This window comes from Micromonospora sp. NPDC049275 (assembly GCF_043197115.1).
Classification (GTDB): Bacteria; Actinomycetota; Actinomycetes; order Mycobacteriales; family Micromonosporaceae; genus Micromonospora.
The window spans coordinates 1-56,206 of the sequence record NZ_JBICSN010000002.1 but is presented as its reverse complement, the minus strand read 5'-3'; the positions used below and the strand labels follow the sequence as shown (position 1 = coordinate 56,206).

The window sequence follows — 56,206 nt, the reverse complement described above, 5'->3', positions numbered from 1 at the left end:
CCGTGTGAGGCGATCCGCGGCCCGAGCCAGCTGATGCTGGACCACGCGGCCGTGTAGCCGGGCGAGATGGCGATGGCGCCGAACGTGCCCTCGCTGGTGCTTGTCGGGTAGTAGATGACCCCGCCGCCGAAGCCGGTGACGCTCAGCGAGGACACGCTCTGCGAGGCGGTGGCGAAGGGGCCGCGGCTGGCCTCCAGGATCGCGGTGGTCGGGGCGGGGCCCCGCTCGTACGGACTGGCCGCCTGCGCGGGGGCGGGTCCGGCGAGGACACCGGCGGCGAGGAGGGTGGCGGCCAGCGCGAGCCGGACGGCCCGAGCGGGCATGGAACGGGGGCGGGTGGTGGTTGGTGACGACACGTCGGGCACTCCCTAGAGTCGAGCGATATCGACGTTCGTCAGTCTTCGCCGCCCCGGTCACCCCGCGCATCGGTGAAATCACCAGTCCCGCCCGCAGATCGGATCTTCCGCGCGTTTCGGCCCTCCGACCAGGGGTAGGGGTGCAGGGGCCTGCCCAAACGCTCCATGGAGAGGTTCGCCAAGTGGATTCCAGCAAGCCCGCCGAGGCGGTCAAGAACGTCGTGAAGACCGCCACCGAAAAGATCACTGACGCTCTGACGCCCGAGGTGCCCGGTGCCCCGGGCAGCGCAACCCCGCCCGTCGAGGAGCCGACCTCGCCCCACGACCCCCTGCCCCCGAAGCCGGAACAGGGCGCGCCGCAGACCCGTACGCCCACCGGCGCCGAGACCGGCGTGCCGGCTACCGCGAAGGGCCAGCAGGGCGCGTACCTGACCACGGCGAACGGGGCGCGGCTGCGCGACACCGACCACTCGCTCAAGGCCGGGCCCCGGGGGCCGGTCCTGCTCCAGGACCACCACCTGCGCGAGAAGATCACGCACTTCGACCACGAGCGCATTCCGGAGCGTGTGGTGCACGCCCGGGGCGCGGGGGCGCACGGCGTGTTCACGGCCTACGGCACCGCCGAGGCGGTCACCAGGGCCGGCTTCCTGAAGAAGGGCCGGGAGACCGACGTCTTCGTCCGGTTCTCCACAGTGCTCGGGTCGCGCGGCTCGGCCGACACGGTGCGCGACACCCGCGGCTTCGCGACCAAGTTCTACACCGACGAGGGCACCTTCGACCTGGTCGGCAACAACATGCCTGTCTTCTTCATCCAGGACGCCATCAAGTTCCCCGACATCATCCACGCCGCGAAGCCGCACCCCGACCGGGAGATCCCGCAGGCGCAGAGCGCCCACGACACCTTCTGGGACTTCGTCTCGCTGCACACCGAGGCGCAGCACCACGCCATGTGGAACATGTCCGACCGGGGCATCCCGCGCTCGTACCGGACGATGGAGGGCTTCGGTGTGCACACCTTCCGCCTCGTCAACGAGGCCGGGGAGACGGTGCTGGCCAAGTTCCACTGGAAGCCGAAGCTCGGTGTGCACTCCCTGACCTGGGAGGAGGCGCAGATGCTCGGCGGCATGGACCCGGACTTCCACCGCCGGGACCTCTACGACGCCATCGAGGCCGGCGCGTTCCCCGAGTGGGAACTCGGCATCCAGGTCTTCCCCGACACCCCCGAGGAGACCTTCGCCGGGATCGACCTGCTGGACGCCACGAAGATCGTTCCGGAGGAGCTGGCGGAGGTGCAGCCAATCGGCCGGCTGGTCCTCAACCGGACGCCGACGAACTTCTTCGCCGAGACCGAGCAGGTCGCCTTCCACCTCGGGCACCTCCCGCCGGGCATCGACGTCACGAACGACCCGCTGTTGCAGGGCCGGCTCTTCTCGTACGTCGACACGCAGCTCACCCGCCTCGGCGGGCCGAACTTCGCGCAGATCCCGATCAACCGCCCACACGCGGCGGTCAACGACATGCTCCGCGACGGCTTCCACCAGCACGCCGTGCACGCCGGGGTCGCGCCGTACCGGCCGAACTCGCTCGACGGCGGCAACCCCTTCCCGGCCGGCGACGCCGAGCACGCGTTCCTCGACGTGCCGGTGACCGTGGCGCAGGCGCCCAAGGTCCGCGCCAACCCGGCGTCGTTCGACGACCACTACAGCCAGGTACGCCTGTTCTGGTTGAGCATGTCGCCGGTCGAGAAGGAACACATCATCCGGGCGTACACCTTCGAGCTGGGCAAGTGCTACCACCAGGCGATCAAGGAGCGCCAGCTGCAGTGCCTCGCCAACATCGACCCGGTGCTGTGCGAGCAGGTCGCCACGGGCCTGGGGCTGCCCGCGCCGCAGCCGACGGTGCCGCTGGCCGACGTCGCACCGAGCCCGGCTCTGTCGCAGGTCGGCAGGGCGTGGCCCGCCGACGGCCGCATGGTCGGGATCGTCGTGGACCCCGACGGTGACCTGGACGGCGTCGGCGAGGTGCGCCGGGCCGTGTTCGAGGCCGGCATGGTGCCGCTGCTGATCGCCCCGCATGGCGGCATGGTGGACGGCATGCCCGTCCAGCGGACCTTCGCCACCGGCCGGTCGGTCGAGCTGGACGCGCTCCTGCTGGCCGGAGCGCCGGTGCCCGCACCGGACGCGCTGCCCGCCCGCGACGCCAAGGCCGGGCGGCCGGACGCGGCGACAGTCGATCCCCGCGTGCTGCTGCTGGTCGAGGAGTGCTGGCGGCATGCCAAGGCGATCGGCGCCTGGGGCGCCGGCGTCACAGTGCTGGAGCAGGCCGGGGTGGCGGGCACCCCAGGCATCGTGGCCGCCGGCTCGGGTGCCGAGGCGCTGACCGAGGTGCAGCAGTTGATGGCCGCGCACCGGGTGTGGGAGAGGTTCCCCGCCTCGGTCGGCTGACCCGGGTAGTCACCGACGAGGGGCTGTCCTCCGCTCGGCGGAGGGCAGCCCCTCGTGGCGTTGGGCGGGATCAGCCGATGTCGGCCAGTCGGGGCAGCACCTCGTCGCCGAGCCGCTGGGCGAACTCCACCGGGTGCCGGTCCGGTGTGACCTGGACCTCGGTGACCCCCAGCGCCGCGTACGCCGACACCTCGGCGAGGAACTCGTCGAGGTCCTCCAGCGGCGGCTTGGAGGCCAGCACGGTTTTCTCGATGCTGTCGTAGTCGCGGCCCTCGGCGGCGCAGTGCCCGCGCAGCACGTCCAGCTTGTGCGCTATCCCCTCGGCGCCCGTGCCGAACAGGTTGCAGGCGTCGGCGTACCGGGCGACCAGCAGCAGCGTCTTCTTCTCGCCACTGCCGCCGATCATGATCGGCGGGTGCGGACGGCGCAGCGGCTGCGGCGAGTTGATCGTCTCCGTGAGCTGGTAGTGCCGCCCGTCGAACGGCCCGTTGTCGTCGCTCCACATCTGCCGGCAGATCCGCAGCGTCTCCTCCAGCCGCTCGAACCGCTCGGCCACCGGCACCACTGGCACGCCGAGGCCGCGTTGCTCCCGCTCGTACCAGGACGCTCCGATGCCCAGCCGGGCCCGGCCGCCGGAGAGCACGTCGAGGGTCGTCACGGTCTTGGCGAGCAACCCCGGATACCGGTACATCACTCCGGTGACCAGCACACCCAACGTCATCCGCTGGGTCTTCGCCGCGACGTAACCAAGCGTCGTGTACGCCTCCAGCATCGGCTCCTCGGCCGGGGCCAGCGCCTCCATCTGGAAGAAGTGGTCCATGACCGTGAACGACGCCACACCTGCCTGCTCGGCGGTGGTAGCCGCCTCGGCGAGCGTCGGTGCGATGGCGGCCGGGTCGGCCGGGGTCGAGAAGTTCCAGTAGTGCAGCCCGAGCTTCATGTCGGCACCTCCACGACCGAGCCTAGAGGTTTCCCCGCCGCGCGACTGTGCACTGCTTCGCCAACCTCTCGCGGTCCGGGACCCGGCGGCCCCGCCGACATCCATTACCGGTTCATGACAATTCGTGGATCACGTACGGATATCCGGCTGACACCTTCGACCGAGTGATCCCGCAGCCAACAACCACCGACCTCCGCCACCCGACGCGTCCACCCCGCGCGCAGTGGGCGGACGCCGCGAAGGGCGTCTGCATCATCCTCGTCGTCGGATGGCACGTCGTCGTCAAGGACTACCTGCGCATCGACTGGCACGTCGGCGCACCCGTGCCGGGCCTGTGGGGCACGCTCGGCGAGCAGTTCCTGCCGCTGCGGATGCCGCTCTTCTTCACCATCTCCGGCATTTTCGCGGCGAACGCCGTCCAGCGGCCCTGGCGGACCGTCGCCCGCAGCCGCGTCGCCGGGTTCCTCTACCTGTACGCCGTGTGGCTGCTGATCCACAGCGCGATCCTGGCCCTGGCGCCGGACTTCCCGACCGACCGTGCCGCATCCGCCCTCGGTCTGCTGGAACAGCTCACCGTCACACCCTCCAACCTCTGGTACCTGTACGCCCTGGCGCTCTACTTCACGCTCGCCAAGGCGGCCCGCCGACTGCCCCGGGTGCTTGTCGTCGTACCCGCGGCGGTGTTGTCCGCGATCGCGGCCGCCGGCCTGCTGGCCACGCCCGGCAACCGCGCGGGCCTCTACCAGAACCTGGTCTTCTTCCTCGCCGGCCTGTACCTTCGGCCGTGGATCGAACGGTGGGCGGCCACCGCCAGCCGGCGTCGACTGGTGCTGACGGCCGGGGCGTACGCCCTCGCGCTCGTCGCGATGGCGGCGGCCGGCGCCCAGCGGTGGTTCGGCGTGTGGCCGGTGGTGTCGGTCGTGGCGGTGGCGTTCGGCATCACCGCCGCCGCCCACCTGACGCGGTCATCCACCCTCAGCGACCGACTGACCACGCTCGGGCGCACCACCCTGCCTGTCTACGTCATCCACATGCCGGTCCTGGCCCTGCTGGACCGGTTGCTGATCAACCCGGTCTCCGGGTTGGATTCGGTCGCCCAGAGCCTGGTCGTGCTCGGCTACCCGGTCCTGCTGACCGCGCTCGTCATCGGCCTGAGCCTGGCCATCCATCGCGGGCTGCTGGCGGTGCACGCCCGCTGGCTGTTCGCGCTCCCCGGCGCGCGTCGTCCGGCGGTGGGCGCATGAGCGGGCTGGCCGAGGCGGTGGTCGACCTCGGGGCGATCGCCGACAACGTGCGGACTGTCGCGTCGGTCACCGACACCGCGCTGATGGCAGTGGTGAAGGCGGACGGGTTCGGCCACGGGGCGGTCCCGGTCGCCCGGGCGGCGCTGCGCGCCGGCGCCACCTGGCTGGGGGTGACCTCGGCGGCCGAGGCGCTGGCCCTGCGCGGGGCGGGCATCACCGCACCCACGTTGAGCTGGCTGCACCGACCGGACGACGACTTCGGTACGTTGATCAACGCCGGCGTCGACGTGGGCGTGTCGACGACCACCCACCTGCACGCCGTGGCCGACGCGGCCCGACGCCTCGGCGTGCCCGCGACGGTGCAGCTCAAGGCCGACACCGGCCTGACCCGCAACGGCGCCGGTCCCGACGAGTGGCCCGAGCTGGTCAGCTGGGCCCGGAAGTACGAGGTGGAGGGCGGGGTCCGGGTGCGTGGTGTGTGGTCGCACCTGGCCGACGCGGACGTGCCGGGCAGCCCTGGGCTGGCCCGTCAGGTGCGGACGTTCTCCGAGGCGCTGCGTTTCGCCCGGGCCGCCGGCCTCGACCCCGACCTCGTGCACCTGGCCAACTCGGCGGCGGCGCTGTCGGCGCCCGGGACCCGCTTCGACCTCTGCCGGATCGGGCTGGCCCTCTACGGCGTGGACCCGTTCGGCGCGACAGGTCCGGGCGAGTTCGGGCTGCGGGCAGCCCTGACGCTACGGACGACAGTCGTCAACGTGAAGCGGGTGCCCGCCGGCACGGGCGTCTCCTACGGGCCGGAGTACGTCACGGGTGCGGCGACGACGCTGGCGCTGCTGCCGCTCGGTTACGCCGACGGGCTGCCCCGCGCCACCGAGGGCCGCGCGCAGGTGTGGCTCGGCGGCCGACGCTGCCCGGTCGTCGGGCGCATCGCCATGGACCAGTGCGTGGTCGACGCCGGTGACGTGCCGGTGGCCATCGGCGACCCGGTTGTCGTGCTCGGCCCCGGCGACCACGACAGCACAGCGCCGACCGCCGGCCCGCCGACCGTCGCCGAGTGGGCGCGCTGGGCCGGCACCAACCCACACGAAATCTTGACCGGCATCGGGGCCCGGGTGGGCCGCGACCATCTCCAGGAAAGGGCGGACGTCGCATGACAACGCGACTGGCAGTGCTGTACGGCGGACAGAGCGGCGAGCACGAGGTGTCGCGGCGCTCGGGGGAGAGCATCCTGGCCGGGCTGGACCGCGAGCGGTACCAGGTCACCGAGGTGCTCATCGACACCGACGGCGGGTGGCACGTCGGCGGCCGCCCCACTCCCCTGCCCCAGGCGTTGCGGGTGCTGCGCGCCCAGGACGTGGTGTTCCCGGCCCTGCACGGCCCGTACGGCGAGGACGGCACCGTCGCGTCCCTGCTGGAGTGGCTCGGCGTGCCGTACGTCGGCAACGGCGTCTTCGCCAGCGCGGCGGGCATGGACAAGGGCGTCACCAAGCGGCTCCTCGCCGCGGACGGTCTGCGGGTCAGCCCCGGTGTGACCCTCCGGTCCGGGGAGCACCTGTCGACCGCCGAGCAGCGGCGACTGGACCTGCCAGTCTTCGTCAAGCCGGCGCGGGCCGGGTCCAGCCTGGGCGTGGTCCGGGTGACGGACTGGGCGGCCCTGCCGGCCGCGCTCGACCAGGCTCGGGAGGTCGATCCGAAGGTGCTCGTGGAGCAGGGGGCACGCGGTCGGGAGATCGACGTCGCCGTCCTGCAGTACCCCGACGGCCGGGTGCAGGCCGGGCCGCCCCTGGAGATCCGGGTCAGCGGCGCGGGCTTCTTCGACTACGACGCGAAGTACGACGGCGGGGCCGTCTTCGAGATCCCCGCCCCGCTCGACCCGGCCACCACCGAGGTGCTCCAGGATCGGGCGATCCGCGCCTTCCACGCCCTCGACTGTCGGGGCCTGCTGCGTGTCGACTTCTTCCTTCCCGGCGAGGGGGCGGAACCCATCGTGAACGAGGTGAACACGTTCCCGGGTTTCACCGCCGCGTCGCAGTTCCCGCAGATCTGGCAGCGGGCCGGCATCGCGTTTCCGGCCCTGCTCGACATCCTGATCTCCGGCGCGCTCGCCGACCGTGGCCCTGTCGCCTCGCCCGGGCTGCCCCGGCCGGCTCGGGCTGTCGATCTGGTGTGAGCGGCGCTCGCCCCGGTCACTCGAGCGGGCAGGGCCAGGGTGGCCGGGTGCCGTCCGGGCCGACGAGGGTGACCGGGGTCGTGCCGTCCTCCGCCAGGGCGAACGCCACGGTGCAGATGATCTGGTTGGCCGCGACTGTCGACAGCGACAGCACCGCGCCCGACATCGTCACAGTGATGCCGGGCTCGTCGGCGCTCGGCGTCACGCTGACCGGTGCGGAGTCCGGCGGCACCTCAGTGCTGAACCCCGCCGTCTGCTCGCTCGGCGTGGGCCCGGACGCGAGCTGCGCGAGGGCCTCGGTCGGCGACGAGGGGCCGGGGCCGGACTTCGTCGCGCGCAGGATCAGCGCCAGTTCACCGTGCGAAATCAGGTAGAGGCCCGTACCCGCCGGCGGGCCGCTCACCGCGGACCGGCCGGTGATGACGTCCGTGGGCCGGACTCCGCAGCCCGCAGTGAGCACTGTGAGCAGGAGCCCGCCCGCGAGCAGCGTCCGCGTCACGCGCCGGCGCAGCACCGTACGCCTGCGGCCAGGGCGGATCACCGTACGCCTCCGACGTCCACGGTCTCCGCCGCCGCCCGGGGCAGGCGCAGCGTGAACACCGCGCCGCAGTCGGGGGTGTTGCCCGCCACCAGACTTCCCGACTGCCCGGCGTACCGGTGCAGGCGCGCGTTCTCCCAGGCGATGGCGAGGCCGAGGCCGCTGCCCTCCGAGCGGGTCCGCGCGGTGTCGGCCTTGTAGAAGCGGTCGAAGACGTGCGGCAGCACCTCCGGATCCAACCCGGGCCCCTGGTCGGCGACCTCGATCGTGATCCAGTCCGGTTCGGCGCGCAGGCGTACGGACACCGGCTCGGTGCCGTGCCGGAAGGCGTTGCCGACCAGGTTGGCGACGATGACGTCCAGCCGGCGGGGATCGAGCCGGGCGATGACACCGGACGGCAGGTCCGTGTGCACCCGATCGGCCCATCGCCGCAGCCGCAGGGTCGCGTTGACCGCCGCGGCGACGTCGACGTCGTCGAGGGCGAGCCGGGCGGTGCCGGAGTCGAACCTGCTGACCTCGATGAGGTCGTTGACCAGCTGGGTGAGGTTCTGTGTCTCCTGACTGACGAGCCGGGCGGCCTGCCCGGCGTCCCCCGGCAGCCGGTCCGCCTCCTCGTCCAGCACGTCGGTGACCGCCGTCATCGCGGCCAGGGGCGTCCGGAGTTCGTGCGACACGTCGGCCACGAAGCGCCGCGCGTCGGCCTCCATCCGCCGCAGCTCACCGACCTGACGCTCCAGGGTTCCGGCGGTGTCGTTGAAGGTGCGGGCGACGTCGGCCAGTTCGTCGACGCCCCGGACGGTCAGCCGGGTGCTCAGGTCACCCTCGCCGAGCTTGCGTGCCGCCCGGCCCAGCTCCCGTACCGGCCGCAGCACGCCCTGCGCGGCCAGCAGGGCCAGCAGGACGGCGAGGACGAGGGAGAGACCGCCGGTCACCCACGCCAACGTGGCGAGCCGGTCGATGCTCTGCTGCTCGGAGGAGAGGCTGCGCAGCGAGTAGACCTCCACGCCCGAGGGCACGGACGTCCCGTCGGACCTGTCGAACCTGAGCTGCGTGCCGATGAGCAGCACGGGCTTGCCGTAGCGCTCGACGCGCTGCCAGGCGATGTGACCGTCCGCCACCTCCTGCCGCAGCTCCGGGGTGAGCATGTCGACCTCGTCGGCGCCCTGCGACCACAGCTCCCCGTAGCGGACCATGGCGTCCCCCTCCCGGTCGGACAGGCTCTGGGACAGCGCGTCGAGTTCCTCCTGGGTCGGCGGCAGGCTGGCGAACGGGTACACCTTCGCCAGTTGGTCGGTAAGCGACGCCACCGTCGCGTCCTGCGCCTGCTGGAGGATGACGGTCCGGGCCTGGAAGTAGCTTCCGCTGGCCACCACCGCCGCGGTCGTCACGCTCAGCAGGGCGAAGGCCAGAAGCAGGCGTACGCGCAGACCCAGCGCCATGGCGCGGGCCCAGTGCCAGGGGTTCACAGCGGCCCGAACCGGTATCCGAAGCCGCGTACCGTCTGGATGTAGACAGGCGCCGACGGCTCGTCCTCGATCTTGGCGCGCAGCCGCTGGACGCAGGCGTCCACCAGCCGCGAGTCGCCGAGGTACCCGTGCTCCCACACGGCCTCCAGCAGTTGCTGGCGGCTGAGCACCTGGCCCGGCGTGTGCGCGAGTTCGAGCAGCAGCCGCAGCTCCGTCGGGGCGAGGCTGACCGGAGACCCGTCCTTGCTGACCACAAGCGCGGCCCGGTCGATGGTCAGCGCGCCGTGCTGGTGCAGCCCGGGCCGCTCCGGGCCGGGACGCCGCGCGTCGCCGCCGGTGCGGCGCAGCACCGCCCGGATGCGCGCCTCGAGCACCCGGGCCTGCACCGGCTTGACCACGTAGTCGTCGGCGCCCGCCTCCAGGCCGGCCACCACATCCATGTCGTCGTTGCGGGCGGTGAGCATGATGATGGGCAGGTCGCCCTGCTGCCGGATCCGGCGGCACACCTCGAACCCGTCCATGCCGGGCAGCATGAGATCGAGGACCACCACGTCGGACGCCGTCGTCTGCAGCCGTTCCAGCCCCTGTTCGCCGGTCTCCACGGCCACCACCGTGTGGCCCTGACGGGTGAGCGCCAGCTGCAGTCCGTCGCGGACCGTCTGGTGATCTTCGATCAGCAGGACCTGTGGCATGCCGTCAAGTATCCCATCATGAAAATTGCTCGCTTTTGCTCGATGCCTCGTGGGTGATATCGGCCCGCCGAGGCCACGCCGTCCGGACGTCCGTCGTCACCAGTCGTTCCATGGCCCCCGGGTCGGTCGGCCGCTGCCGCTGCCGCTGCCGCGAACCGACAGGCCCGACGAACTCCACCGACCGCACCAGGAAGACGGCCACGCCCACCGCCACCACACTCAGCCCCGTTGCCGCCAGGATGGCCACGAGCGGCCCCCACCGCAGCGAGGCGGCCAGACCGGGCACCAGCACCCGAACCACCCAGCCGAACACGATCAACCCCACCACCCCCTCGACGACCGCGCGCCAGGCGCGGCCGGCTACAGGTGTGGCACGCGGGGGCGGCGTGTCGTCGCCGGGCCGGAGCGTCAGCGCCGCCGCGGCCAGGCAGAACAACGTCACGCTCAGCAGGACGCCGCCGAGCACGTCGCTGAACCGGTGCCATCCCGCGATCATGGTGGCCGCGCCGATCACCGAGACACCCGCCGCGCCCGGCACCACCAGCCACCGTCGAGCCCAGCCGGGCAGGACCAGCAGGAAGGCCAACACCAGAGCCGTCGCGACCGCGACGTGACCGCTGGGAAAGCTGTTGTGGGAGGTCGCACCCTCGATCGTGAGGTCCGGGCGGGGCAGCGCCGACTTCACCGCACCGGCCGTCGCGACCGCGCAGAGCACCACGCCCACGCCCACGACGCCGGCCAGCAGCCGGCGGCCGAGCACGCCCACCACCAGCACCCCACCGAGCAGGACGGCCAGCAGCGTCGGGCTGCCGAAGGTCGCCAGGACGGTCTTCGCCGGCCCGACCAGGTCACTGTCCTGCTCGTAACCGCCACCGGATTCGGCGCGCGGCAGGAGCAGTCCGTCGATCCACTGCCCCGGGCCGGTCCGCACGAACAGCACACCTGTGAGAACCAGGGCGACCAGGAAACAGACGGCCGCTGCCAGCAGCCGCAGGCCCGGCGGCGCGGCGGCGCGACCGGAGGGCAGCGCTCGGGCGGGGCCGGGCGGCGACAAACCGACGGGGTACGACGATCCGTGTGACATGTCGACCATGCTCGGCCCGCCAGGTCCGGACGCCGTCCGTGGATTGTCTTCGTTCTGTCACAACTGCCGATCAGGCCGGAAAAACCGGGCGATCCGGCGTGGTGTCGCCAAGCCGTCCGCGCTGCCCCGACGTGAGCCAGCATTCACATGCTTACATGCAGCTATGTTTTACCCAGCCGAGACGAGCCACCACTAGGGTCAGGACGCCGATCGATGGCAGTCCTCGGCGGTGCGAAAACCATCCGGAGTGATTGTGGGGAACCGGAAGGGGTTGGGCAATGCAGGGTATTCCGGTCGCCTCGCTGGTCATCGGCATCGCGTCCTCGCCGGCTGAGCGCCGGCAGTTGGCCCGTCTGCTCGGCGGGACCGACGCCTTCCTGATCGTTTCGAACGTGGACCAGGCGCGGGAGTTCCTCGGGGTGGTCGAGATGCCCCCCGTCGCACCTACCCCGGTTCCGACGGTGCTCGCGGAGGTCGCGCCGAGCCCGCAGCCACCGCCGGATCTGAGCGTCGACTCCGACCGCCGGGTGCTGCGCTGGCGCGACCAGGAGATCGACCTGACCCGGCTGGAGCACGACGTGCTGCTCTGCCTGGTCGACGCTCCCGGGCAGGTCTGGACCTACGAGCGACTGCACCTTGAGGTGTGGGGCAACCGACACCTCGGCCGCGGGTCCGACATGCACTCGGTGGTCCGTCGGGTACGCCGCAAGCTCGCCCGGCTGGACGCCGCCGCCACGATCCACGCGGTCCGCGGCGTCGGCTTCCGGCTCGCCCCCGTCTGAGCACACGCCCGATCGTCGCGGAGGCTGGTCCGGCCCGCCTGGTCGAGGACCAGGCGGGCCGGATCGGTGCGCTACCGCTTACCGCTCAGGTGTCAGCACCGGATGGGTGCCAACGCGAAGTTCTCCACCGCGGGAGTGGCGGTGTCGATCTTCGTCTGACGGGTCTGGGGCTTCCAGCCGTCCTTGGCGACGATCATCGTGAGCGGGTTGTTCCGACGGTCCACCCAGTAGGCGTACTTGCCGGCGCTGTCGGTCGCGAACGTCCACGACATCGCCCACGAGTCGACCTGGACCACCGCGCCGGCGAGCGGCGAGGTCGCGCCCTGGCAACTCGTACCGGTCACCGTCCCCATCAGCTTGCCCCAGGTCTTCGGGGGCGTCGCCGTCATGGTCACCGTCACCGGCGCCACCGAGTACGGCGTGTTCTCCCTGATCGTGACCGCACCGGAGTAGGTGCCCGGCTGGTCCACGTTCGCCGTCATTCCGACGGTGACCGTGACCTTCTCACCCGGCGCGAGGGTGACCGTCGACTTGTCGATGGTCATCCAGCTGACGTCGGCCGCCGCCTCGGCGCACCCCTCGAAGCCCGGCAGCACCTCGCTGTCCGGTGCCGCGTTGAAGCTGCCCGACGAGCCGCCGATCTTGTAGAAGCCACACGCCGCGCCACCCCGGTACCGGGCGGTGTTGGCGTTCGGCAGGTTCGACCACGAGCTGGTGGCCGGGTCGAAGGCGAAGCCGGCGTTGCTGATGGCGCCGCCCTGTGAACCGCCCACGACGAGGAGCTTGCCGCTGGCCACCGCGTACGAGCTGGCCCAGTTGTCGACTGGCGCGTCCGCGATCGGGGTCCACGTGTTGGCGCCCGGGTCGTAGGCGTAGCTGGCCTTCTGCGCCGCGGTGCCGTCGTTGCCACCGGTGCAGTAGAGGGTGCCGTCGATGCCGCCGCAGGAGGCGAAGGCGACCGACTTCGGGTAGTTCGCCAGCGTCTCCCAGGCGTTGGTGCCCGGGTCGTAGCGGACCACACTGTTCGACATCGGCACGCAGCCCGAGGTGGTGCAGCCACCGACTGCGTAGAGCTTGCCGTCGACGACCGCCTGCCCTGCCGCGGCGCGCGGCGCGGGGTTGTCGGCCAGTTCGGTCCAGGTGTTGGCCCCCGGGTCGTACGACCAGGTGGTGGCGTCCGGGCCGGCCTCGGCCCAACCACCGGTTGCGATGATCTTCCCGCCGATCACTCCGACCGTCAGCGCGTTACGGGCGCCGGGCAGGTCGGCCACCGCCGTCCAGGTCTGCGCGACCGGGTCGTAGGCGTAGGTCTTCACGGTGGAGGCGCTTCCGTCGCCACCGCCGATCGAGTACACCTTGCCGTCCAGCGTGACCACCCGGTTGTCCATGATGTTGGCCGGGAAGTCGGTGATGTCCGTCCACGGAGCGGCCTGCGGGCCGGCCGCGGCCGGGGTCGCCGTCGCCGCCTTACCGGAAGCCTTGGCCGCGAACGACGTCGGAACACTCAACCGCTGCTCCGGTGCGCCGGCCGCGCCGAGCACCTGCTGCCGGGTCACCCGCGAACCGTCCGCCCGCAGCAGCTCGAAGCCGTCGTCACGCTCACCGAAGCCGACCTCGACCGGCGCGCCGCCGGTGTTGGTCACGGTGAACGTCCTGGTGGCCTTTCCGTTGGGCATCTGGACCGTGGCGCTCAGCTGGGTCGGCGTCACCGACAACCGGCCGGCCGCGAGGACGAAGTTCGCGGTGGTGGCCCAGTCGGCCTCGACGTCGACCTGCTTGCTCTGGCTGACGTAGTTACCGGCCGTCGCGGTGAACTTGTGGGTGCCGGTGAGCGTCGAGTAGATCCAGTAGAACCCGTCGGGCAGCCCCGGGTCGTCCGGGGTCGCCACGGTGACCGCCTTCTCGGCGGGCCGGTCGTTGCTGGTGACGGTGGCGCCGTTGATGTAGCTGTTGTCGTTCTTGTCGCGGACGTTGCCCACGACCAGACCGCCGTCGACAGGTACGCAGGTGACCTGGCTGCCGATCAGGACGTTGTCGACCTCCCACCACCACTCGTACGAGGCGTCGTAGTAGTGGAACCGCACCTGGACCTGCGCCTTGCCGGCCGCCTGCGGGATCGGGATCTCGGTGAGCTTCGGGCCCCGCACGTCGGTCTCCTGGCGGAGCACGTTCGTCCAGGTCGCGCCGTTGTCGATGCTCAGATCGACGTCGGCGGTGTCGTCGTTCAGCTGGTTGAAGTCCTGGTTGAACCGGATGACCGGGGCCGTGACGCCGGTCAGGTCCACCACCGGGCTCACCAGGGAGGTGTCCTGGGTGGTGCCCGCGCCGTACGCGTCACTGTCGATCATCGCGAAGTTGCCGCTGCCACCGGTCAGGTTGCCCCGGTCGCCGTCGTCGGTGAACTTCCAGACGTCACCGCTGCCCGCGTTGTCGACCACCGTCCAGCCGGCCGGCGTGGTCGTGGCGTCGAAGGTCTCGTACTCGCCGTCGGAGCCGAACGTGTAGCCGGGCGCCGTCGTGCAGGTGGTGGTGTCCACCGGCACCGCGACGTTTGCGGTCACGTTGCGCGTGCCGACCACCACCTCCTTGGTGACGGTCTGGTAGCCCGGGTACTGCGACTCGTACGTCAGGGTGTACGTCTGCCCGGCCGGCAGTGTGATGCTGTATCGGCCGTTCGAGGGCGTCGTGTAGTCGTACACGCCGGACACGCCGCTGACTGTCACCTTGGCGTACAGCGGCCAGCCGTGGCCGGAGCCGTCGGTGACCGCGCCTGTGACGTTGACGCGCGGCACCGCCGTCAGGGCGACGTTGAGAGTGGTGGTCGCGCGGTTGGTGACAGTCGCGGTCTTCGTGGTGCTGCCGTACCCGAAGGCCGACACGACGACCTGGTAGTCGCCGGTCGGGACCTGGGTCGAGTACTTTCCGTCGGCGCCGGTGGTGATCTCACGCGAGGTCGGCCCGGTGAGGGTCACTGTCGCGCCGGCGATCGGTGCGCCGGTGGCCGCGTCGGTGACCGTGCCGGCAAGGGTGCCGATGTCGCCTGTCGGGGCGGCGTTCAGCAGCGCGAGGGCGTCCAGTCGGCCCTCGCCGTAGACGTTGTTGTCCGCGGCGGTGCCACCGCACTGGTCGTCGGCCTTGTCGATCGCGGTGCCGTTGAGCAGGGCACGGGTTCCGTCGACGTCACCGACAAGCGACGGCGCCGCCGAGTACAGCAGAGCGATCGCGCCGACCAGGTGCGGGGCGGCCATCGACGTGCCGCTGGCGCTGCCGTATCCGTTTCCGGGAATGCTCGACCGGACGTTCACACCCGGAGCGGAGATGTTGGGCTTGATCTCGCCGTTCTGCCCGGCCCCCCGGGCGGAGAAGCTGGCGATGCTGTTGTTGACGTCGTACGCGCCGGCCGAGTAGTTGCTGGCGAGGCTGCCCGGCGAGCCGCTGGTCTCGCACGCCGGCCCGCTGTTGCCGTTGGAGAAGACACCGAAGATGCCCGACGCGGCCCAGGCCAGCGTCACGTCCTCCATGAAGGGCTCGTTGGACGGCTCCCTGGTGCCCCAGGAGTTGTTGATGATGTTCGGCCGCTTGCTGGCGTCCGGGTTCTGACCGCTCAGGTCGGTCGGCTCGAGCATCCACTGACCGGATTCGATGAGCGCCGCGTCGGTGGGGCAGCAGCCGTTCGCCGCGATCCACTTGACCCCGGGCGCGACACCGATCTGGTTCGCGCCGGCGGAGCCGGCCATGGTGCCCATGGTGTGCGTACCGTGGCCGTCGTCGTCGCAGGGCGCGTCGGCGCACGTCCCGGCGGCGTTGAACCAGTTGTAGTTGTGGTCGAACGTGCCGTCGCCGTTGTTGCCGCGGTAGGAGTTCACGAGCGCCGGGTGGTCGTACTGCACACCGCTGTCGATGCTCGCGATGGTGACGCCCTCGCCGGTGACGCCGTACTGGGACCAGACGTCGTCGGCGTTGATGTTGGCAACACCCCACTCGACGGCGTTGACGGTCTTCTCGTCGGTGCCCTTGGTGAGTTCGGGAAGCTGGTAGGCGACCGGAGGGTAGAGACCCTCGACCTCCGCATGGGCGGCGAACTTCTGCGCCATCGCCAGGGAGCCGCTGTTCACCTTGATGGCGTTGGTGGCCCAGAAGGTCTCGTACTTCGTGCCCGAGCTGTCGAGTTCGGCGCGGATCTTGCCCTGGCTCCCGGCGGCGGTCTCCCGCAGCGTCTGTGCGACGGCCGCGCCGCGCTTCGTCCAGTCCTTGATGGCGCTGGCCTTGCTCAGGTCGGCCCGGTCCTTGAACCGAATCCAGAAGTCCCCTGCGCTCTTGGCCTCAAGCTGCCGGGCGAGCTCCGGTCGGATCTTGTCCCCGGCGGCGGCTCCCGCTCCCAGCGAACCGGGCGCGGCCTGCGCGGCGGAGCCGACGCTGGCCAGGCATGTGGCGGCGAGAATCATCGCCGCGCTGGCGCTGACCAGCGATCTGGCCGTGCGTCTCCATTGTGGACGTCTGATCATCGGTGCTGCCTCCCTCAGAACGACCCAGGGGTGTGATGGGCCATGTGAGAAGTGCGCGAGATCCCGCTCGACGGAACCGAGCGAACGGACCCCTCATGCCTCCCCATGCACCGCGCGGGTCACGCCGGTTGCCCGAGTGGACACTATGATCGAGAGGAAAGGACGATCAAGAACTTGCTGTGAGCAACTTGTCGCTAACGGTTGCCCTGCTGGCGGCGCGCTTGCCAAACATTGTCAGGACCATGACGATAGCTGGGCAGGGATGCCCATCGATCCCGGGCGGTGTGGTGGCCGAGGACGACGAGACGACGTTGGCCGGGGCTGATCCGGCCGACGAACAGTTTCCGTTGCTGATCGCGGTGACACCGTCGCCGACCGAGCGCATCCGGCTCGCGGAGCGTCTCGACGGGATCGCGCCGCTGCTGCTGGTGGCCGACCTCGACGAGCTGCGTCGGCTCATCGCGATGCCGCAGCAACGGACCGGGCCGCCCGACGGGCCACCGCCGGGCCGGACGCCCACCGCCGAGCCCGAAGCCGCCCTGGTCATCGACTCGGCCCGGTCCACCGCGCGGTACGCGGCTCGCGAGGTGGACCTGACCCGGCTGGAACACGACCTGCTGGCCTGCCTGATCACCGAGCCGGTCCGGATCTGGAGCTATGCCGAGCTGCACCGGTCGGTCTGGCACGACGAGGGGCGCGAGCGCAGGGCGGACGTGCAGTCCCTGGTGAAGCGGCTGCGGCGTAAGTTGCGGACCCTCGGCACCGGTGCCACGATCGAGGCCGTACGCGGTGTCGGGTTGCGCCTCACCGGCCGACAGGAGCCGCGAATCGGGCGTGCCTGACGGCTGCCTGATGTAGGCAGTTTCTCAGCACGCGCCGCCCGTTTTCCGGTAACCGGGAGCGGTGAGCCGGCGACCACGTACCGTGAGATGCAGCCGATCAACGGCGAACGCCGGGCGTGTGTCGGGCCGCCTGCCCACTCAGCCGCAGGAGGTGCGGAGCCCATGCTGTCGGTATTCGACCCTCGGCACACAGTCGCTCCCCCGGGATACAGCCGCTGGCTCATCCCGACCGCGGCGCTGGCCGTGCACGTCTGCATCGGCCAGGTCTACGCGACGAGCGTCTACAAGAACTCCCTCATCGCGCACTTCGACGCCAGCCAGACGGCGATCGGGGCGATCTTCAGCATCGCCATCGTCATGCTGGGCTCGTCGGCGGCGGTGGGTGGCCGGTGGGTGGAGCGCAACGGTCCGCGCCGGGCCATGTTCGTCTCGGCCTGCTTCTGGGCCGTTGGTTTCCTGGTCGGCGCGCTCGGCATCGCGACCCAGCAACTCTGGCTGCTCTACCTCGGCTACGGCGTCATCGGCGGTATCGGGCTGGGCATCGGCTACATCTCGCCCGTGTCCACGCTGATCAAGTGGTTCCCGGACCGGCCGGGTCTCGCCACCGGTCTGGCGATCATGGGATTCGGTGGCGGCGCCCTGGTCGCCGGCCCGCTCGCGCGTCAGTTGCTGTCGCTCTACGACTCCGACTACAACCCGGCCAACCCCGCCGCGGTGGCGTCGGGCTCGGCGCTGGTGGGGCTCTTCGTCACGTTCGGCATCGGCTACTTCGTGATCATGATGTTCGGCCCGTTCAACGTCCGGGTTCCTCCACCGGACTGGCGGCCCGCCGGGTTCGACCCCGCTCGCGTCGCCACCCGGTCGCTGGTGACGAGGGCCAGCGTGTCCGCGTCCAACGCCGTACGGACCCGTTCGTTCTGGCTGCTGTGGATCGTGCTGTTCTGCAACGTCACGGCGGGCATCGGCATCCTGGAGCAGGCCAGCCCGATGATTCAGGACTTCTTCCGGGACAACGGCTCCACGGCCGTCTCGGTGTCGGCGGCGGCCGGCTTCGTAGGTGTGTTGTCGCTGTTCAACATGGCCGGGCGGTTCGTCTGGTCGACGACGTCCGACCTCATCGGCCGCAAGCCCATCTACCTGATCTACCTGGGCGTCGGCATGGTGCTCTACGCCCTGCTCGCCGTGGCCGGGCACGCCGCCACGGCCGTCTTCGTGCTGATCGCCGCGCTGATCATCTCCTTCTACGGCGGTGGCTTCGCCACCATGCCCGCGTACCTGCGGGACCTCTTCGGCACCTTCCAGGTCGGCGCCATTCACGGCCGGCTGCTGACGGCCTGGTCGGCGGCGGGTGTCGCCGGGCCGCTGATCGTCAACCGCATCCTCGACACGCAGGGCAAGCCCGGCACGCTCACCGCCTCGGCGTACCGTCCCGCGCTGTTCACCATGGTCGGCGTCCTCGCCATCGGTTTCGTCGCCAACCTGCTGGTCCGCGCCGTGCCCGACCGGTTCCACGAGCCGGACCGGGGTTCGACCTCGCCCGTGGCGCGCGCAAGCGTCACCGAGCCGGTCGCCCTCGGCCCGCAGAGCAGGCCGCCGGTGCCCGAGCACGTCGGCGGCCAGACCGGGCGGCTCTGGTTGTCCTGGCTGCTCGTCGCGGCGCTGCTCGGCTACGGCATCGTCCAGACCGCCATCACGGCCGCGAAGCTGTTCACCGGCTGAGCGCTCGGGCCGCGTCGCGCACGGGCAGCGCCTCGCGTGGGGCGCCGCCCGTTTCGCGCCGCGCTCAGCGTCGGCCGTCGGCCACCGTCGGGCCGTGCTCGGCGAGGCGCTCCCGCTGGGGTACGACCGTGTACCGCGGATCGCGCGCCGACACGCCGCCCGCCTCGAAGATGCCGAACCGGGTGGCGACCGACGAGGCCACCAGGGCCGCGCCGGAGAGCACCGACAGGGCCCGACTGCGCCGACTGAGCAGCGCGGCGACCGCGCCCACGCCGAGCAGCACGTTTCCCGCCCGGACCAGCCGGCCGCTGTGACCGTGCCGGTAGGGCTCACCGGTGATCCTCAGCCGCTCCATCCGATGGCCGCCGACCAACTTGATGGCCGCGCCGGCGACGGCGAGCCGCCGCAGCGGCACGGTCTCGGCGGCGGGCGCCGCGATGAGACCGACCCCGGCGGCCGCCGCGAGGGCACTGCCACCGAAGACGAACGGCAAATAGGGGTACGCGTCGTGCCAGGCCGGTACGGCGGTGTCGGCGAGCAGGACCCCGGTGTACGTGGCCAGCGCCGGGGCGGTGGCCGCCGCAGCCAGGCCGGCGACGTCGCCGACGGAGGGAGCGAGCCGGCGGGCGAGGCCGAGCACACCGTGCTGCGGGAGCCGTGGCCCGAGCTCGGCGATCGCCGCCACACCGGCGGCCGGCCCGAACGCGGTGAGGATCCAGGTGCCCACCGACATCGGTGAGGTCAGCTTGGCGACCCGGAGCATGTGGTGGAACCGCTCCGGCCGCCCGAGGTCGTGCACCAGCAGGTACGCGCTGGCGACGGTCCCGCCCAGGGCCGTCCAGCGGCCCACGCGGCGCAGCGAGGGGCGTCCGGTCAGCTGGGCTCCCGCGCCGATCAGCGCGCTGCCGGCGGCGAGGCCGCCGCTGAACAGGTAGCCGGCGATGTCGCGTTTCCACACCGGCGCCTTGAGGATCGGTCGGCCGTAGTAGGAGCGGAAGTCGGCCGGCGGCACGGTGAGCTGCTCGCCGCCGTGGCCGCGACTTCGGCGCGTCGCGTCGGTCATGGCCGCCTGCCCAGGAACGCGACAGCCGTGGCGGCTGCCATGGTGAGCGCGGCGAGGCCTGCGTGCTTCCACATCGCCGGCAGGTCCCGTGTCGTCACCACCGGATCGGGCGGCAACCCGTACACCTCCGGCTCGTCCAACAGCAGGAAGAACGCACCATCACCACCCACACCATCGTTCGGGTCGTGCCCGTACAGACGCGCCTCGGGCACACCCCGCTCCTGCAACGTCGCCACCCGCGCCGCCGCCCGCTCCCGCAACTCGTCCAGAGGCCCGTACTGGATCGACTCCGTCGGACACGCCTGCGCACACGCCGGCGTCATCCCCGCACCCAACCGGTCGTAACACAACGTGCACTTCCACGCCCGACCATCATCCTTACGCTGATCGATGACCCCGTACGGGCACGCCGAGATGCAGTAGCCGCAGCCGTTGCAGATGTCCTCCTGCACCACCACCGTCCCGAACTCCGTCCGGAACAACGACCCCGTCGGGCACACATCCAGGCAGGCCGCATGCGTGCAGTGCTTGCACACGTCCGACATCATCAACCACCGAAAATCCGACCGCTGCTCCACACCCGTACCCCGCCCCGGCGGCTGCCCACCCGGCATCCCCAGGAACTCCGGCCCACCCGACATGCGGGCCGCCGCGACCGGTGAGCCGGGTGGCAGACCCGGGTCGGTGCCGGTGTCGGTGCTGGTCCGCGCGCCCACGGCCGCCGTCGCCGGGCTGACCGCCGGCCCGTCCGGATAGCCCTCGAACGCCGGCGTCTCCCGGCCGACCGAGCGCGGCTGCTCGACGAACGCGACGTGTCGCCACGAGTTCGCCGTCAACGCGCCGGTGTTGTCGTACGACATGCCCAGCAGATCCAGACCACTCTCCGGAACGCCGTTCCACTCCTTGCAGGCCACCTCGCACGCCTTGCACCCGATACACACGCTGGTGTCGGTGAAGAACCCCATCCGCGGCGGCGCGTCCCCGTAACCGGCGTCCGAGGCCGGATCGAGCGGCCCGTACAGGGCGTTGGCGTGGGGCATCGGTCAGGCCTCCTGGTCGCTGCTGCTGTCGGCGACGTCGGTCGTGACCAGCGGTGGGTAACGGTGGCTCAGGTCCCCCGACCGTCGCCGGTAGTCGACGACGAGGTCCAGCAGATCCTGTCCCCTCGGGCGTCGGCCGGGCCGCACGTCGCACGTGCCGACCTTGCTCTCCTGAATGAGGACGTTGGGGTCGAGCGTGATGCCGAACAGGTCGTTGGCCGAGTCACCGGTCACCAGACCCTCGTAGCCGAAGTGGTACGGCAGCCAGACCTGGTGGATGATCCGATCGTCCACCCGCAGCGGGGTGATCCGGTCGGTCACCAGGACCTTCGCCTCGATTGCCGCGCGGGCGCTGACCAGGTGCGCCCAGCCCAGGTGGCTCAGTCCCCGCAGGGCGGCCAGCTCCGGCGACACCTCGACGAACATCTCCGGTTGCAGCTCGGCGAGGTGCCCGACGGTCCGGCTCATGCCGCCGGCCGTGTGGTGCTCGGTGAGCCGGCTGACCGTGAAGACGTACGGGAAGACGTCGCTGTGCTGCTCCGGAGGGCTCGGGTTGAGGGTGTTGATCGGGTGGGTGTAGACCTTGCGGGCCGGGTTGGCCTGCTGCCGGTAGAGCGGGTTGCGCACCGGCGACTCCACCGGCTCGTAGTGCGTCGGCAGCGGCCCGTCCAGCACGCCGCTGGGCGCGTAGAGCCAGCCCTTGCCGTCGCCCTGGAGGATGAACGGGTCGTCGCCCGCGATGCCCGCCACGCCCGAGCTGTTCGGCGGCGGCCGGTACGAGGGCGCCTTGTTCTTCTCGAAGTCCGGCACGTCGTACCCGGTCCACTCGGCCTTGTCCGGGTCCCACCACACGTACTTCTTGCGTTCGCTCCACGGCCTGCCGTCCGGGTCGGCCGAGGCACGGTTGTAGAGGATCCGCCGGTTGGACGGCCACGCCCAGCCCCACTCGAGCGCCACCAGGGACTGCTCCGAGCCGGGCTTGCGGCGGGCGGCCTGGTTGACGCCGTCGGCGTACACGCCTGTGTAGATCCAGCAGCCGCCGGCGGTGGTGCCGTCGTCCTTCATCTCCGTGTAGCTCGACAGCGGACGGCCACTGGCCACGTCGTACCCGTTGATCTCGTAGAGCACCGATTCGGCGCTCGGCTCGGCGTGCGGACCGTGCGTGGGGTAGTTCCAGGTGAGGTCGAGCAGCGCCCGGTCGCGGGCCCGGGTCGAGCGGGCCAGCCGTTCCCTGACGATGCGGCCGAGGTGGTAGAAGAACCACAGCTCGGAGCGGGCGTCGCCCGGCGGCTCGACGGCCTTCTCCCGCCACTGCAGCAGCCGCTGCGTCTGGGTGAACGAGCCCTCCTTCTCCACGTGGGAGGCGGCGGGCAGGAAGAACACCTCGGTACGACACTCCTCCGGGACGATCTCGCCCGTCTCGATCTCCGGGGCGTGTTTCCAGAACGTGGCGCTCTCGATCATGAACAGGTCCCGCACGACCAGCCAGTCCAGGTTGGCCATCCCGAGGCGCTGCGCGCGCCCGTGCGCCGAGCCCACGGCCGGGTTCTGCCCGAGCAGGAAGTACCCCTTGATCTTCCCGTCGATCATGTCGAGCACCTGCTGATAGGTGCCGTGGTCCCCGGTCATCCGGGGCATGTAGCCGTAGCAGTAGTCGTTGTCGGCGGTCGCTGCGTCACCCCAGTACGCCTTGAGCAGGTTCACGCCGTAGGCGCGCGCGTTGCCCCAGAAGCCCTTCTGCCCGGGATGCCGGATGCTGTCCACCCACTCGTCGAGCGTGGGGTGGTCGGCGTGGTGCGGCATCGGCAGGTAGCCGGGCAGCAGGTTGAACAGCGTCGGAACGTCGGTGGAGCCCTGGATGCTGGCGTGTCCCCGCAGCGCCATGACGCCCCCGCCGGGCCGGCCCATGTTGCCCAGCAGCAACTGGATGATCGCTCCCGCGCGGATGTACTGCACGCCCACGCTGTGCTGGGTCCACCCGACCGAGTAGACGAGCATGCTCGTCCGCTCCCGGCCCGAGTTGGCCGCCCACGCCTGGGCCAGTTCGAGGAACTTGTCCTGCGGGATGCCGCAGACCCGCTCCACCATCTCCGGTGTGTAGCGGGAGAAGTGCCGCTTGAGGATCTGGTACACGCAGCGCGGGTGCTGCAACGTCTCGTCGCGCTGGGTGTCGCCGCCCACCGGCGCGCCGTGCGACTCGTGCTCCAGCCCGGCCGCCGTCTCCCGCTGCGTCTCGGTGTCCTGCGAGGAGACGTTCTGCTCGGCGCCCTCGTACTGCCAACTGCTCTGGTCGTAGCTGGCGTTCTCCTCGGCGAAGCCGGAGAAGAGCCCGTGCAGGTCCTCGGTGTCCCGATACTCCTCGGTCACGATGGTGGCCGCGTTCGTGTACGCCACGACGTACTCGCGGAAGTCCAGCTCGTTGTCGAGGATGTAGCGGATCACGCCACCGAGCAGGGCGATGTCCGTGCCCGCCCGGATCGGCAGGTACGCGTCCGCCACCGCGCTCGTGCGCGTGAATCGCGGATCGACGTGGAACACCTTCGCCCCACGGCGCTTGGCCTCCATCACCCACTGGAAACCCACCGGATGCGCCTCGGCCATGTTCGAACCCTGGATGACGATCATGTCGGAGTTCGACAGGTCCTGCTGGAACTGGGTGGCGCCGCCGCGACCGAAGCTGGTCCCCAGACCGGGGACGGTGGCGGAGTGTCAAATACGCGCCTGGTTCTCGATCTGGAGAGCCCCCATCGCGGTGAACAACTTCTTGATGAGGTAGTTCTCCTCGTTGTCCAGCGTCGCCCCACCCAGACTGGAGATCCCCAGCGTGCGGTTGAGCGGCCGGCCCTCGGCGTCCCGGTCTTCCCAGGTCTCGTCCCGGGCAGCCAGGACCCGGTCGGCGATCATGTTCATCGCCGTGTCGAGGTCGAGATCCTCCCACTCGGTGCCGTACGGCCGCCGGTAGCGGACAGTCGTCTGCCGCAACGGACTGGTCACCAGGCTCTTGCTCGCCGAACCCTTCGGACATAACCGACCCCGCGAGATCGGACTGTCCGGATCACCCTCGATCTGCGTGACCTGCCCGTCCTTGACGAACACCCGCTGACCACACCCCACCGCGCAGTACGGACAGACGGACCGGGCCACCGAGTCGGCGGTGTCGGTGCGGGCGGTGAGCGTCAGCGACCGGGCGGACTTGGCCGCGGCGCCCCGGCCCAACGGGTCGGTGCCGGTGAGCTGGCGATAGAGCGGCCAGCGCTCGACCCAGCGGCGCACCCCCATCGCTGCACCTTCCCCATGAAAGCCACTAAATGTGAACAGTCCGACACTAGATGAGGTGTCGGCCCGGGCGCAGCGGGATCAGCAGAGCGATGCCTCCCCCGGCCACTTTCCGCCGGCCGAGGGAGGCATGGTGGATGAGGTCGCGATCAGCTCGACGGTTGCGGGACGACCAGGCGGTCGCCGAAGGTCCGGTAGCGGTGCAGCTCCCAGAACAGCCAGCCGATGCTGACGATCGCCAGCAAGACGAAGATCAGTGAACCGGAGAACGTGTCCCACAGGGTGTGCAGGACGACGACGCCTCCGAAGGTGCCGAGGAACCCGAACAGCCGGCCCACGCTCGGGCTGGCCAGCAGCGCCCACAGCGCTCCGGCGGTGAGCCCGGTCCAGGCGGTGTGGCCGGCGGGCGCGGTCAGACCGCGGATGAACAGGGTCTGCTCCACCGCGCCGATGTTGCCGTGCGAGCTGAGCAGCGCGGTGAAGGCGTACCCCATCGTCTCCAGCGCGGCGAAGCCCATGCCGGCCGCGACACCGATGACCAGGCCGTCGGACGGCAGGCGGCGACGGTGCTGCGCCAGGGCCGTGAACAGCAGCACCACGGGGACGATCAGTTTCGCCGACTCCTCGATCAGCGCCACGAACAGCATGGGCAGGGTGCCCAGGCCGCGCAGGGTGTCGTACTCCAGGGTGCCGGCGACCACCGTGCCGATCACCCCACCGAAGAACGCCGACGTCACCAGCACCGACGCCGGAACCTGCCAACGCCCGGTACGGGCCTGGGCGAACGTGAGGAACGTCAGGGGGGCCAGGGTCGCGCCGAGCAGGATCAGCGCCGGCACGAAGTTCGGATTCTGGGTGCGGACAAGGGTCCGCAGCACCGCCACGTACAGGATCAGCCCGATGACGAACACTCCGACCCACGCCCACCGGCGAGAACGATCACGCATACCGCGCAGTCTCGCGGATCGGTGTTACGAAGACCAGCCTCGACGCTGAGATCCCGCGACTGCCGACGTACCTCGCCCATTTCGGGTCGCCGCGTCTGCGGGTCGGACAACCGATGGCGGTGACCGTCGGTCCGTGGGAGCGGACGCGGCCGTCAGCGCCTTTCGCCGCAACCCAACCCCGTCTGGAGTGAGGACCTATTCGTCTAGGTTGGTGGGCCGGAACAGCCGGAAGCGCTTGGTCACCACCAGGGTGTCGTCGTCGACGGTGAACCCGGGATCGCCCAGCTCGGCGCGTACCTCGGCACTGTGCCAGAACGACTCGTGCCCCGCTCGCCACTGCGCCACCGACTCGTCGCCCTCCCCCTCGGCCAGGGCGTGCTCCAGGTCCACGTCGGCGAGCCGGACCACCCGCACGTCGGTCACCTCGATCACCGCCACCCGCCGGCCGTCGGAGTCCACCACCGCGGATCGCTGACCAACCTCGGGCAGCGGCTCGTTGGCGTGCTCGTAGCCGAGCAGCAGCGCGGACGTGGAGGTCTTCGCGCCGGACCGGATCGCGGCCACCAGCGTGTCCCGCAGCGGCCCGGGAAACCCGAACTCCACCACCGGAAGATCATCCACATCCATACACGGAGGGTACGCCCGACCGACGGTGACGAGGGCCAGCGTGGCAGGGTCTCGTGGATGGCCACCTACGACGTCGCCCTCGTCCTGCTCGTCGACCCCAGCGGGGCGGTGCTGATGCAGCATCGCGACGAGCACGCTCCCGTCTCGCCGAACCAGTGGAGCCTTCCCGGCGGCCACATCGAGCCCGGCGAGTCACCCGAGCAGGCGGCCCGCCGCGAGCTGCTGGAGGAGACGGGCCTGAGCGCCGGCGAGCTGCGTCCGCTGTGGAGCGGACCGCGCCCGTACGAGGCCGGCTTCCCGCACACGGTCACGGTGCACGTCTTCCATGGCGTCACCACCGCGCGACAGGAGGACGTGGTGCTCGGCGAGGGCCAAGCCATGGTGTTCGTGCCGCGTCAGGAGGTGCGCCATCGTGAACTGGCGGCCTCGACCGCGCTGGTCCTGTCCATGATCTAGGGTCCCGGCTCGTCGGCAGCCTCGCCGCCCGAAGTCCCCCGGAGACGGATGCGGAACGGAGTTGTCGGCGTGGCAGGGCGGGCCTACCGTCATGGTGCACCTCCCGGTGCGCAGGCAACGGCTACTTCCGCTTCCAACGGGGAGACGCGAAAACCGTGTCCACCTCTGGTCTCGGGCGTGCGGCGCGGCCACACCGCGCTGATCACGAGATCGCAAACCCCGTTGCCCGCCCCAGACAACCGCCGCTACGGTCGTGACCGCACTTCCCGGTGCGTAGGCGACGGTTACATCTGGAGGGGTTCCGGCCCCGGTGAAGGACATCCGTGGCCGACCTCGATCTCGGGAAGCGCGACCACACGCACACCCGGTGCGCAGGCAACGGTTACTTCCCGGCTCCGCAGATGGGGGATCGAATCCCCCCGGCACCTTCGGGTGGCGGACTAGTCCGTGGCCGACTCTGATCTCGGGTGTGCGCGGTGGTGGCGCCTTCTCGGCCGACTGACGTGGGGGACGTCGTGGCCAAGTTCAACGTCAAGCTCCACATGAGCCGGCAGCGGCCGGTGACCGCCGAGGGCGCGCCCGGTTTCGTCCGTGAGCCGCGCCTCGAACTGTTCCTGCTCGGTGTCTCGAACATGGTCGGTGAGGCCGCCTTCTACGAGGGCTCCACCGACCGGGACGCCCGTTTCCGGGACCTGGTCGCCAGCGTCGCCGTCGCCGACCCCGACTGGTTCGCACGGTTCGTACCGTGGCTTCGAACCCGCGCGATGATGCGCTCGGCGTCGGTGGTGGCGGCGCTCGAGGGTGCCCGCGCCCAGGTAGCGGCGGGAATCACCGGTTCGCGCGCGGTCGTCGATGCGGCTTTGCAGCGTGCGGATGAGCCGGGCGAGGCGCTCGCGTACTGGCTGGCTCGTCACGGCCGGGCACTGCCCAAGCCGGTGAAGCGGGGCATCGCCGACGCGGCGGTGCGGCTCTACACCGAGCGGAGCCTGCTCAAGTACGACTCCGTCGGGCGTCAGGTGCGCTTCGGTGACGTCATCGACCTGACCCACCCCACCGCCAGGGATGAGCGACAGGGTGACCTGTTCCGGCACGCGCTGGATCGGCGGCACCAGCGGGACAATCCGGTCCCGGAGTCCCTGCGGATGCTCAGGGCGCGGGAGGCGCTGATGGCTATGCCGGTCGAGCAGCGAGGAGAGGTCGCGGACCGGGCCGTGTTCGACGAGGCCGGTATGACGTGGGAGGCCCTGGCCGGCTGGCGACAGAGCGCGATGGACGCGGCAGCATGGGAGTCCGTCATCCCGACGATGGGTTACCTGGCGCTGCTGCGTAATCTGCGCAACTTCGACCAGGCCGAAGTCAGCGACGCCGTCGCGGAGACCGTTGCGGCCAAGCTCTCCGACCCGGCGCAGGTGGCAAGCTCGCGGGTGCTGCCGATGCGCTTCCTGTCGGCGTACAACGCGGCACCGAGCCTGCGGTGGGCGTACCCGCTGGAGAAGGCGTTGCAGCACGCCCTCGGGAACGTTCCCACCCTGGACGGGCAGACGCTGATCCTCATCGACACGTCCGGCTCGATGCAGAGCCCGTTCAGCAAGGACGGCACGCTGCGCTGCTGGGATGCCGCCACGGTGTTCGGCCTCGCGCTGGCCGCCCGTGCGCGGGCGGCCACGGTGGTGTCGTTCTCCGACGACAGCCTGGTTTTCCCCGCGGTAGCGGGCGAGTCGGTCCTCGCGGCGGTGCGGCGCTTCAAGGACGGCGGCTACTTCATCGGCAGGGGAACCGACACCGAGAAGGCGGTCCGGGAGCACTTCGACCGACACGACCGGCTGATCATCCTCACCGACGAGCAGGCCCACTGGCACGGCTCGGCGGATGTCGTCGCGACGGTGCCGGCGGAGGTGCCCGTCTATACCTGGAACCTGGCCGGATACCGGGTCGGGCACACGCCGAACGAGACGGGGCGACACACCTTCGGCGGACTCTCCGACGCCGCGTTCGCGATGATCCCGCTGATCGAGGCCGGGTCCAACGACCAGTGGCCCTTCTGATCCGCGCTGTGGGGCCGCACCCGCCCCGCAGCGCGCGGTTCAGGGCAGGAGATCGGCGGTCAGGGCGATGAGGGCGCGGGCGGCGGCGCCCACCGGGCGGTCCACAGGCGTGGCGAGCGACGCCGTCCAGTCGAGGTCGGCGTCGGTGACGGTGAGCGTGCGTACGCCCTCGGCGTCGCCGACGGCGAAGCGGGGCAGCAGCGCGATGCCGAGGCCGTGCCGCACGTGCTCGGCGCCGGTGCCGATGTCGGGGATCTCGATCGTGACGCGCCGGGACAGCCCGGCGGTGTCGAACGCCCGGTCGGTGACGGCGCGGTTGCCGTACCCGACCGGGGAGTCGATGAAGTCCAGGCCGGCGAGCTCACCCAGCGTCACCGCCTCGCGGGCGGCCAGCGGGTGGTCGTCCGGTACGACGAGGTCGATGACCGAGCGGGCCAGTTCGGTCAGGTGGATCTCCGGTGGCGGTGCGCCGGGCAGGGAGACGAACGCGAGGTCGAGCCGGCGTTCGGTGAGCGCGTCGATGAGCCCCTGGGAGCCGGCGGGGGCGACGCTTGTGTGCAGCAGCACCCCGGGGTGCCGGCGGTGGAACTCGCCGAGCAGGGCCGGCAGGTGCAGGAGCCGGGTCGACGTCATCGTGCCGATGCGCAGGGTGCCACGGAGGCCGCCGTGCACCTCGGCCACGGCGTCGCGGGCGTCGCGGGCCGCGTCGAGGGCGACGCGGGCGCGGGGCAGCAGCGCGGCGCCGGCGTCGGTGAGGAGTACGCGTTTGGAGTTGCGGTCCAGCAGCGGCGCCCCGAGTTCGCGTTCCAGGGTCTTGACGGCCGCGGAGACGGCGGACTGGACGACGTGCAGGCGGGCGGCGGCGCGGGTGAAGTTCTGCTCCTCGGCCACGGCGACGAAGTACTCGAGTTGGCGGAGTTCCACGCCCGCAAGTATCACCGATCGCGATCGTTACGAGCGCCAACTTTCGTTGGACGTGATGATCGGGTTCGGCGACAGTGGGTTCATGTCGTTGACCACCCTGTCCTCCCGCCGGCCCGCCACCGCGACCGCCCGCGACGGAGGATCCGCTCGCCGCCATGGCCGGGGCTTCTGGGCGATCGCCCTGGCGTTCCTTACCGCGATGGCGTTCTGCACCGTGCCGTCCCCGCTCTACCCGCTCTACATGGCCCGGGACGGCTTCTCCACGTTCATGGTCACGATCGTGTTCGCGGCGTACGCGGTGGGCGTCGTGATCAGCCTCCTGCTCGCCGGGCACGTCTCCGACTGGGTCGGCCGGAAGAAGATCCTCATTCCGGCGCTGGCGTTGGAGCTGGTCGCCGCCGCGCTGTTCCTGGGCGACGCGTCGCTGCCGGTACTGCTGGTCGCCCGACTGGTGAGCGGACTGGGCGTCGGCATGATCACCGCGACCGCCACCGCGTACCTGCAGGAACTGCACGCGGCGCACCGGCCCGGCGCGTCCCGCCAGCGCTTCGAGGTGGTCTCGACGGCCGCCAACATCGGTGGGCTCGGCGTGGGCGCGTTGGTCGCGGGCGTTCTCGCCCAGTACGTCCACGCGCCGCTGCGCACCCCGTACCTGGTGTTCGCCGTGCTGCTGACCGTCAGCATCGTGGCGGTCGCGGCGACCCCGGAGACCGTCGAGGAGCGGCTGGTCAAGCCGACCTACCGGCCGCAGCGGATCAGCGCCGACCACGGCGACCGGCCCGGGTACGTGGCCGCTGCCGCCGCCGGCTTCGCGTCGTTCGCCGTGTTCGGCCTGTTCACCTCCGTCGCCCCGGGCTTCGTCGCGGGCGCCCTGCACCTGCCGTCGCGGGCGCTTGCCGGCGCGGTCGTGTTCGCCGTGTTCGGCGGCGCCGCCGTGGCGCAGACCGTCACCAACCGGCTCCCCGCCCCGACGAAGGTACGGCTCGGGCTGCTGGCGCAGGCGGTAGGCGTGCCCGTCGTGCTGGTGGGCATGCACACCGCCAGCCTGACCGCGTTCCTGGTCGGTGGTGTGGTCGCCGGTGTCGGCGCGGGCGTGCTGTTCAAGGCCGCCGTCGGCACGGTCGCGGCGATGGCCGCGCCCGCCCGGCGCGGGGAGGCCCTGGCCGGGCTGTTCCTCATCGCCTACCTGGGGATGAGCCTGCCGGCGGTCGGCATCGGGATCGCCACCCGAACCGTCAGCACGATCACGGCGATGACCTGGTTCACCGGGCTGCTGCTCGTCCTGCTCGCCGGCGTGACGGCGTTGTTCCGGCGCAGCTCCGTGACCCGGTGACCCGGCGACCGGGGCCGGGCCGACGCGGGCCGACCCCGGCCTCGGCGGTCACTGCGGCGGGTCGGACCACCACGGTTCGAGGACCACCGGGTCGGCGACATAGGCCCGCACCTGCGTACGCTCCTCCTCGGTCAACGTCAGCGCGCGCAGCCGGGCGCCCCACTCGGGCACCCGATCGGACTTCCCCAACGCGATCGACAGCTCGATCAGGCCGGCCAGCGCCGTCGCCTGCTCGACCGCCGGGGCGTCCTCGGCGCGACGGCGCATCCCCGAGTCGAGCGCCCGGTAGGCGGCCCGGTCGTCCATCTTGAACTCGCGCAGGATCCGCGCGTTGTCGAGCACCCGGGCCAACCCCTCAAGCTCCGTCGAGCCGCCGTACTCCAGATCCTTCGGCTCGTCGCGCTGGATGAAGATGATGGTGTTGCCCGACGGGTCGACGACGCTGAACCGGGACGCCCCGGCGCGGTAACGGGTCAGCCGGGGCAGGCCCTTGACCAGCACCCTGCCGTGGGCACGGCGCATCGCCTCGGCGAACGCGGCGTGGTACGGCGCTACCGCGTCGACCATCACCAGGCAGCCGCCGGTCTGTTCCTTCGCCGGGTCGAGGCCCTTCGGCGCGGGCCCGTAGTGCAGCGCGAACCCGCTGAACTGCACGACCAGGTACACGTACGGCCGCAACTGCTCGTGGGGCACCTCGAAGCCCAGCGCGCGCCAGAAGGCAAGGGTCTCCTCCGGTGCCGGGCAGGGCAGCAGCGGCACTGTGGTCTCGTTCGGCCGCACACGGTCCGCACTGGTCGTCATGGTCACTCCCGGTCCGCTCGGCAGGTCGGTCATTGTGCCAGCAGTCGCGGCGGGCCGCGCCGGACCCGGCCTCCTACCCAGGGAGGAGGCGCGCTCCGACCAGGGGCCGCAACCGGGGCCGGCGGTCGGACGCGACAGGCGGGAACGGCCACGAGCATCTACAGACATGACTACCGTTCTGCGTCGGGCGACACAGTGGAACCGCCCCCTCATGCTCCTCGTCGGCGCGATGGCGGCGCTCGCCGTCGTCGCCACTGTCGGCATCGTCGTCGACCCACGCGTCCTCACCGGGGCGCCGATCTGGCTCAAGCCGTTCAAGTTCGCGGTGTCCTTCGTGCTGTACGGCGCTACGCTCGCCTGGATGCTCTCCCTGCTGCCCCGGCGTAGCCGGACCGCCGAACGAGCCGTCCTGGTCATCGTCGCGGTGGCGGTGCTGGAGAACGTCTGGCTCGTCGGGCAGGTGCTGCGCGGGCAGACCAGCCACTTCAACTCCAGCACCCCGCTGAACACCGCGCTGTTCGCGGCGATGGGCACGGCGATCGCGGTGCTGTTCGTCGCGCACCTCGTCATCGGGATCGTGGTGCTGATCCGGCGGATTCCCGACCGGGTCGCCGCGACCGCCGTCGGGTGGGGGCTCGGCCTGTCCCTGCTCGGCATGCTCGCGGCGGTGCCGATGGCGCTGCCGATGCAGGACCCGGGCATCGAGGGCATCTCCGGGGCGCACAGCGTGGGCGTGGCCGACGGTGGGCCCGGACTGCCAGTGGTCGGCTGGAGCACCACCGGGGGCGACCTGCGGATCGGGCACTTCGTGGGGCTGCACGCGCTCCAGGCTCTGCCGATCCTGGCGATCCTGCTGACCCGGTTCGCGACCCGGCTCGACGCGCGCACCCGCATCCGGCTGCTGGTCATCGCGGGCGGCGCGTACGGCGTACTCACGATGGTGTTGACGTGGCAGGCCCTGCGCGGGCAGCCGCTGCTGCGCCCGGACGCCCTCACCCTGGTCGTCGTCGCGGCCCTGGTGGTCGCGACAGCGACCGCCAGTGGTCTGGTCCTGGCCCGCCGACGCCGCCCGGAACTGGCGCTCGCGGCGTGACCGCGACCCTGTTCTCCCTGACGTTCGCGGTGGCCGCGCCGTTCTGGGCGCTGATGATCCTGGTGCCGCGCTGGTCGTGGACCGCCCGGATCATCGGCTCGCCGCTGATCGTGCTGCCGGTCGTGGTGATCTACGCGCTGTTGGTGATCCCGGCGTTCGGTACGGTGCTGCCGGCCGTGACGTCGCCGACCCTGGACGGGGTACGCGAACTGCTCGGCACGCCCGACGGCGCCGCGGCAGGGTGGGCGCACATGGTCGCGTTCGATCTGTTCGTGGGCCGCTGGGCGTGGCTGGACAGCCGGGAACGGGGGGTGCCGGCGCTGGTCATGGCTCCGGTGCTGTTGCTGACCATCCTGCTCGGGCCGCTCGGACTGGCCGCCTACCTGGCGGTACGCACCCGGTGGCGGCGGCCGGCGGTCGCTGCCACCGACCGCGAGCACCTAGGCTGACGGCCGTGGGGTGGCTGGGACGACTGTTCGACACGCGGGACGCGCGCGTGCGGATGGCGCTGCTCGACCTCAGCGGGTTGTGTTACCTGCTCGTCGTGCCCCACCCCCATGTCACGCCGACCGTGACACAGTGGATCCTCGCGGTGGCCGCGTTCGCCGGCGCGCTCGTGACGTATCGCCGGCCGGTGGCCAACCTGGTGCTCCAGACGGCGCTGCTGGCCGTCGCGATCTGCCTCATCGACGACCTCACCATCAACCAGGTGGGGGCGAGCTGGGCTCTGCTCGAAGTCACCATGCTCGCGGGTCGCGCCCGCACCATCTCGCTGGCCGCCGGGCTGCTGGCCGTCGTCGACCTGGCCGACTCCATCGGCGACCCGCTGCGCCAGGCCGCCTCCGGCGTCGTCGGGCTGGGCCTGGAGGTCGGCGTCCCGGTGCTGCTCGGCCTGGTCATCCGGGGCAACCGGGAGCTGGGCCGGCAGGTTGTGGAGCGGGCGCTGGCGGAGCAGCGGCGCCGCGAGTCGGAGAGCCGCGCCGCGCGCGCCGACGAGCGCAGCGCCATCGCCCGCGAGCTGCACGACGTCGTCGCCCACCACGTGGCCTCGATGGTGCTGCGGGTCGGTGTGGCCCGGCACGTCCTCACCGACCTGGACCCCCGGGTGGACGAGGTGTTCGACGACGTGCACGGCACGGGCACCGCGGCCCTCGCGGAGCTGCGCCGGCTGGTCGCGGTGCTGCGCAACCCCGACGGGGTACGCGGCGACGCGGCGCTGACCGCGATCGAGCCCTCGGCGCTCCCCTCGGCGCTCGGCGCCGCCGTCGACCGGGCCCGCCAGGCCGGCATCACCGTGGAGGCCGACATCGACGCGGCGATCGGCTCGCTCGACGCCGTACGTGGTCTGGCGGTGCTGCGGCTGACCCAGGAGGCGCTCACCAACGTGGCGCGGCACGCCGGGCCGTCCGCGCGGGCGCACCTGACTGTCGCCGTGCACGACGCCGCCGTGCACTGGGAGGTCACCGACGACGGGGGCGGCGTCGACAGCGCGCCGACGACTGCGGTGCCGGCCGGCGGCGGCCACGGCATCACCGGGATGCGGGAACGCGTCGAGGTCCTCGGCGGCCGGCTGGAGGCGGGCCCGACCGGCACGGGCTGGCGGGTGCGGACGGTCCTGCCGAACACGCTCCCCGAGACCGCCGCCGCGACGCCTGTCGGGTCGGCGCCCCGAGCCCGCGAGGCCCCGGCCGGGTCACCGACCCCGGAGCCGGCGTGATCCGCGTCCTGCTTGTCGACGACCAGCATCTCATTCGCGCGGGCCTGCGGATGCTGTGCGAGGCGCAGCCCGACATCGAGGTCGTCGGTGAGGCCGACAACGGCCGCGAGGCGGTCATCCTCGCCGCGCGGCTTCTTCCCGACGTCGTCGTCATGGACCTGCGCATGCCGGGCGTCGACGGGATCACCGCGACCGGGCGGATCCTCGCCGAACGTCCCGCCACCCGGGTGCTGGTGCTGACCACGTTCGGCGACGACGACCACCTCTATCCCGCGCTGAGCGCCGGCGCGTGCGGTTTCCTGCTCAAGGACGCGCCCCCGACCGAGCTGCTGGACGGCATCCGCCGGGCCGCCGCGGGCGACAGCCCTTTCAGCCCCGAGGTGCTGCACCGCCTCGTGCAGCGCGCGGTGCGCGCCCGTGCCGAGCCGCCCCGACAGGTGCAGGGGCTGACCGCCCGCGAGCGGGACGTGCTGACACTTGTCGCCGAGGGCCTGTCCAACACCGAGATCGCCGAACGCCTCCACATCGGTGTCACCACCGTCAAGACCCACATCACGAGTCTCATGACCAAGACCGACAGCCCCAACCGCGTACGCCTCGCGCTGTTCGCGCGCGGCGCCTGACCCTCGCCGCTACCGGCCGCAGGCGTAGCCCTGCATGCCCCTCGGGTTGGCCCCGGCGGCGAGCACGCCCGTGGCCGGGTCCCGGGTCACGGCGCAGAGCCGGCCCAGACTCCACGCGTCAGCGAGCCGCACCTCGTGCCCGTACGCCCGCAGGGCCGCCACCACGTCGGCGTCGAGCCGGTCCTCCACCAGCAGGACGCCGGGCTCCGAGTCGCGGGGGTAGAACGACGCCGGCAGGCTCACGGTGTGCCACGCGGGAGCGTCGATGGCCTCCTGCAGGTGCTGGCCCCCGACGAGGTGGCGCAGCAGGAACGGCACCTGCCACTGGTCCTGCTGGTCGCCGCCCGGTGTGCCGCACGCCAGGATCGGCTCACCGTCGCGGTGCACCATCGTCGGGCTCAGCGTGGTGCGCGGTCGACGCCCCGGGGCGAGCGACGAGGCGAGGCCCTCCTCCAACCAGAACATCTGGAGTCGACTGCCCAACGGAAACCCGAGCTGCGGGATCGTGGGCGAACTCTGCAACCAGCCCCCACTGGGCGTCGCCGAGATCATGTTGCCCCACCTGTCGACGACGTCCACGTGGCAGGTGTCGCCCCGGGTCACCCCGTCGGACCGTACCGTCGGCTCGCCCGTCGTGGGGTCCGCCGGATCGCCCCGGTGACCGGCGCCGGATCGGACGTGCGCCGGCAGACGCGGCGGCGTGCCGTCGGGACGTCCCGGCCGCAGGTCGGTCGACGCGCGGTCACCGATCAGGGCCGCCCGCTCCCGCGCGTACGCCGGGGAGAGCAGCGCCGCGGCGGGCACCTCGGCGCTGTCGCCGTACCACGCCTCGCGGTCGGCGAAGGCCAGCTTGAGCGCCTCGACCTGGGCGTGGATGCCGGCGGCGGTCGCCGTCTCGTACGCGCCGGGGTCGTCGAGCGCATCGAGGGCGGCAAGCGTCTCCAGCAGCACCGGGCCCTGGCCCCAGAACCCGGTCTTCGCCACCGAGTAGCCGTGCCAGTCGATTGTGGCCGGGGCCTCCCAGCTCGCCGAGTACGCGGCCAGGTCGTCGCCGGTGACCAGCCCCGGGTGTGCGCGGCCACTGGAGTCGCGGAACGGCTGCCGGCTGAACTCGTCGATCGCCTCGGCCACGAAACCCGTACCCCAGGCTCGGCGAGCGGCCTCGATCTGCGCCTCCCGGTCGGCGCCTGCCGCCTGCCCGGCCTCGACGAGTTGGCGCAGGGTGCGCGCGTACGCCGGGTTGGTGAACCTCTCCCCCGCGGCCGGTGGCCTGCCGTCGCGCAGCCAGAGCTGGGCGGACGTGGGCCAGTGCTCCTCGAACAGCGACCGGACGGCCGCCACTGTCGCACCCACGCTGCCCACCAGGGGATGACCGGCGGCGGCGTAGCCGATCGCCGGTTCGAGGACGTCGGCGAGGGACATCGTGCCGTGCTCGCGCAGCAGCAGGAGCCACGCGTCGACCGCGCCGGGCACGGCCGCCGCGAGCGGACCGGCGCCCGGGACGAGATCCATGCCGAGGGACCGGAAGTGGGCGATCGTCGCGCCGGCCGGTGCCGGGCCCTGCCCGCACAGCACCTTCGGGCGGGGATCCGCAGCGGTCGCCACGATGGCCGGCACCTCGCCCCCCGGGCCGTTGAGGTGCGGCTCGACGACGTGCAGGACGAAGCCTGCGGTGACGGCGGCGTCGAAGGCGTTACCGCCGCGTTCGAGGGTCCCCATCGCGGACTGGCTGGCGAGCCAGTGCGTCGACGACACCATGCCGAAGGTGCCCTGCAACGTCGGTCGGGTCGTGAACGTCATGACCACACCTCACTCCTGAGCGCGGCCCGGAGCGTACGACGGGGGCGACGGGTCAGAGCCGGCGGGGCCGGGCGTGCAGGGCCGCCCGCAGCGCCGGACCGAAGACCCGCCGGACGTCGGCCGGGGACAGCGCGTCGATCGACCGGATCGGGTTCAGGTACCGCGTGAAGATCAACCCTCCGAGTACGCCGACGGCGGCGGTGGCGCGTTGCGTCGCGTCCGGGCCGCCGAGAAATTCAGCGATGCGGAGGCGCAGCTCACCGTCCAGGTAGTCCCGCAGGGCGCGCATCGTCTCGTCGTCCTGCACCGCCATCCGGTTCTCGGCGGGCACGCCGGCGTCCCACAGACCGGTGACCGAGTCGAGCAGACGGTCGGCCAGGCTGGCCTGGTCGCCCCGCAGAGCCTGATCCAGAGCGGAGGGGTCGACGCAGAGCAGGTTCAGTGACTGGCTGAAGAGGCCCTGCTTGGAGCCGAAGTGATAGCTGATGAGCGCCGGGTCGACCCCTGCGGCGGCGGCCACCGCCCGCACCGTCGTACCCGGGTAGCCGTGCTCGCGGAACAGGTCACGGGCGGCCGCGGCGATGCGGGCCCGGGTATCGGGGTTGCCGCGGGGTCGACCCCGAGTTTTATTCAACACCGTTGAATAATGCGCTCCCGCGCTGGCACGGTCAACGCCGACACCAGCACAGCGAGGAGTGCACAGATGCGTACCGTCGTCTTCGGCGCCACCGGACCCACCGGCCGCCAGATCACCGAGCAGGCCCTGGCCGCCGGCCACGAGGTCGTCGCGGTCACCCGCCGCCCCCACGACGTCCGACCCCGCGCCGGCCTCACCGTCGTCGGCGCCGACGTCACCGACCCCGACGCGGTCGACCGGGCCGTCGCCGGCAGCGACGCCGTCCTGTCCAGCCTGGGCGTACCGCTCACCCCGAAGCCGATAAGCGTCTACTCGCGGGGCAACGCGCACATCGTCGCGGCGATGCACCGCCACGGTGTGCGGCGGCTGATCACGGTCAGCTCCAGCGTCCTGGACCCGACCTGGCGGCCGAGCGGCGAGTTCTTCTTCAACAACGTGCTTGATCCACTGTTCAACCGCCGGGTGGGCCGCACCGCCCACGAGGACATGCGCCGGATGGAGAAACTCGTACGCGAAAGCGACAGGGACTGGACCATCGCCCGCCCGTCCGGCCTGTTCGACCACCCCACCACGACGCGCTACGAGGTGGCGGAGAACGTCGCGGACGGCCTGTTCACGGCACGCGCGGACCTGGCGGCGAGCATGCTGGCGCAGGTGACCGACGACCGGTTCGTCAAGCGCGCGATGGCAGTGATCACCACCGAGGTCCGGCCGAGCATCGCGGGACTGCTGTGGCGGGAGGCCGTCGTCAAGAAGAAGTGACGCGGCACGGCGTGGCCCGCTACTCCCCCGGCCGTGTCCGGACGCCGTCCAGCGCGACGGTGAGCACGTGGTCGCGCTGCTCGGCCCGGGGGAAGTGCCCGGACGCGATGGCGCTGGCGAGCCGCATCACGTCGTCGATAGTCACGTCGTCGCGGACCTCGCGCGCCCGCTGGGCCCGCTCCAGCAGCGGCTCGCCGGCCGCGTAGAGAGCCCGTCGACATTCGTCGTACGCGGCGGACTCCCGGTTGAGGCCGGCGGCCAGGGGCTGCTTCGCCCCGATGTACTCCACGAAGCGCCGCAGCCACGCGTACAGGCCGTCGCGGGGTGCCCGACCCCCGGCCTCCTCGGCGGCCTCACACACCGCCTCGACCTCGCTGATGTAGACGTTCTCGATCAGCACCTCACGCGTCGGGAAGTTGCGGTAGAGCGTCGCGATGCCCACACCGGCACGGCGGGCGATCTCCTCCAGTGGCGCCTCCGCGCCCTGCTCGGCGAAGGAGGTGCGGGCCGCCGTGAGGATCGCGTCGTAGTTGCGTGCCGCGTCCGCCCGGTGCGGACGGGCGGCGCGTAGGTGAGTGAGGGCCGTCACGGTGCCGATGTCTCCCCGCGTTAGCAAGTGGAGGCCACCTATCACTAGAGTGATAGTGCGCCTCCATTTATCTGGAGGTTCCCTATCAGTCTAGCTCGGAAGAAGGCCACCCATGTCCCCGACTCCCGCCCCCCGACGCGGGATCGCCCTGGCGCTCATCCTCGGCTCGCAACTGATGATGACGCTGGACACCTCGATCATCACGACGGCGTTGCCGCACGTGCAACGGCAGTTCGGTTTCTCCCAGTCCGGGCTCTCCTGGGTCCAGAACGCCTACGTCCTCGCCTTCGGCGGCCTCCTCCTGCTCGGCGCCCGCGCCGGTGACCTGCTGGGCCGCCGACGCGTGTTCCTGGCCGGCATCGCCCTGTTCACCGCCGCGTCGCTCGCCGCCGGCCTGGCGCAGAGCGGCAGTTGGTTGATCATCGCCCGCACCGTGCAGGGCCTCGCCGCCGCGCTCGCCGTGCCCTCCACGCTCGCGCTGCTGGTAGCCGACTATCCGCAGCCGGGCGCCCGCGCCAAGGTGATCGCCCTCTACAGCGCAGTCATCGGTGCGGGCGGCAGCGTCGGCATCGTGATCGGCGGCGTCTTCACCGACCTGCTCTCCTGGCGCTGGGGAATGCTCGTCAACGTCCCGATCGGCATCGCCATCGCGCTGCTCGCGCCGCGGTTCCTGGCCGAGACCGAACGCCGCCCCGGCACCTTCGACCTCGGTGGCGCACTGACCTCCACCACCGGCATGACCGCCCTGGTGTACGGCTTCATCCAGGCCGCCGCAGCCGGTTGGAGCGCCCCGAGCACAGTGATCTCGCTGGGCCTCGGTGTCGTCCTCCTGGTCGCCTTCGTGCTGATCGAGCACCGGGCACCCCAGCCCATCACCCCGCTGCGGCTCTTCCGCAGCGTCGAGCGCTCCGGGTCGTACGCCGGGCGGATCCTCATCGTCGGCGCGACCTTCTCCACGTTCTACTTCCTCAGCCAGTACCTCCAGGAGGTGCTGCACCTCAGCGCCCTGCAGACCGGCTTCGCGTACGTGCCGATCACCGGCATGTTCTTCGCCATGGTGTACGCCATCCGGCCGTTGCAGGACCGCCTCGGCCGCCCCGCGCTGCTTGTCGCGTCCCTCGTCGTCGCGCTTGTCGGAATGGCGTGGCTGTCCCGGATCTCGACCGGATCCAGCTACTTCCCGGACGTGCTGCTGCCACTGCTGGTGATCGGCATCGGCCAGGGCATCGCCATCATCCTGATGACCCAGGGCGGCGTGGCCGCCGTCGAACCGCAGGACGCCGGCGCCGCGTCCGGCCTCGTCAACGTCGCCCACCAGCTCGGCGGCTCACTCGGCATCGCGATCCTCACCATCGCGTACGCCCGCGCCAGCTCCCCGACCGACCCGACCGCCGGCTTCCACGCGGCCTTCACCGGCGCGGACGTCTTCTTCCTGATCGCCCTGGGCCTGGCCGTCGTCGTGGCCGTCGCGGGCCGCCGCGCCAGCCGGCTCGCCAGCCTCCCCGCCACCTGAGGACCCGGGCGGTCAGCTCGTCGGCCCGGGATCGCGACTGTGGTACTCGGGGCGGAGCTTGGCGCTCGCGAACGCCGCCTTCACCGCCGCCGACAGCGCGGCGATGTCGTACGCGCCGTGGTGGCGCCGGCCGTTGATGAAGAACGTCGGGGTGCCGGTGACGCCGCTGAGGTCGGCGGAGTCGACGTCCTCGGCGATCCGATCGACGCCCATCCGCTTCGCCAGGTGCTCCCGGAACCCTTCGAGGTCCAGGCCGAGCTGGTCGGCGTAGCCGAGCACGTCCGGGGGATCCAGTGCGTCCTGGTGCGTGAGCAGCAGGTCGTGCATCTCCCAGAACGCGCCCTGCTCGCCGGCCGCCTCGGCGGCCTCGGCGGCGAGTTGGGCGTGCGGGTGGACGTCGGTGAGTGGGAGATGCCGCCAGACGTACCGGATGTTCGCGAAGTCGGCGAGCAGTTCCCGGACCACCGGCTCGGCCTGCCCGCAGTAGGGGCACTCGAAGTCGCCGTACTCCACGACCGTCACCGGCGCGTCGAGCGACCCGCGCAGGTGGTCGCGCTCCGGATCGACAGGCAGTTTCAGGTCGACGATTCCCTCGGTGACGCCCAGCAGGGCCCGCGCACGCCGCGCCGGCGACAGCCGCCCGACCGAGCGGAACACCAGCCAGGTGACGAGGGACGCGACAAGCGTCGCGACCAGGATGCCGAGCTTCGCCTCGTCCAGGGCGGCGCCGCTCAGGGCGTGGGTGGCGATCAGGAGCGCGACGGTGAATCCGATGCCGGAGACCGTGCCGACCCCGGCGACGGCGAGCCAGCCCACCGGTGGACGGAACCGGTTGCCACTGAGCCGCGCCACCAGCCACGAGGTGACCACGATCCCGAGCGGCTTGCCGACGACGTACGCCACCACGACGCCGAGCGTGACCGGGGAGGTCACGGCCCTGGCCAGCAGGTCACCGTCGAGCACGATCCCCGCGTTCGCCACTGCGAAGAGCGGTACGACCACGTAGCTCGCCCAGGGGTGGTAGAGGGTCTGCAACCGTTCGTTCGGTGACAGCGCCGAATTGAGCCCGGCCTGGGCCATCCTGGCGAGCTGCGGGGTGGGCTGCTCCCGGAAGAGGCGGAACTGGTCGCTCGCCCGCTGCAACTCGGTGCGGCCGGGCGCGTAGGCGTACGTCAGCAGGCCCATCACCAGGCCCACCACGACCGGGTCGACACCGGACTCGGAGACCGCCACCCACGCCGCCACGCCCAGCAGCGCGTAGACCGGCCCGAACCGCACACCCCACGCCCGGACGAGCAGGACGACGGCGAAGATCCCCGCCGCGACGAGCAGCGCGGCCGGCGACGGATGATGCGGGTAGGCGATCGCCAACACCACGATCGCCACCACATCGTCGACGACGGAGACGGTCAGCAGGAAACCCCGCAGCCGATCCGAGAAACGCGGCCCGAAGACGGCCAGCGCACCGAGCGCCAGCGCCGTGTCCGTGGCCATCACCGCACCCCAACCCACGGCCGTCGTGCGCCCGGCGTTGAACGCGAGATAGATCGCGATCGGTACGAGCATGCCACCGAACCCGGCCAGCATCGGCAATGCCAGTCGACGCCGCTCCCGCAGCTCGCCGATGTCGAACTCACGGCGCAACTCCAGCCCCGCGACCAGGAAGAAGAACGTCATGAGGCCGCTGTTGACCCAGGTCCGCAGGTCATCTGTCAGGTGCCAGTCGCCAAGCTGAACCGCGAACGACGTGCCCCAGACCGACTCGTACGACGACGGGCTCAGGTTGGCCCACAGGAGAGCCACCACCGCGGCGATCAACACCACCCGCGCGCCGCCGGTCTCGGTCTGCAGGAACGCGCGCAGCGGCGCGTTGAACCGGCCCGACCAGGCCGTTCGCGTGGACCATCCCCGGTGCGGGTTGTCGCTCGTCACCGGGACATCTTCCTCGACGTGATCGTCCTCGGCGCGGATTTGGGCACGAGGCGAGCGTCTCTCGCGGGCGGCCCCACGATCAGGGCATGCACGCAGCGCCACTGCTTGGTAGCGTACCGGTGATCTCGCTGGCGGCGGCTGGCGGTGACCCCTGGGGAGGGTGGGCATGTGCGCGGTTGACCTCACCGTCCACGCCACGCAACTGCTCGACGGGGTGCGGCAGCAGCGGTGACGGCCAACCCGCTCGTCGCCGCCGCAGCGGACACTCCACCCAGCCCCTGGGCCGGTGTATGGATCTGCGAGGACATCGAGCTCATCGCCCAGGGCGTCCGCGACGGCAGCTGGATCGACGGCAGCCTCGGTGTGGTGAGTGCCGGCCTCGACGCCCTCGCCCTCGTCTCCGACCCGGTCGGCGCGCTGCTCCAGTACGGGATCGCCTGGCTCATCGAGCACGTCAAGCCGCTCAGCGAGGCGCTGGACTGGCTCGCCGGCGACCCGGCGCAGATCACCGCACACGCCCAGACCTGGCGCAACGTCGCTACCTCGCTCCGTGAGGAGGCAGCCGAGCTGACCCGCGCTGTCGGCAACGACGTCGCCGGCTGGGGCGGCGGCGCCGGCCCCGCCTATCGCACCTGGGCCGCCGAACAACAGCAGGCGATCACCGGCCTCGCCCAGGGCGCCGACGCCATGGCCGCGATCACCGAAGGCACCGCCGGCCTCGTCGCCGCCGTCCGGCTCCTCGTCCGCGACGCCATCGCCACCTGCGTCTCCCGCCTCATCGTGTACGCGGGCGAACTCGTCGTCACCGGTGGACTGGCCACACCAATGGTCGTAGAGCAGGTCACGACGACTGTCGCGTCCTGGGGCGCACGGATCGCACGACTGCTCCGCGGGCTGCTGGTCAGCCTGCGACGGCTGATCCCGGAGATGCGCCGACTCGGCGACTTGATCGAGAAGCTCAAGCAGGCCCTCGGCCGACTCCAGAATCAGTCATCCGGCCCGCAGCGACCCGACGGTCCCGAACCGACAAAGATTCCGGGCGGCCCCGGCGGACCGGACTTCACCAAAGCCGAGATCGACTCGCGGAAAATCACCGCCTACGCCATGAACCCCGACCACCCTGTCGGCAGGAACAAGTACCACGTGATCAACTCCGCCACCGGCCTCGGCCCGGAGGATGCCGGCGTGATCATGCAGCAGATCCGCGAGGGCGTACTCGCCGGCAAGCCTCTACCAGGAAAGGCAGATGACTACGGCCAGCGGTGGTCCGTCGACCTCCCCCTCACCGGGCCCGGCGGCACGATCACCGTCCGCACTGCCTGGATACTGGAGAACGGGGCGGCTGCACCCCGGATGGTGACCATCTCGTTCCCGCCGAAGGAAGGATGAGATGTTCGAGCTGTACGACGTGGTTGAGCTCCGAGAAGCCATTGAGGACGAGCAACTGCCTGCCGGGGCAGTGGGAACAGTGGTTCATATCTTCAATGGCCCCCCGACGGCCTATGAGGTCGAGTTCGCCGACTCCGACGGCCGCACCGTCGCCATGGTCACGCTCCGGGCCGACCAAATGACGCACCCCGAGGGGTAGTTGATCGCGGGTCGATGTACCCGGTCACCGGCGCAGGCGACGGGAGCATTCGCCGTCGTGGCCGTCGCGGAGCAGGCAACGCCGACCGCCAGGCATCCGCAGGTCGCAGAAGACCCGGTGACGGACGCACTGCTGGTCCTCTTCGGAGACGGTGGTCTCCCCCGGGTCGGCCGTCGGCAGCACCAGCATCCAACGGCCGATGACGCGGGCCAGGCGTTGCGCGGCGGGCAGGTCGTTGGCGACGACGGGTAGGTGGATGACGTACCGCTGGGTCATTGGCTGTCGTCCCGCTCGTTGCGGGCGCGGGTCTGATCGATCTGGTGACGGCGCAACGCGCCCTTGATGCGCCCGTTTTCGCGGCGACTCTCGGCGAGGGCGGCGTAGACGGCGGCCATGTCGCCGGCGACCCGGTCGAGGAAGGCGTACACGTCGTCGGGGTTCAGGCCGCGATGTCCGACCCCGACCGGCGCGAAGCGGCGCTCACGCACCTGCCACGGCAACAGACTGGTGTACGCGGCGGAGCGGTAGGTCGCACGATCGCTCGGCGGCTCTGGTCGCTGGTTTTTGGGGTTCATTGCTGCCTGCCTTCCGGTCGCGGAGGGGCGAGGGATGTTCGGGGAAGCACGGTGGCTGTTCGAGGGCCGCGCCGCCGCCGTGCTGTGATCAGACTGCGACAGTCCGCAGTGGAAACGCAACGTTCTAAACCGCGATTTCGCCGTTGTGCATTGACTTTCTTTGCCGTAACCCGTAGGTGTTGCAGGAGAAGGTCACGCAGCGTTGCGTCATGGAACCAGGGAGTGTGCGGATGCCCGAGGACATCGGATCGACAGTGCCACGCCGGCAACTCGGCCGGCTGCTGCGGCAGTTCCGCAACGAGGCCGGGGTGACACTCGACGCCGCCGCCGAGGCCCTCGAATACAGCCGGCAGAAGATCTGGCGCCTCGAATGCGGTCAGGGCTCGGTCCGGGTGCTCGACGTCAAGGCGATGTGCGAGCTGTACGGGGTGTCGCCGGAGATGACCGAGGCGATGCGCGGGCTGGCCGCGGAGACGAAGTCGAAGGGCTGGTGGCACGCGTACGGCGATGCGGTGCCGAACTGGTTCGAGCTGTACGTCGGCCTGGAATCCGCCGCCTCACGCCTCCGCCGTTACGACGAATCGCTCATTCCTGGGATCCTGCAGACCAAGGAGTACGCCCACGCGCTGTACCGCCTTGGCGGGATGCTGAGCGAAGAGGATCGTGAACGAGCGGTTCAGGTTCGGCTTCAACGGCAGGCATTGCTCTTTCGGCGGCTGCCGGCCGCCCCCAGGCTGGAGGCCGTGCTGTCTGAAGCGGTGCTACGCCGGGGCCTCGGGGGCTCGGTGGTCATGACCGCACAGCTCGATCACCTAACCAAGCTCTCCGAGTTGCCGAATGTCGGTGTCAGGGTGTTGCCGTTGGTGGCGGGGCCGCAGCCCGGCGCGGTTGCGGGGTCGTTTGTGATCCTCGATTTTCCACCAACCAGGGGCGGTCGCGCCGCGCCGGAACCGTCAGTGGTCTACAGCGAATCGTTGACTGGGGCGCTCTACCTCGACAAGCCCGACGAGTTGGCCGCCTATGAACGCGTCTGGCGCGGACTGGATGCGCTAGCCCTCGGCGAGGCAGAATCGACTGACATGATCAAGCGGATCGCTGGGGAGATGCGGCATGACTGACCTGAGCGGCGCCGTCTGGCGCAAGAGCACCCGCAGCGGCGACAACGGTGGCGACTGCGTCGAGGTTGCCACCAACGTCCCCGGCATCGTCGCCGTCCGCGACTCCAAGGACCAGGCCGGACCGGCTCTCACCTTCCGCCCAATCGCTTGGTGCGCCTTTGTCAGCAGCGGTGAATACCCACAGCGGCAGGCTCCCGGCCCGGACCGGAGGGGTGGACGTTTCGATGGCTGACCTACGCGCCGGGCTCCTGGCGACGACGCTCGTCATCGCCCTCGCCGGGTGCTCCGACAGCGCCCCCGATGACGGGCCGCCGGACAGGACCGCCAGCGCCAGCCCGGCACCGGTACGGACCGACAGAGGCCCGATCGCCGAACGGTTTCCCCGCCTCGGCACCTTCATCGACGTCCACTGGCAGACGGCACCGGCCGGGCCCGAGAGCCGCACCACCGTGCCAGGCCCGACCGACACGCGCATCGAGGCACTTGTCGTGCTGCGACCCGACACCATTGCCACAACCATCAAGGCGTACGAGTGGCAGCCCGCTCCGCCCGGTTGGGAAGCGTCGCTGAGCGCCGAGCTGCGTCCCTTCCTGCCCACCGGCGGGACCTGGCAGGTAAGCGAGAAGTACGCCGCGGACGTGCGGACGGCACAGTACGGCGGCACCGTCTATCTCGACGCCGGCAGCGGCACGGTCTTCCTGCGGGTCTTCGACAGTTGACCCAGCCGACGGGTGACGCGCCACTCGTACGGGTAGTGTCCGATCATGGCGATTCCCCACCTGACGGCCGCTGACGGCACCTCCCTGCCGGCGATCGGGCTCGGCACGTACCAGCTGAACGGTTCGGCGGGCGTCGACGCGATCGGGCAGGCGATCCGGGCGGGTTACCGGCTGATCGACTCGGCGGTGAACTACGAGAACGAGGGCGCGGTCGGCCGGGCCGCTCGTGCGGCGGACGGTGTACGCGGCGAGTTGGTCGTGACCTCGAAGCTGCCCGGTCGGCACCACAGCTTCGACGAGGCGCTGACCACCATCGAGGAGAGTGTCTACCGCACCGGCCTGGACCGGATCGACCTCTACCTGATCCACTGGCCGAACCCCAAGGTCGACAGGTACGTGCAGGCGTGGCGGGCGCTGATCGAGGCTCGGGAGCGCGGGCTGGTCCGGCACATCGGCCTGTCCAACTTCCTGCCCGAGCACATCGACCGGCTGGTGGCCGAGACCGGTGTCGCGCCGGTGGTGAACCAGATCGAGATGCACCCGTACTTCCCACAGCAGGAGGCGCTCGACTACCACCGGGAGCACGGGATCCTCGTGCAGGGCTGGAGCCCGCTCGGGCACGGTAACGACCTCCAGCGCCACCCGACGATCGTGGAGATCGCGGCCGCCCACGGCATCAGCCCGGCGCAGGCCATCCTCGCCTGGCACGTGGCCCGCCAGGTGATCCCGCTGCCCAAGGCCGCCTCCCCGCAGCGCCAGATCGAGAACCTGGACGTCTTCGGGGTCAAGCTCACCGACGCCGAGGTCGAGGCCGTCACCGCGCTGGGCCGCCCGGACGGGCGGCTCTCGGATCAGGACCCGGCGGTGTACGAGGAGTTCTGACGGTCCCGACCCGCAGACTCTCCCCCTCCGCTCCGCCGACCCGGGCCGGACGATCGCTGAGTGGTCGATCCGTGTCCGGCGCTCCGCTGGCGTCCACGAGGCCGGCCGGGCTCGGCGGTCAGGCCGCCGCCGCGGTGACCGATTCCTGCAGCGGGCCGGCGAAGTGGCAGGCCGCCGCGTGCCCGTCACCCACCTGCAGCAGCGGCGGGGTGGTGGTGGCGCAGACCTCCTCGGCCTTCCAGCAGCGGCTGCGGAACCGGCAGCCGGTCGGCGGGTCCGTCGGACCGGGAACGTCGCCGGCCAGCCGGATGCGTGTCTTCGGCGCCCCGCCGCGCACGACCCCCAGATCGGGTACGGCGGAGAGCAACGCCTGCGTGTACGGGTGCTGCGGGGTGCCGTAGAGCGTGTCGCGGTCGGCGATCTCGGCGACCCGACCGAGGTACATCACGGCCACCCGGTCGCAGAAGTGTCGCACCACGCCCAGGTCGTGGGCGATGAAGACGAACGCGATGTTGAACTCCTTGCGCAGGTCTTCGAGGAGGTTCATCACCTGCGCCTGGATCGACACGTCGAGGGCGCTTACCGGTTCGTCGGCGACGATCACCTTGGGCTGCACGGCCAGCGCGCGGGCGATGCCGATGCGCTGCCGTTGGCCGCCGGAGAACTCGTGCGGGTACCTGTTGTAGTGCTCGGGGTTGAGCCCCACCACCTCCAGCAACTCCCGGACCCGGTCCAGTTCCCTGCCCTTGGGCACGAGGTTGTGCACGCGCAGGGGCGCGCCGATGATGGTGCCCACCGTGTGCCGCGGGTTGAGCGACGAGTACGGGTCCTGGAAGATCAGCTGCAGCTCCCGCCGGTACGGGCGCAGGTCCTTCTCCTTCAGGTGCGTGATGTCGTTCCCCTGGTAGAGGACCTGCCCGCCGGTCGGTTCGAGCAGCCGGGTGATCAGGCGGCCGGTGGTGGTCTTGCCACAGCCGGATTCGCCGACCAGGCCGAGCGTCTCGCCGGCGCGCAGTTGCAGCGACACCCCGTCGACGGCGCGGATCCGGTGGTCGTTGCGGCCGAACCATCCGTCTCCCCGACCGGTGAAGTGCATCTGCAGGTCCCGCAACTCCAGCAACGGCGCCCCGCTCGCGTCGGCAGGCGCAGCGAGGGTCGCGGTGTCGGTGGTGGCAGTGGTCATCACGTGTTCCTTCAGGGCAGCCGGGGCAGGATGTCGGTCTCGAAGATCCCGGCCGGGTCGGGCAGGTGGCAGCGGGAGGTCCGGGTGGTGTCCGCCGTGCGGGAGACCAGGTCGGGCAGGTCCACGGCGCAACCCTGCACCCGACCGGCGAACTCGCACCGGGGGTGGAACGAGCATCCGGTGGGCAACGCGAGCAGGCTGGGCGGCGTGCCGGGGATGGGGTGCAGCCGGGCCGGTTCGCCGGAGACCGCCGGGATGCTCTCCAACAAACCCCAGGTGTACGGGTGCAGTGGCCGGCCGAGGATCGACTGGGCAGTGCCGTACTCGACGCCGCGTCCGCCGTACATGACCAGCACGTCGTCGGCGATCTCGGCGACGACACCGAGGTCGTGGGTGATGAAGAGGACCGCCGAGCCGAAGTCCTGTTGCAACTCCATGATCAGGTCGAGGATCTGCGCCTGCACGGTGACGTCCAGCGCGGTGGTGGGCTCGTCGGCGATCAGCAGTTTGGGGTCGTTGACCAGGGCCATCGCGATCATCGCGCGTTGCCGCATGCCGCCGGAGAACTGGTGTGGGTAGTCGTCCAGGCGGCGGCGGGGGTTGGGGATGCCGACCCGGCCGAGCATGTCGACCGCCCGGTCTCGGGCCACTCGCTTGGCCACCCGGTGGTGTGCCCGGTACGCCTCGACGATCTGGTCGCCGACCGTGAAGTACGGGTGCAGCGACGACTGTGGGTCCTGGAAGATCATCGCGGCGTTGGCGCCGCGTCGCTTGCGGAGTTCGGCGGGCGGCATGCCGACGATCTCCTCGCCGCCGACCGTGATCGAGCCGGTCATCCGGGTGCTGCGCGGATCGTGCAGGCCCATGATGGCCATGCTGGACACGCTCTTGCCGGAGCCGGATTCGCCGACCACCGCGAGGGTGCGACCCAGTGGTAGGGAGTAGCTGAGCCCCTGCACGGCCTGTACGACGCCGTCGGCGGTCGGGAAGGTGACGGTGAGGTCCGTGACCTCCAGGTAGGACGGCCCGGCGGTGCGGTCGCCGGCGGCACGCCGGGCGCGGGAGACCGTCTCGGGCCGTCGGTCCGGGGTCGACAGCAGTTGCGGTTCGGTCATCCCAGCCTCACTCGCGGGTCGAGAATCGTGTAGAGGATGTCGACGAGCAGGTTCATCACGACCAGCACCACCGAGCCGACCAGCACGCCGGCCATCAGCACCGGCAGGTCGTACTGGTTGAACGCGCGCAGGGTCAGCACGCCGAGGCCGGGCAACCCGAACATCGCCTCGGTGAAGATCGCGCCGGTCAACTGGAGCGCCAGGTCGACGCCGAAGATGGTGGCGATCGGGGTGATCGCCGCCCGCAGGCCGTGGCGGTAGACCACCCGGCGCTCGCTGATGCCCTTCGCGCGGGCGGTGCGGACGTAGTCCTCGCCCAGCGTCTCGATCATGGACGCTCGGGAGTAGCGGGTGTACGAGGCGGCGTTGGCCAGGCCGAGCGTCAGCCAGGCAGCCAGCAGCCCGCCCGCCCAGGTGAGCGGGTTCTCCAGCAGCGGGTGGTAAGCGGCGTGCGGCAGGAACGTCGCGTACAGCGAGACGAGCAGAGCCACCACGAAGTACGGCACGGCGTTGATCCCGAGCGAGGTGCCGACCATGAGCCGGTCCACGTACGTGCCTCGTCTTCGGGCTGCGACGATGCCGGCGAGGATGCCGACGATCAGGTACACCACCGCGCCGCCGAGGACGATCGAGACGGTGATCGGCAGCGCCTGCCCGATCAGCTTGGTCACCGGCTGGCCGAGGGTGTACGAGTAGCCGAGGCAGGGCGCGTCGCAGTCGATGGTGAGCCCACCCGAGTGGTACGTCCGCCCGACCGCGAGCCCCTTGAGATACCCGCCGATCTGCTGCACGACGGGCTCATCGAGGTTGAGGCTGGCGCTGATGTCGGCGTAGCGCTCCGGGGTGCAGCGCTGGCCGCAGATCGTCCCGGCCGGGTCGGTGGGCGCGACGAAGAACAGGCCGAAGCTGGCGACAAGCGTCACGATGACGACGGAGACCGCGCTGGCGATCCGCCGCAGGATGTAGATGAGCACCGCCGAGGCTCCTGGTGGCAGCGGGCCGGGGCCGAAAAGCCCAGGCCGGAACGGGAGGGGGTGGACGCCGGCCGGCACAGGTGCCGGAGGCCGGCCGGCGTCCACGACGGGGGATGCGGAAGGTCAGTTCTTGAGGAACATGTTCACGTAGAACGGCTCACCCGCGGAGGCGTCGCCCTCGGCGCCACCGATGTTCGTGCCGATGGCGAAGGCGAGCTTGCCGTAGTAGCGCGGCAGGGCCACGTACTTGCCCATGATTTCCTTGTCCAGCTCACCCCACTTGGCGACCGCCTGGTCGGCCGGGAGGTTGCCGATCTCGTCGATCTTGGCGTCCAGCGCCTTGTCGCTGAGCATGCCCCAGCTGAGGCCGTCGGCGATGCCGTGCGTCTGGAACAGCACCGGGAACCAGCTGCCGCCGCTCGGCCAGTCCGAGCACCAGCCCTGCGGCGCCTGGCCCATGTTGACCGGGGCGTCGTAGTCGGCGATCTTGGAGCGCAGTTCCGCGGTGGTGACACCGATCGGCTTCACGGTGAAGCCGGCCGCCTTCAACGCGTCGACCCGGATCTGGTTGGTCTGCTGCGGGATCGGCTTGGTGTTGTCGTAGTACCAGCTGAGCTCGAAGCCGACCTTGCCGGCCGTCTCCAGGTCGGCCTTGGCCCCGGCTGGGTCGCCCTGGCCGACACCGCTCAGGCCCGGCAGCGGCTCGTACTTGGTGTAGCCCGGCACGCTCGGCGGCAGGACGGTGCTGGCCGGCTGGGAGTTGAAGCTGTTGAGGCCGGCGGCCTTGTTGACCTGGTCGTACGGGTACGCCTTGGCGATCGCCTTGCGCACCTCCAACGGGATCTTGCGGGTGTCCATCTGCACCGAGTAGGTGCAGGGCTGCTCGCCCTGGATCAGCTGGGCCTTCTTGTCCCCGGTCACCTGCGGGATCAGCGAAGCGTCGATGGGGCCGTAGTTGAGGGCGTTGGCGTCCTCGCCGGCGCTGTTGAGCACCTGCTGCTGGGTCTTCGCTTCCTCGCTGCCCCACTTGAAGTCGAAGCCGTCCGCGTACTGGTGCCGCACCGCGTCGGTGTTCGGGTCCCAGTTCGGGTTCTTCTTCAGCTTCAGCTCGGTGCCGGGGGTGTAGGTGTCGAACTGGTACGGCCCGGTCGCGAGGGGGTTGTTCTTGTAGTTCTCCTTGGTGTCCTTGGCCTTCGGGATCGGCGTGAACACCGGGAAGGTCATGTAGAGCGGCAGGTCCGCGAACGGCCGGGCCAGGTGGATGACGAGCGTGGTCGGGTCCGGGGTCTCCACGCCGGCGTAGGTGTCACCGCTGGCGTAGGGGCCCTTGTACTTGTCGCCGTCCTTGAAGGAGGTCAGCTGGTACGTCGGGGCGTTGGCGTACACGTCGTGGGCGAACGAACGTTTGATCGCGTACGCCAGGTCCTCGACCTTGACCTCGGTGCCGTCGGCGTACCTGATGCCCGACTGCATCTTGAACGTCCAGGTCAGCTTGTCCGCCGAGACGGTGCCGAGGTCGGTCAGGTCCGGCACGAGCACCGGCTTGCCGTTGCGGATCGCGAACTGGGTCGGGCTGCGGAAGAGCAGCTTCTCGATCGCCAACGCGTCGGCGTAGTAGGTGTCGGTCGGGTCGAACGTGTTCGGGGTCAGCTGGGAGTAGACCGTGATGACGCCCCCCTTCTTGGCGCCGGGCACCTCGGCCGCCGGGCCCTTGGCGGTCGGGTCGAACGCGCTCTGCTGGGTCTCGATGCCCTTGGAGTCACCCCCACCGCTGCTGCCGTTGTTCGACGAAGGGCTGCCGCAGCCGGCCACCGCCATGGTGGCGGCCAGCGCCGCGGCGAGACCAACCTTTAGTTGCCGCACAGACGTACTCCTGTCTTGTCTTCCGGTTTTCCTTCAGCCCGGGGCGTCCTCATCGACGGGTCCGGGGATCGAAGGCGTCGCGCACGGCGTCGCCGAGCAGGCTCAGGGCGAGCACCAGGATCGTGATGCCGAGTACGGGCAGCCACAGGTAGAGCGGGTCGGCCCGGTAGTACGTGGTGGCGGCGGAGATCGTCAGGCCCCAGGACGGAGTGGGTTCGATCAGCCCGGCCCCGAGCACTGTCAGCCCGGCCTCGGCGACCACGTAGCCGGGCAGGGCAAGCGACACGGAGACGACGATCGGCGCCACCAGGTTGGGCAGCAGCTCCTTGAAGAGCACCTGCCGGGTCGGGATGCCGAGCACCTTGGCCGCCGCGACGAAGTCGCGCTCTCGTAGCGAGAGCACCTGCCCCCGGACCAGGCGGGCAAGGCTCGCCCAGCCGAAGAACGACAGCACGCAGATCAGCGAGATGAAGCGGATCTGGGCCACGTCCTCGGACCCGGCACCGTCGGCGCCACCGAAGATGGCGACCAGGACGGCGGAGCTCGCGATCGCGAAGAGCAGGTACGGCAGGCTCAGCACCAGGTCGATCAGCCAGGAGAGCACCCGGTCGACCCAGCCGCCGGAGAAGCCGGCGACCAGGCCCACGACCACGCCGATGATCGTGGTGATCGTGGTGACCGCGACAGCGACGATGAGCGACGGGCGTGCGCCGTACACCCAGCGGGCGAAGAGGTCCCGGCCCAGGCGCGGCTCCACCCCGAACCAGTGTTCGCCTGTCGGTCCGATCGTCGGGAAGCCGAACTCGTCGATCAGGTTCTGGTGCAGCTCGTTGGCGTTCTGCCCCTCCAGCCGAGCGAGCAGCGGCGCGAAGATCGCGATCAGAACGTAGGCGACGCAGATCGCGGCGCAGATCATCGCAGTCCGGTCGCGGCGTAGCCGGGCCAGGGCAATCCGGGTCGGCGACCTGCTGACCGTCCGGGCCGGGGCGGCCGGCAGGGTCGCGGTCTGCGCCCGTCCGTCGCCCGACTCTCCGGCGCGGAGCACCTGGGGCTCCGTGACCATCGGCTCCACGCGGGACGACCTCCTCATCGTGCGGACACATGCCACCGCCACCCGAACGGTTCTCCGACCCGGCGGCGGCTCTAGTGCCGGAACGTTAGCCGGGCAAATGATTTCGTTGTGGGTCAGTCATGTAACAGACTCATGTCGTGAACAACGCCGATTTCATCCTTTCGGATCGCCGATCAACCACCCCACCCAGGACAGCGGCGCGCGAAATGCGCGATCACGCGGAGCGACGACGACGGTCGCTCATCGCCGAGGCGGAGACGTAACGATCAATGTTATTGCAGTTCAATGCTTCGATGCAGCGGGTGCCCCTCGACACGGTCCCGCTGCGGGCGGCACTGACCATCACTGCCCGTAATGGCGCTCAATGGATCGATATCGCCAGCAGGGGTGACAGAAATTCACCTTCAATAATTGTCGTCAGCAGCCAGATGAGTCCAGGCCATTCTGACGTTTGTCGATTAGTAATTGCGCGATCCACGGATGGCCGACGCCCCGATTGGCCGAAGGGGAATACTGGGCGGGTGGAGAGTGCAAGCCCCCGCCTACTGCTGGTCGAGGACGACCGCGCGCTGACCGCGTTGCTCGGCGACCTGCTCGCCGAGGAGGGGTACGAGGTCGACGTGGCCGGTGACGGGCAGCACGGCCTGCACCACGCCCTGTCCCGCGACTACTCCGTGCTGGTGGTCGACCGAGGGCTGCCCGTGCTGGACGGGCTGGGACTGGTCACCCGGTTGCGGGCGCATGGCGTGACCTGCCCGGTACTGCTGCTCACCGCCCGGGGCGCGCTGAACGACCGGGTGGAGGGGCTCGATGCCGGCGCCGAGGACTACTTGGTCAAACCCTTCGAGGTGGCCGAGTTGCTGGCCCGATTGCGGGCTCTGCGTCGTCGACACCAGGACGCCGCGAGCCGGTTGCCGCTGGGACGGCGGCGTTGGCTGGACGTGGGAAACCGGCGAGTGCTCGACGACGACGAGGAGATCCCGCTCTCCGCCCGCGAGTTCGCCGTGCTGCGCGCCCTCGCGGGCCGACCGACGAAGGTCTTCACCCGGGCGGAGCTGTTGAGCACCGCCTTCGACCACGCCGACGCCCCGGGGACCGTCGACGCCTGCATCCATCACCTGCGCCGCAAGCTCGGCCGCGGGGCGATCAGTACCGTGCACGGTCTCGGCTACCGGATCGGCACGGGCTGACGGCATGGACAAGACCCGGTTGGTCCAGGCCCGACGGCGCAGTGTGGCGCAGACCGCCGGCGCGATCGGCGCGGTTCTGCTGCTGGTCGGCGCGTTGATGTTCGTCCTCAGCAGCCGTCAGGAGTCCCGAGCGTTGAACACCGAACTGGATCAGGTGCTCACGATGGCCGAGGACACCGACGACCCGCCGCCCGGCGAGTTCCTGGCCCGTAGGGCAGCTGGATCCGAGACTGTCGAGGTGACCGGGAGCGCGTCGCCGGAGCTGGTCCGGGTCCTCGGTGACGCGGTGGAACGGCAGCCGGGGCGCTTCGACGCAGACGCGGGAGACGACCATCGGGTACGGGTGCTTGTCGCCCGGCGGGCGGACGGGAGCCGGTGGGCGGTCGCCGCAGACCTCGCCCCGCTACGTCAACGCCAGGGCCAGCTCGGCATCGCGCTGCTCGTGGCCGAGCTGGCCGGCCTGGGCGGCGCACTGGTCGCCGCCACGCTGCTCGCCCGCCGGGCGGTCGCTCCCCTGGCCTCCGCGCTGACCCTACAACGTCGTTTCGTCGCGGACGCCTCGCACGAACTGCGCACCCCGCTCACCGTTCTGCACACCCGCGCACAGCTGCTGGCCCGCCGGTCCCGAACGCAACCGGCGGCGCAGCTCACCGACCAGCTCGACCAACTCGTGGCGGACACCCGGTCCCTCGGTGACGTGGTCGAGGACCTGCTGGTGTCCGCCGCCTCCGAACATCAGCCGCCACCGGCCACGGTCGTCGATCTGGCCGAGGTGGCCCGCGAGGTGGTCGCGAGCATGGAGGCGTACGCCCGTGAGGTGAAGGTCGAGCTGCGCGTGGAAACCTACGGTGAGGCACCGATCCACGGTGCGCGCACGGCGCTGCGCCGGGCGGTGACCGCCCTCGTGGACAACGCCATCGGGCATGTGACCGCTGGCGGGCATGTCACCGTTGCCGTGCGACGTCGCGCTGATCGGGTGGCCGTCGAGGTCGACGACGACGGCGTGGGCCTCGACCCGGCCGAGGCGGACGGGCTCTTCGACCGTTTCACGCACGGCGACGCCGGTCCGGGCCGCCGGTTCGGGCTGGGCCTGGCGCTCGCGCAGCAGGTCGCGCGGGCTCACCACGGGTCGATCGAGGTGGCCGGCGCGCCGGGCCAGGGTGCCACCTTCACCCTGCTGCTGCCGCCTCGGCCAAGTGTGTAAGAACTTCGCAAGAAACCGGCAATATCGTGAGGCACAGTGCCATACCGAATGCCGAGGAGATCCCGTGCCCGACACCGTCAACGGACTGCCACTGCACCCGCTCGTCGTGCACGCCGTGGTGGTCCTCCTGCCGTTGGCCGCGATCGGCGTCGCCGCGCTGGCCGTCCGACCGTCCTGGCGAGGCCGCTACGGGTGGCTCGTGGTGCTGATCGCCGCGCTGGCCACGGCCGCCATCCCGCTCGCTACCTCGAGTGGTGAAGGCCTGGAGCGACGGGTCGGCGACCCGGGCGAGCACGCCGAACTGGGCGACACCCTGCTCTGGTTCGCCCTGCCGTTGCTGGCGGCGGCCGTCGCGCTGGTCTGGCTCCACCGCCGGGGCGCCCGGCCGGACGGGGATGTGGCCGGTTCCCGACGCTTGTCCGGGCCGGTCGCGGTGGTAATCGCGGTGCTGGCCGTGGTCGTGGCGGCCGCGAACCTGGTGCAGGTCTACCGAGTGGGCGATTCCGGGGCGAAGGCGGTCTGGGGCAACGTCCCGGCCGCCTCCGCCGGGCACGGCGACGACGACTGACGCGCCGGGCCGACGGTCACCAGGACGACCGATACGACACAGAGGGTGACGGCCGCCGGGGCGAACGCCGGAGTGAGCGTTATGACGCACAGTCATAGATACTTGCGTTTTAACGTGTGTGGGGTTTTTTGATCACGGGGTGTCGTGGTGCGGGGCCTCGTGGTGTGCCTTTGGGGCGGCCGGGGCCGGGGTGGA

50 protein-coding genes (1 of these 50 cut by a window edge) are annotated in these 56,206 nt (G+C 70.9%); 25 read left to right on the top strand and 25 right to left on the bottom strand.

What is annotated here, in order from left to right; all coding sequences use genetic code 11:
- On the bottom strand, positions 1-323 hold the start of the coding sequence (locus ACGFIE_RS05690) for an alpha/beta hydrolase family protein (RefSeq protein WP_393293169.1). Its footprint begins 541 nt before the window's first position; the window shows 323 of its 864 coding nt (coding positions 1-323); its start codon is at positions 321-323; the stop codon falls past the left edge of the window.
- A 215-nt stretch (positions 324-538) separates the two neighbouring features.
- On the opposite strand from ACGFIE_RS05690, the gene ACGFIE_RS05685 reads away from it, so the two are divergent.
- Positions 539-2,800, top strand: coding sequence for a catalase (locus ACGFIE_RS05685; protein WP_393291428.1), 2,262 nt, complete (start codon positions 539-541; stop codon positions 2,798-2,800).
- Between the two features lie 70 nt (positions 2,801-2,870).
- Here the strand turns inward: ACGFIE_RS05685 and ACGFIE_RS05680 are convergent, their stop codons facing one another.
- Entirely contained in the window at positions 2,871-3,740 is an 870-nt protein-coding gene (locus ACGFIE_RS05680; RefSeq protein ID WP_363682105.1) for an LLM class F420-dependent oxidoreductase, read from the bottom strand.
- A 164-nt stretch (positions 3,741-3,904) separates the two neighbouring features.
- On the opposite strand from ACGFIE_RS05680, the gene ACGFIE_RS05675 reads away from it, so the two are divergent.
- The 3 genes from ACGFIE_RS05675 to ACGFIE_RS05665 are packed head-to-tail and all read left to right on the top strand — an operon-like array spanning position 3,905 to position 7,154.
- A complete protein-coding gene (locus tag ACGFIE_RS05675) occupies positions 3,905-4,984 on the top strand; it encodes an acyltransferase family protein (protein ID WP_393291426.1) in 1,080 nt (359 codons plus the stop codon).
- Positions 4,981-6,138, top strand: a complete 1,158-nt coding sequence (gene alr, locus ACGFIE_RS05670) for an alanine racemase (protein WP_393291424.1) — start codon at positions 4,981-4,983, stop codon at positions 6,136-6,138. The genes ACGFIE_RS05675 and alr overlap by 4 nt, the downstream gene beginning before the upstream one ends.
- Entirely contained in the window at positions 6,135-7,154 is a 1,020-nt protein-coding gene (locus ACGFIE_RS05665) for a D-alanine--D-alanine ligase family protein (RefSeq protein WP_393291422.1), read from the top strand. The genes alr and ACGFIE_RS05665 overlap by 4 nt, the downstream gene beginning before the upstream one ends.
- 16 nt (positions 7,155-7,170) lie before the next feature.
- Here ACGFIE_RS05665 and ACGFIE_RS05660 read toward each other — a convergent pair whose 3' ends face one another.
- From ACGFIE_RS05660 to ACGFIE_RS05645, 4 genes are read right to left on the bottom strand one after another with little or no spacing between them, the layout of a single operon-like run.
- Positions 7,171-7,695 carry a hypothetical protein gene (locus ACGFIE_RS05660; protein WP_393291420.1) on the bottom strand — a complete coding sequence of 175 codons (525 nt, stop codon included), beginning with the start codon at positions 7,693-7,695 and terminating at the stop codon, positions 7,171-7,173.
- Positions 7,692-9,158, bottom strand: coding sequence for an ATP-binding protein (locus ACGFIE_RS05655; protein ID WP_393291418.1), 1,467 nt, complete (start codon positions 9,156-9,158; stop codon positions 7,692-7,694). The genes ACGFIE_RS05660 and ACGFIE_RS05655 overlap by 4 nt, the downstream gene beginning before the upstream one ends.
- Positions 9,155-9,850, bottom strand: coding sequence for a response regulator (locus ACGFIE_RS05650; protein ID WP_393291416.1), 696 nt, complete (start codon positions 9,848-9,850; stop codon positions 9,155-9,157). The genes ACGFIE_RS05655 and ACGFIE_RS05650 overlap by 4 nt, the downstream gene beginning before the upstream one ends.
- A 16-nt stretch (positions 9,851-9,866) precedes the next feature.
- Positions 9,867-10,934, bottom strand: a complete 1,068-nt coding sequence (locus ACGFIE_RS05645; protein ID WP_393291414.1) for a phosphatase PAP2 family protein — start codon at positions 10,932-10,934, stop codon at positions 9,867-9,869.
- A 278-nt stretch (positions 10,935-11,212) separates the two neighbouring features.
- Here ACGFIE_RS05645 and ACGFIE_RS05640 point away from each other — a divergent pair, with 278 nt between their 5' ends.
- Positions 11,213-11,716, top strand: a complete 504-nt coding sequence (locus ACGFIE_RS05640) for a winged helix-turn-helix domain-containing protein (RefSeq protein ID WP_393291412.1) — start codon at positions 11,213-11,215, stop codon at positions 11,714-11,716.
- A 92-nt stretch (positions 11,717-11,808) separates the two neighbouring features.
- Here the strand turns inward: ACGFIE_RS05640 and ACGFIE_RS05635 are convergent, their stop codons facing one another.
- The gene (locus ACGFIE_RS05635; RefSeq protein WP_393291410.1) at positions 11,809-16,221 is read right to left on the bottom strand and encodes a S8 family serine peptidase; all 4,413 of its coding nucleotides are present in this window, start codon (positions 16,219-16,221) and stop codon (positions 11,809-11,811) included.
- 242 nt (positions 16,222-16,463) lie between these two features.
- Between ACGFIE_RS05635 and ACGFIE_RS05630 the strand changes: the two genes are divergently transcribed.
- Both ACGFIE_RS05630 and ACGFIE_RS05625 read left to right on the top strand, forming a co-directional pair.
- Positions 16,464-17,063 carry a winged helix-turn-helix domain-containing protein gene (locus ACGFIE_RS05630; RefSeq protein ID WP_393291408.1) on the top strand — a complete coding sequence of 200 codons (600 nt, stop codon included), beginning with the start codon at positions 16,464-16,466 and terminating at the stop codon, positions 17,061-17,063.
- 162 nt (positions 17,064-17,225) lie between these two features.
- Positions 17,226-18,782: an OFA family MFS transporter gene (locus ACGFIE_RS05625; protein WP_393291406.1), complete on the top strand. Its 1,557-nt coding sequence runs from the start codon at positions 17,226-17,228 to the stop codon at positions 18,780-18,782.
- Between the two features lie 64 nt (positions 18,783-18,846).
- Here ACGFIE_RS05625 and nrfD read toward each other — a convergent pair whose 3' ends face one another.
- From nrfD to ACGFIE_RS05600, 5 genes are all read right to left on the bottom strand, one after another.
- On the bottom strand, positions 18,847-19,845 hold the full coding sequence (nrfD, locus tag ACGFIE_RS05620) for an NrfD/PsrC family molybdoenzyme membrane anchor subunit (RefSeq protein ID WP_393291404.1): 999 nt from the start codon (positions 19,843-19,845) through the stop codon (positions 18,847-18,849).
- Positions 19,842-20,885, bottom strand: coding sequence for a 4Fe-4S dicluster domain-containing protein (locus tag ACGFIE_RS05615; RefSeq protein WP_393291402.1), 1,044 nt, complete (start codon positions 20,883-20,885; stop codon positions 19,842-19,844). The genes nrfD and ACGFIE_RS05615 overlap by 4 nt, the downstream gene beginning before the upstream one ends.
- Positions 20,886-20,888: 3 nt before the next feature.
- Positions 20,889-24,164 carry a formate dehydrogenase gene (fdh, locus tag ACGFIE_RS05610; protein ID WP_393291400.1) on the bottom strand — a complete coding sequence of 1,092 codons (3,276 nt, stop codon included), beginning with the start codon at positions 24,162-24,164 and terminating at the stop codon, positions 20,889-20,891.
- 146 nt (positions 24,165-24,310) lie between these two features.
- Positions 24,311-25,108: a PrsW family intramembrane metalloprotease gene (locus tag ACGFIE_RS05605; RefSeq protein WP_393291398.1), complete on the bottom strand. Its 798-nt coding sequence runs from the start codon at positions 25,106-25,108 to the stop codon at positions 24,311-24,313.
- A 195-nt stretch (positions 25,109-25,303) separates the two neighbouring features.
- Positions 25,304-25,735 carry an ASCH domain-containing protein gene (locus tag ACGFIE_RS05600; RefSeq protein ID WP_393291395.1) on the bottom strand — a complete coding sequence of 144 codons (432 nt, stop codon included), beginning with the start codon at positions 25,733-25,735 and terminating at the stop codon, positions 25,304-25,306.
- Between the two features lie 57 nt (positions 25,736-25,792).
- Between ACGFIE_RS05600 and ACGFIE_RS05595 the strand changes: the two genes are divergently transcribed.
- Together ACGFIE_RS05595 and ACGFIE_RS05590 are read left to right on the top strand one after the other, a co-directional pair.
- Entirely contained in the window at positions 25,793-26,191 is a 399-nt protein-coding gene (locus tag ACGFIE_RS05595) for an NUDIX domain-containing protein (RefSeq protein WP_393291393.1), read from the top strand.
- Between the two features lie 515 nt (positions 26,192-26,706).
- On the top strand, positions 26,707-28,236 hold the full coding sequence (locus ACGFIE_RS05590; RefSeq protein ID WP_393291391.1) for a TROVE domain-containing protein: 1,530 nt from the start codon (positions 26,707-26,709) through the stop codon (positions 28,234-28,236).
- Positions 28,237-28,275: 39 nt separating this feature from the next.
- On the opposite strand, the gene ACGFIE_RS05585 is transcribed toward ACGFIE_RS05590, so the two are convergent.
- Positions 28,276-29,160, bottom strand: coding sequence for a LysR family transcriptional regulator (locus ACGFIE_RS05585; protein ID WP_393291389.1), 885 nt, complete (start codon positions 29,158-29,160; stop codon positions 28,276-28,278).
- 82 nt (positions 29,161-29,242) lie between these two features.
- Between ACGFIE_RS05585 and ACGFIE_RS05580 the strand changes: the two genes are divergently transcribed.
- The gene (locus ACGFIE_RS05580) at positions 29,243-30,493 is read left to right on the top strand and encodes an MFS transporter (RefSeq protein WP_393291388.1); all 1,251 of its coding nucleotides are present in this window, start codon (positions 29,243-29,245) and stop codon (positions 30,491-30,493) included.
- A gap of 48 nt (positions 30,494-30,541) precedes the next feature.
- Here the strand turns inward: ACGFIE_RS05580 and ACGFIE_RS05575 are convergent, their stop codons facing one another.
- On the bottom strand, positions 30,542-31,294 hold the full coding sequence (locus tag ACGFIE_RS05575; protein ID WP_393291386.1) for a glyoxalase: 753 nt from the start codon (positions 31,292-31,294) through the stop codon (positions 30,542-30,544).
- Between the two features lie 166 nt (positions 31,295-31,460).
- Here ACGFIE_RS05575 and ACGFIE_RS05570 point away from each other — a divergent pair, with 166 nt between their 5' ends.
- From ACGFIE_RS05570 to ACGFIE_RS05555, 4 genes are read left to right on the top strand one after another with little or no spacing between them, the layout of a single operon-like run.
- Positions 31,461-32,387 carry a hypothetical protein gene (locus ACGFIE_RS05570; RefSeq protein ID WP_393291384.1) on the top strand — a complete coding sequence of 309 codons (927 nt, stop codon included), beginning with the start codon at positions 31,461-31,463 and terminating at the stop codon, positions 32,385-32,387.
- The gene (locus tag ACGFIE_RS05565; RefSeq protein WP_393291382.1) at positions 32,384-32,836 is read left to right on the top strand and encodes an ABA4-like family protein; all 453 of its coding nucleotides are present in this window, start codon (positions 32,384-32,386) and stop codon (positions 32,834-32,836) included. The genes ACGFIE_RS05570 and ACGFIE_RS05565 overlap by 4 nt, the downstream gene beginning before the upstream one ends.
- A gap of 5 nt (positions 32,837-32,841) precedes the next feature.
- On the top strand, positions 32,842-34,104 hold the full coding sequence (locus ACGFIE_RS05560) for a sensor histidine kinase (RefSeq protein WP_393291380.1): 1,263 nt from the start codon (positions 32,842-32,844) through the stop codon (positions 34,102-34,104).
- Positions 34,101-34,727 (top strand): response regulator transcription factor, encoded by a 627-nt coding sequence (locus ACGFIE_RS05555; RefSeq protein WP_363682153.1) that lies wholly within the window; start codon positions 34,101-34,103, stop codon positions 34,725-34,727. Before ACGFIE_RS05560 ends, ACGFIE_RS05555 begins: the two co-directional genes overlap by 4 nt.
- Before the next feature lie 9 nt (positions 34,728-34,736).
- On the opposite strand, the gene ACGFIE_RS05550 is transcribed toward ACGFIE_RS05555, so the two are convergent.
- Together ACGFIE_RS05550 and ACGFIE_RS05545 are read right to left on the bottom strand one after the other, a co-directional pair.
- A complete protein-coding gene (locus ACGFIE_RS05550; protein ID WP_393291377.1) occupies positions 34,737-36,527 on the bottom strand; it encodes a gamma-glutamyltransferase family protein in 1,791 nt (596 codons plus the stop codon).
- Between the two features lie 52 nt (positions 36,528-36,579).
- Positions 36,580-37,164 (bottom strand): TetR family transcriptional regulator, encoded by a 585-nt coding sequence (locus ACGFIE_RS05545; protein WP_393291375.1) that lies wholly within the window; start codon positions 37,162-37,164, stop codon positions 36,580-36,582.
- Positions 37,165-37,230: 66 nt separating this feature from the next.
- On the opposite strand from ACGFIE_RS05545, the gene ACGFIE_RS05540 reads away from it, so the two are divergent.
- On the top strand, positions 37,231-37,926 hold the full coding sequence (locus tag ACGFIE_RS05540) for an NAD(P)-dependent oxidoreductase (RefSeq protein ID WP_393291373.1): 696 nt from the start codon (positions 37,231-37,233) through the stop codon (positions 37,924-37,926).
- A gap of 19 nt (positions 37,927-37,945) precedes the next feature.
- Here ACGFIE_RS05540 and ACGFIE_RS05535 read toward each other — a convergent pair whose 3' ends face one another.
- The gene (locus ACGFIE_RS05535) at positions 37,946-38,515 is read right to left on the bottom strand and encodes a TetR/AcrR family transcriptional regulator (protein WP_393291371.1); all 570 of its coding nucleotides are present in this window, start codon (positions 38,513-38,515) and stop codon (positions 37,946-37,948) included.
- 112 nt (positions 38,516-38,627) lie between these two features.
- Here ACGFIE_RS05535 and ACGFIE_RS05530 point away from each other — a divergent pair, with 112 nt between their 5' ends.
- Entirely contained in the window at positions 38,628-40,028 is a 1,401-nt protein-coding gene (locus ACGFIE_RS05530; protein WP_393291368.1) for an MFS transporter, read from the top strand.
- 12 nt (positions 40,029-40,040) lie between these two features.
- Here the strand turns inward: ACGFIE_RS05530 and nhaA are convergent, their stop codons facing one another.
- Complete coding sequence (gene nhaA / locus ACGFIE_RS05525) at positions 40,041-41,960, bottom strand: Na+/H+ antiporter NhaA (RefSeq protein WP_393291366.1); 1,920 nt, start codon at positions 41,958-41,960, stop codon at positions 40,041-40,043.
- Positions 41,961-42,188: 228 nt separating this feature from the next.
- Here nhaA and ACGFIE_RS05520 point away from each other — a divergent pair, with 228 nt between their 5' ends.
- Both ACGFIE_RS05520 and ACGFIE_RS05515 read left to right on the top strand, forming a co-directional pair.
- Positions 42,189-43,349, top strand: coding sequence for a WXG100 family type VII secretion target (locus tag ACGFIE_RS05520; RefSeq protein ID WP_393291363.1), 1,161 nt, complete (start codon positions 42,189-42,191; stop codon positions 43,347-43,349).
- A gap of 1 nt (position 43,350) precedes the next feature.
- Positions 43,351-43,548, top strand: coding sequence for a DUF4926 domain-containing protein (locus ACGFIE_RS05515; protein WP_363682163.1), 198 nt, complete (start codon positions 43,351-43,353; stop codon positions 43,546-43,548).
- Positions 43,549-43,572: 24 nt separating this feature from the next.
- Here the strand turns inward: ACGFIE_RS05515 and ACGFIE_RS05510 are convergent, their stop codons facing one another.
- A complete protein-coding gene (locus ACGFIE_RS05510; RefSeq protein WP_393291360.1) occupies positions 43,573-43,824 on the bottom strand; it encodes a hypothetical protein in 252 nt (83 codons plus the stop codon).
- Entirely contained in the window at positions 43,821-44,123 is a 303-nt protein-coding gene (locus tag ACGFIE_RS05505; RefSeq protein WP_393291357.1) for a DivIVA domain-containing protein, read from the bottom strand. The genes ACGFIE_RS05510 and ACGFIE_RS05505 overlap by 4 nt, the downstream gene beginning before the upstream one ends.
- A 230-nt stretch (positions 44,124-44,353) precedes the next feature.
- Here ACGFIE_RS05505 and ACGFIE_RS05500 point away from each other — a divergent pair, with 230 nt between their 5' ends.
- Genes ACGFIE_RS05500 through ACGFIE_RS05485 form a run of 4 tightly spaced genes read left to right on the top strand, consistent with a single transcriptional unit; the run spans position 44,354 to position 46,842 of the window.
- The gene (locus ACGFIE_RS05500; RefSeq protein WP_393291354.1) at positions 44,354-45,241 is read left to right on the top strand and encodes a helix-turn-helix domain-containing protein; all 888 of its coding nucleotides are present in this window, start codon (positions 44,354-44,356) and stop codon (positions 45,239-45,241) included.
- A complete protein-coding gene (locus ACGFIE_RS05495) occupies positions 45,234-45,473 on the top strand; it encodes a DUF397 domain-containing protein (protein WP_393291351.1) in 240 nt (79 codons plus the stop codon). The genes ACGFIE_RS05500 and ACGFIE_RS05495 overlap by 8 nt, the downstream gene beginning before the upstream one ends.
- Positions 45,466-45,960, top strand: a complete 495-nt coding sequence (locus ACGFIE_RS05490) for a hypothetical protein (RefSeq protein ID WP_393291349.1) — start codon at positions 45,466-45,468, stop codon at positions 45,958-45,960. Before ACGFIE_RS05495 ends, ACGFIE_RS05490 begins: the two co-directional genes overlap by 8 nt.
- A gap of 45 nt (positions 45,961-46,005) precedes the next feature.
- Positions 46,006-46,842 (top strand): aldo/keto reductase, encoded by an 837-nt coding sequence (locus ACGFIE_RS05485; RefSeq protein ID WP_393291347.1) that lies wholly within the window; start codon positions 46,006-46,008, stop codon positions 46,840-46,842.
- Between the two features lie 118 nt (positions 46,843-46,960).
- Here the strand turns inward: ACGFIE_RS05485 and ACGFIE_RS05480 are convergent, their stop codons facing one another.
- From ACGFIE_RS05480 to ACGFIE_RS05460, 5 genes are all read right to left on the bottom strand, one after another.
- Positions 46,961-48,025 carry an ABC transporter ATP-binding protein gene (locus ACGFIE_RS05480; protein WP_393291345.1) on the bottom strand — a complete coding sequence of 355 codons (1,065 nt, stop codon included), beginning with the start codon at positions 48,023-48,025 and terminating at the stop codon, positions 46,961-46,963.
- 11 nt (positions 48,026-48,036) lie between these two features.
- On the bottom strand, positions 48,037-49,140 hold the full coding sequence (locus ACGFIE_RS05475; RefSeq protein ID WP_393291343.1) for an ABC transporter ATP-binding protein: 1,104 nt from the start codon (positions 49,138-49,140) through the stop codon (positions 48,037-48,039).
- Complete coding sequence (locus tag ACGFIE_RS05470; protein ID WP_393291340.1) at positions 49,137-50,114, bottom strand: ABC transporter permease; 978 nt, start codon at positions 50,112-50,114, stop codon at positions 49,137-49,139. The genes ACGFIE_RS05475 and ACGFIE_RS05470 overlap by 4 nt, the downstream gene beginning before the upstream one ends.
- A 123-nt stretch (positions 50,115-50,237) precedes the next feature.
- Positions 50,238-51,977 carry an ABC transporter substrate-binding protein gene (locus ACGFIE_RS05465; RefSeq protein WP_393291337.1) on the bottom strand — a complete coding sequence of 580 codons (1,740 nt, stop codon included), beginning with the start codon at positions 51,975-51,977 and terminating at the stop codon, positions 50,238-50,240.
- 49 nt (positions 51,978-52,026) lie between these two features.
- Complete coding sequence (locus ACGFIE_RS05460) at positions 52,027-53,040, bottom strand: ABC transporter permease (RefSeq protein ID WP_393291335.1); 1,014 nt, start codon at positions 53,038-53,040, stop codon at positions 52,027-52,029.
- 530 nt (positions 53,041-53,570) lie between these two features.
- Between ACGFIE_RS05460 and ACGFIE_RS05455 the strand changes: the two genes are divergently transcribed.
- From ACGFIE_RS05455 to ACGFIE_RS05445, 3 genes are all read left to right on the top strand, one after another.
- Positions 53,571-54,239, top strand: a complete 669-nt coding sequence (locus tag ACGFIE_RS05455; protein WP_393291333.1) for a response regulator transcription factor — start codon at positions 53,571-53,573, stop codon at positions 54,237-54,239.
- A 4-nt stretch (positions 54,240-54,243) separates the two neighbouring features.
- On the top strand, positions 54,244-55,443 hold the full coding sequence (locus tag ACGFIE_RS05450; RefSeq protein ID WP_393291330.1) for a sensor histidine kinase: 1,200 nt from the start codon (positions 54,244-54,246) through the stop codon (positions 55,441-55,443).
- Between the two features lie 64 nt (positions 55,444-55,507).
- Entirely contained in the window at positions 55,508-56,011 is a 504-nt protein-coding gene (locus ACGFIE_RS05445; protein ID WP_393291328.1) for a DUF2231 domain-containing protein, read from the top strand.
- The last annotated feature ends 195 nt before the right edge of the window (positions 56,012-56,206 follow it).

What these genes read in the sequence shown, in the direction of transcription:
- ACGFIE_RS05505 (WP_393291357.1), bottom strand. Translation starts at nt 44,123, where the DNA reads ATGAACCCCAAAAACCAGCGACCAGAGCCGCCGAGCGATCGTGCGACC.
- ACGFIE_RS05515 (WP_363682163.1), top strand. Translation starts at nt 43,351, where the DNA reads ATGTTCGAGCTGTACGACGTGGTTGAGCTCCGAGAAGCCATTGAGGAC.
- ACGFIE_RS05450 (WP_393291330.1), top strand. Translation starts at nt 54,244, where the DNA reads ATGGACAAGACCCGGTTGGTCCAGGCCCGACGGCGCAGTGTGGCGCAG.
- ACGFIE_RS05575 (WP_393291386.1), bottom strand. Translation starts at nt 31,294, where the DNA reads ATGACGACCAGTGCGGACCGTGTGCGGCCGAACGAGACCACAGTGCCG.
- ACGFIE_RS05500 (WP_393291354.1), top strand. Translation starts at nt 44,354, where the DNA reads ATGCCCGAGGACATCGGATCGACAGTGCCACGCCGGCAACTCGGCCGG.
- ACGFIE_RS05510 (WP_393291360.1), bottom strand. Translation starts at nt 43,824, where the DNA reads ATGACCCAGCGGTACGTCATCCACCTACCCGTCGTCGCCAACGACCTG.
- ACGFIE_RS05600 (WP_393291395.1), bottom strand. Translation starts at nt 25,735, where the DNA reads ATGGATGTGGATGATCTTCCGGTGGTGGAGTTCGGGTTTCCCGGGCCG.
- ACGFIE_RS05635 (WP_393291410.1), bottom strand. Translation starts at nt 16,221, where the DNA reads ATGATCAGACGTCCACAATGGAGACGCACGGCCAGATCGCTGGTCAGC.
- ACGFIE_RS05680 (WP_363682105.1), bottom strand. Translation starts at nt 3,740, where the DNA reads ATGAAGCTCGGGCTGCACTACTGGAACTTCTCGACCCCGGCCGACCCG.
- alr (WP_393291424.1), top strand. Translation starts at nt 4,981, where the DNA reads ATGAGCGGGCTGGCCGAGGCGGTGGTCGACCTCGGGGCGATCGCCGAC.
- ACGFIE_RS05580 (WP_393291388.1), top strand. Translation starts at nt 29,243, where the DNA reads ATGTCGTTGACCACCCTGTCCTCCCGCCGGCCCGCCACCGCGACCGCC.
- ACGFIE_RS05595 (WP_393291393.1), top strand. Translation starts at nt 25,793, where the DNA reads ATGGCCACCTACGACGTCGCCCTCGTCCTGCTCGTCGACCCCAGCGGG.
- ACGFIE_RS05495 (WP_393291351.1), top strand. Translation starts at nt 45,234, where the DNA reads ATGACTGACCTGAGCGGCGCCGTCTGGCGCAAGAGCACCCGCAGCGGC.
- ACGFIE_RS05475 (WP_393291343.1), bottom strand. Translation starts at nt 49,140, where the DNA reads ATGACCGAACCGCAACTGCTGTCGACCCCGGACCGACGGCCCGAGACG.
- ACGFIE_RS05530 (WP_393291368.1), top strand. Translation starts at nt 38,628, where the DNA reads ATGTCCCCGACTCCCGCCCCCCGACGCGGGATCGCCCTGGCGCTCATC.
- ACGFIE_RS05480 (WP_393291345.1), bottom strand. Translation starts at nt 48,025, where the DNA reads ATGACCACTGCCACCACCGACACCGCGACCCTCGCTGCGCCTGCCGAC.
- ACGFIE_RS05570 (WP_393291384.1), top strand. Translation starts at nt 31,461, where the DNA reads ATGACTACCGTTCTGCGTCGGGCGACACAGTGGAACCGCCCCCTCATG.
- ACGFIE_RS05645 (WP_393291414.1), bottom strand. Translation starts at nt 10,934, where the DNA reads ATGTCACACGGATCGTCGTACCCCGTCGGTTTGTCGCCGCCCGGCCCC.
- ACGFIE_RS05490 (WP_393291349.1), top strand. Translation starts at nt 45,466, where the DNA reads ATGGCTGACCTACGCGCCGGGCTCCTGGCGACGACGCTCGTCATCGCC.
- nrfD (WP_393291404.1), bottom strand. Translation starts at nt 19,845, where the DNA reads ATGACCGACGCGACGCGCCGAAGTCGCGGCCACGGCGGCGAGCAGCTC.
- ACGFIE_RS05550 (WP_393291377.1), bottom strand. Translation starts at nt 36,527, where the DNA reads ATGACGTTCACGACCCGACCGACGTTGCAGGGCACCTTCGGCATGGTG.
- ACGFIE_RS05625 (WP_393291406.1), top strand. Translation starts at nt 17,226, where the DNA reads ATGCTGTCGGTATTCGACCCTCGGCACACAGTCGCTCCCCCGGGATAC.
- ACGFIE_RS05460 (WP_393291335.1), bottom strand. Translation starts at nt 53,040, where the DNA reads ATGGTCACGGAGCCCCAGGTGCTCCGCGCCGGAGAGTCGGGCGACGGA.
- ACGFIE_RS05630 (WP_393291408.1), top strand. Translation starts at nt 16,464, where the DNA reads ATGACGATAGCTGGGCAGGGATGCCCATCGATCCCGGGCGGTGTGGTG.
- ACGFIE_RS05665 (WP_393291422.1), top strand. Translation starts at nt 6,135, where the DNA reads ATGACAACGCGACTGGCAGTGCTGTACGGCGGACAGAGCGGCGAGCAC.
- ACGFIE_RS05485 (WP_393291347.1), top strand. Translation starts at nt 46,006, where the DNA reads ATGGCGATTCCCCACCTGACGGCCGCTGACGGCACCTCCCTGCCGGCG.
- ACGFIE_RS05615 (WP_393291402.1), bottom strand. Translation starts at nt 20,885, where the DNA reads ATGCCCCACGCCAACGCCCTGTACGGGCCGCTCGATCCGGCCTCGGAC.
- ACGFIE_RS05605 (WP_393291398.1), bottom strand. Translation starts at nt 25,108, where the DNA reads ATGCGTGATCGTTCTCGCCGGTGGGCGTGGGTCGGAGTGTTCGTCATC.
- ACGFIE_RS05640 (WP_393291412.1), top strand. Translation starts at nt 11,213, where the DNA reads ATGCAGGGTATTCCGGTCGCCTCGCTGGTCATCGGCATCGCGTCCTCG.
- ACGFIE_RS05650 (WP_393291416.1), bottom strand. Translation starts at nt 9,850, where the DNA reads ATGCCACAGGTCCTGCTGATCGAAGATCACCAGACGGTCCGCGACGGA.
- ACGFIE_RS05540 (WP_393291373.1), top strand. Translation starts at nt 37,231, where the DNA reads ATGCGTACCGTCGTCTTCGGCGCCACCGGACCCACCGGCCGCCAGATC.